38 protein-coding genes are annotated in these 45,764 nt (G+C 59.3%); 28 read left to right on the forward strand and 10 right to left on the reverse strand.

Annotation, left to right across the window (positions count from 1 at the left end):
• Positions 1-152: 152 nt before the first annotated feature.
• The 3 genes from zapE to VK725_RS03980 form a co-directional block, all read right to left on the reverse strand.
• Positions 153-1,271, reverse strand: coding sequence for a cell division protein ZapE (zapE, locus tag VK725_RS03970; protein WP_325316758.1), 1,119 nt, complete (start codon positions 1,269-1,271; stop codon positions 153-155).
• Between the two features lie 12 nt (positions 1,272-1,283).
• The gene (locus tag VK725_RS03975) at positions 1,284-1,970 is read right to left on the reverse strand and encodes an alpha/beta hydrolase (protein ID WP_325316759.1); all 687 of its coding nucleotides are present in this window, start codon (positions 1,968-1,970) and stop codon (positions 1,284-1,286) included.
• Between the two features lie 149 nt (positions 1,971-2,119).
• Positions 2,120-2,641, reverse strand: a complete 522-nt coding sequence (locus VK725_RS03980; protein ID WP_325316760.1) for a c-type cytochrome — start codon at positions 2,639-2,641, stop codon at positions 2,120-2,122.
• A gap of 453 nt (positions 2,642-3,094) precedes the next feature.
• On the opposite strand from VK725_RS03980, the gene VK725_RS03985 reads away from it, so the two are divergent.
• From VK725_RS03985 to VK725_RS03995, 3 genes are all read left to right on the forward strand, one after another.
• Complete coding sequence (locus tag VK725_RS03985) at positions 3,095-4,384, forward strand: efflux RND transporter periplasmic adaptor subunit (RefSeq protein WP_325316761.1); 1,290 nt, start codon at positions 3,095-3,097, stop codon at positions 4,382-4,384.
• A gap of 127 nt (positions 4,385-4,511) precedes the next feature.
• Positions 4,512-7,748: an efflux RND transporter permease subunit gene (locus VK725_RS03990; protein ID WP_325316762.1), complete on the forward strand. Its 3,237-nt coding sequence runs from the start codon at positions 4,512-4,514 to the stop codon at positions 7,746-7,748.
• 109 nt (positions 7,749-7,857) lie between these two features.
• Positions 7,858-11,004 carry an efflux RND transporter permease subunit gene (locus tag VK725_RS03995; protein ID WP_325316763.1) on the forward strand — a complete coding sequence of 1,049 codons (3,147 nt, stop codon included), beginning with the start codon at positions 7,858-7,860 and terminating at the stop codon, positions 11,002-11,004.
• 150 nt (positions 11,005-11,154) lie between these two features.
• On the opposite strand, the gene VK725_RS04000 is transcribed toward VK725_RS03995, so the two are convergent.
• The 3 genes from VK725_RS04000 to VK725_RS04010 all read right to left on the reverse strand — a co-directional run bounded on the left by VK725_RS04000 (position 11,155) and on the right by VK725_RS04010 (position 15,855).
• Positions 11,155-14,031, reverse strand: a complete 2,877-nt coding sequence (locus VK725_RS04000) for a TonB-dependent receptor plug domain-containing protein (RefSeq protein ID WP_325316764.1) — start codon at positions 14,029-14,031, stop codon at positions 11,155-11,157.
• A 947-nt stretch (positions 14,032-14,978) separates the two neighbouring features.
• The gene (locus VK725_RS04005; protein WP_325316765.1) at positions 14,979-15,344 is read right to left on the reverse strand and encodes a hypothetical protein; all 366 of its coding nucleotides are present in this window, start codon (positions 15,342-15,344) and stop codon (positions 14,979-14,981) included.
• A gap of 97 nt (positions 15,345-15,441) precedes the next feature.
• Complete coding sequence (locus tag VK725_RS04010; RefSeq protein WP_325316766.1) at positions 15,442-15,855, reverse strand: hypothetical protein; 414 nt, start codon at positions 15,853-15,855, stop codon at positions 15,442-15,444.
• Between the two features lie 424 nt (positions 15,856-16,279).
• Between VK725_RS04010 and VK725_RS04015 the strand changes: the two genes are divergently transcribed.
• The 6 genes from VK725_RS04015 to VK725_RS04040 all read left to right on the forward strand — a co-directional run bounded on the left by VK725_RS04015 (position 16,280) and on the right by VK725_RS04040 (position 22,508).
• Positions 16,280-18,514, forward strand: a complete 2,235-nt coding sequence (locus tag VK725_RS04015) for an NADP-dependent isocitrate dehydrogenase (RefSeq protein ID WP_325316767.1) — start codon at positions 16,280-16,282, stop codon at positions 18,512-18,514.
• Between the two features lie 179 nt (positions 18,515-18,693).
• Positions 18,694-19,734 (forward strand): TraB/GumN family protein, encoded by a 1,041-nt coding sequence (locus VK725_RS04020; protein WP_325316768.1) that lies wholly within the window; start codon positions 18,694-18,696, stop codon positions 19,732-19,734.
• Between the two features lie 99 nt (positions 19,735-19,833).
• Positions 19,834-20,520: a hypothetical protein gene (locus tag VK725_RS04025; RefSeq protein WP_325316769.1), complete on the forward strand. Its 687-nt coding sequence runs from the start codon at positions 19,834-19,836 to the stop codon at positions 20,518-20,520.
• A 49-nt stretch (positions 20,521-20,569) separates the two neighbouring features.
• On the forward strand, positions 20,570-21,415 hold the full coding sequence (locus tag VK725_RS04030) for a DUF2167 domain-containing protein (RefSeq protein ID WP_325316770.1): 846 nt from the start codon (positions 20,570-20,572) through the stop codon (positions 21,413-21,415).
• Complete coding sequence (locus VK725_RS04035) at positions 21,412-22,134, forward strand: hypothetical protein (protein WP_325316771.1); 723 nt, start codon at positions 21,412-21,414, stop codon at positions 22,132-22,134. Before VK725_RS04030 ends, VK725_RS04035 begins: the two co-directional genes overlap by 4 nt.
• Entirely contained in the window at positions 22,131-22,508 is a 378-nt protein-coding gene (locus VK725_RS04040) for a J domain-containing protein (protein ID WP_325316772.1), read from the forward strand. The genes VK725_RS04035 and VK725_RS04040 overlap by 4 nt, the downstream gene beginning before the upstream one ends.
• A gap of 69 nt (positions 22,509-22,577) precedes the next feature.
• On the opposite strand, the gene VK725_RS04045 is transcribed toward VK725_RS04040, so the two are convergent.
• Both VK725_RS04045 and VK725_RS04050 read right to left on the reverse strand, forming a co-directional pair.
• Entirely contained in the window at positions 22,578-23,522 is a 945-nt protein-coding gene (locus VK725_RS04045) for an aldo/keto reductase (RefSeq protein ID WP_325316773.1), read from the reverse strand.
• An 85-nt stretch (positions 23,523-23,607) separates the two neighbouring features.
• Complete coding sequence (locus VK725_RS04050; protein ID WP_325316774.1) at positions 23,608-23,781, reverse strand: hypothetical protein; 174 nt, start codon at positions 23,779-23,781, stop codon at positions 23,608-23,610.
• 98 nt (positions 23,782-23,879) lie between these two features.
• Between VK725_RS04050 and VK725_RS04055 the strand changes: the two genes are divergently transcribed.
• The 5 genes from VK725_RS04055 to VK725_RS04075 all read left to right on the forward strand — a co-directional run bounded on the left by VK725_RS04055 (position 23,880) and on the right by VK725_RS04075 (position 27,683).
• Entirely contained in the window at positions 23,880-24,797 is a 918-nt protein-coding gene (locus tag VK725_RS04055) for a LysR substrate-binding domain-containing protein (protein WP_325316775.1), read from the forward strand.
• 37 nt (positions 24,798-24,834) lie between these two features.
• On the forward strand, positions 24,835-25,197 hold the full coding sequence (locus VK725_RS04060) for a cupin domain-containing protein (protein ID WP_325316776.1): 363 nt from the start codon (positions 24,835-24,837) through the stop codon (positions 25,195-25,197).
• A gap of 145 nt (positions 25,198-25,342) precedes the next feature.
• Positions 25,343-26,005 (forward strand): NYN domain-containing protein, encoded by a 663-nt coding sequence (locus VK725_RS04065; protein ID WP_325316777.1) that lies wholly within the window; start codon positions 25,343-25,345, stop codon positions 26,003-26,005.
• A gap of 217 nt (positions 26,006-26,222) precedes the next feature.
• Complete coding sequence (locus VK725_RS04070; RefSeq protein WP_325316778.1) at positions 26,223-27,131, forward strand: methyltransferase; 909 nt, start codon at positions 26,223-26,225, stop codon at positions 27,129-27,131.
• Between the two features lie 15 nt (positions 27,132-27,146).
• Positions 27,147-27,683, forward strand: a complete 537-nt coding sequence (locus VK725_RS04075; protein WP_325316779.1) for a pseudouridine synthase — start codon at positions 27,147-27,149, stop codon at positions 27,681-27,683.
• Positions 27,684-27,858: 175 nt separating this feature from the next.
• Here the strand turns inward: VK725_RS04075 and VK725_RS04080 are convergent, their stop codons facing one another.
• Positions 27,859-28,644 (reverse strand): TatD family hydrolase, encoded by a 786-nt coding sequence (locus tag VK725_RS04080; protein WP_325316780.1) that lies wholly within the window; start codon positions 28,642-28,644, stop codon positions 27,859-27,861.
• Positions 28,645-28,899: 255 nt separating this feature from the next.
• Here VK725_RS04080 and gspE point away from each other — a divergent pair, with 255 nt between their 5' ends.
• The 12 genes from gspE to hrpB all read left to right on the forward strand — a co-directional run bounded on the left by gspE (position 28,900) and on the right by hrpB (position 42,451).
• Positions 28,900-30,633, forward strand: a complete 1,734-nt coding sequence (gspE, locus tag VK725_RS04085) for a type II secretion system ATPase GspE (RefSeq protein WP_325316781.1) — start codon at positions 28,900-28,902, stop codon at positions 30,631-30,633.
• Between the two features lie 78 nt (positions 30,634-30,711).
• On the forward strand, positions 30,712-31,929 hold the full coding sequence (gspF, locus tag VK725_RS04090; RefSeq protein ID WP_325316782.1) for a type II secretion system inner membrane protein GspF: 1,218 nt from the start codon (positions 30,712-30,714) through the stop codon (positions 31,927-31,929).
• Positions 31,930-31,988: 59 nt separating this feature from the next.
• The gene (gene gspG / locus VK725_RS04095; protein WP_325316783.1) at positions 31,989-32,429 is read left to right on the forward strand and encodes a type II secretion system major pseudopilin GspG; all 441 of its coding nucleotides are present in this window, start codon (positions 31,989-31,991) and stop codon (positions 32,427-32,429) included.
• A 101-nt stretch (positions 32,430-32,530) separates the two neighbouring features.
• Positions 32,531-32,974: a GspH/FimT family pseudopilin gene (locus tag VK725_RS04100; RefSeq protein WP_325316795.1), complete on the forward strand. Its 444-nt coding sequence runs from the start codon at positions 32,531-32,533 to the stop codon at positions 32,972-32,974.
• Between the two features lie 8 nt (positions 32,975-32,982).
• Complete coding sequence (locus tag VK725_RS04105; RefSeq protein WP_325316784.1) at positions 32,983-33,393, forward strand: type II secretion system protein; 411 nt, start codon at positions 32,983-32,985, stop codon at positions 33,391-33,393.
• The gene (locus VK725_RS04110) at positions 33,390-34,058 is read left to right on the forward strand and encodes a prepilin-type N-terminal cleavage/methylation domain-containing protein (protein WP_325316785.1); all 669 of its coding nucleotides are present in this window, start codon (positions 33,390-33,392) and stop codon (positions 34,056-34,058) included. The genes VK725_RS04105 and VK725_RS04110 overlap by 4 nt, the downstream gene beginning before the upstream one ends.
• Positions 34,055-34,924, forward strand: a complete 870-nt coding sequence (locus VK725_RS04115; protein WP_325316786.1) for a type II secretion system protein GspK — start codon at positions 34,055-34,057, stop codon at positions 34,922-34,924. The genes VK725_RS04110 and VK725_RS04115 overlap by 4 nt, the downstream gene beginning before the upstream one ends.
• Positions 34,921-36,081: a PilN domain-containing protein gene (locus tag VK725_RS04120; RefSeq protein ID WP_325316787.1), complete on the forward strand. Its 1,161-nt coding sequence runs from the start codon at positions 34,921-34,923 to the stop codon at positions 36,079-36,081. The genes VK725_RS04115 and VK725_RS04120 overlap by 4 nt, the downstream gene beginning before the upstream one ends.
• Positions 36,078-36,725, forward strand: coding sequence for a type II secretion system protein GspM (gspM, locus tag VK725_RS04125; RefSeq protein ID WP_325316788.1), 648 nt, complete (start codon positions 36,078-36,080; stop codon positions 36,723-36,725). Before VK725_RS04120 ends, gspM begins: the two co-directional genes overlap by 4 nt.
• Complete coding sequence (locus VK725_RS04130) at positions 36,722-37,429, forward strand: hypothetical protein (protein ID WP_325316789.1); 708 nt, start codon at positions 36,722-36,724, stop codon at positions 37,427-37,429. Before gspM ends, VK725_RS04130 begins: the two co-directional genes overlap by 4 nt.
• A 3-nt stretch (positions 37,430-37,432) precedes the next feature.
• Entirely contained in the window at positions 37,433-39,865 is a 2,433-nt protein-coding gene (gspD, locus tag VK725_RS04135) for a type II secretion system secretin GspD (protein ID WP_325316790.1), read from the forward strand.
• A gap of 81 nt (positions 39,866-39,946) precedes the next feature.
• Positions 39,947-42,451 (forward strand): ATP-dependent helicase HrpB, encoded by a 2,505-nt coding sequence (gene hrpB, locus VK725_RS04140; RefSeq protein ID WP_325316791.1) that lies wholly within the window; start codon positions 39,947-39,949, stop codon positions 42,449-42,451.
• 7 nt (positions 42,452-42,458) lie between these two features.
• Here the strand turns inward: hrpB and VK725_RS04145 are convergent, their stop codons facing one another.
• Entirely contained in the window at positions 42,459-43,448 is a 990-nt protein-coding gene (locus VK725_RS04145) for an NAD(P)H-binding protein (protein ID WP_325316792.1), read from the reverse strand.
• Positions 43,449-43,539: 91 nt separating this feature from the next.
• Here VK725_RS04145 and VK725_RS04150 point away from each other — a divergent pair, with 91 nt between their 5' ends.
• Positions 43,540-44,460 (forward strand): LysR family transcriptional regulator, encoded by a 921-nt coding sequence (locus tag VK725_RS04150; protein WP_325316793.1) that lies wholly within the window; start codon positions 43,540-43,542, stop codon positions 44,458-44,460.
• A gap of 68 nt (positions 44,461-44,528) precedes the next feature.
• Positions 44,529-45,227, forward strand: a complete 699-nt coding sequence (locus VK725_RS04155; protein ID WP_325316794.1) for a helix-turn-helix transcriptional regulator — start codon at positions 44,529-44,531, stop codon at positions 45,225-45,227.
• Positions 45,228-45,764 lie beyond the last annotated feature (537 nt).

Genomic DNA, 45,764 nt, shown 5'->3' on the forward strand with positions numbered 1-45,764 from the left:
CTCGGTGAAGGTGTCGTCCGATGTTGTCGCGGCCTGCGGCGCGCCCATGAGCAAAGCGATGGCGATAACACTGAGCATGGCGACTCCCGGGCCGGTCAACGAGGCCTTCACGGTAGCAGCTTGTGCCGCCAGCGGAGAAGGGCGCTGGGTGATTACTCCGGGCGGTGCGGCAGAGCGAGATATTCCTCGCTCTGCATCTCGATCAGGCGCGATTCGGTCCGGCCGAATTCGGCACGCAGGCGCTCGCCGTCGTAGAGCTCGGTGATTGGCGCGGCAGCAGACAGGATGAGTTTGACATGACGGTCGTAGAACTCATCTACCAGCTGCACGAAACGCTTGGCCTGGTCTTCACTGTAGACAGTGAATTGCGGCACATTGGAGATGATGATCGCCGGCCCCGTCTTGGCCAGTTCGATGTAATCGGCCACGGCGCGCGGACCGTCGCACAACGCGGCGAAGTCGAACCAGAAGATGTTGTCGGCACGCTTACGAACGGGAATGGAGCGATCGTTGATCGTGATCGCGCCGCCGTCGATGACGTCGCCCTGCGCCTGGCTGGAGAAGATACGTGCCAGTGCACGTTCGGCTTCCGCCCCCGGTGGTGTGTGATAGACCGGCGCGTGCGTGAGCGCGCGCAGACGCCAATCGTGCGCGGAGATCATCTCGACGACATGGCAATGCGCTTCGATCGATGCAATGGCAGGCAGAAAACGTGCGCGCTGCAAACCGTCCTTGTAGAGATTGCTCGGCGCGGTGTTCGAGGTGGTCACGAGCGTCACGCCACGCGCAAACAATGACTCAAACAAATTGGCAAGAATCATCGCATCGCCAATGTCGTTGACGAGAAATTCGTCGAGGCACAGTACGCGGCAACGCGCCGCAATGCCTGCAGCTACTTCGACAAGTGGATCTTGCCGTTCTCCCAGATCGCGCAATCGCTCGTGCACTTCACCCATAAAGCGATGAAAGTGCCGCCGCAATGCGACACCTTGCGGCAAGCTGGACGCGAACAGGTCCATCAAAAAGGTTTTGCCGCGGCCGACGCTGCCCCACAAATACAAGCCTGGCACAGCGACGCGTTCCTCCGCGCCCAGCAGCGATTTCAGACGGCCGAACAGGCCGCCGTTGTTTTCGTCTTTGACGGCGAATGCCGCATGCATGCGATCGAATTCAGGCAGCACCGCCACTTGTGCCGGATCGGATGTCCAGCGATGCGCGGCGACGCCTTCCTGGTAACGCGCGCTGGGCGCGCCGGGTATTGTGTCGGACATAAACGTAGCTACTTAGTGGCGGCGCGGTGGCAGCCAGTCCTGGACCGCATGTTTGACCGCACCGCGCAGATCCATCAGGCGGCGGTGGAAGAAGTGGCCGGTTTCCGGCATGCGGATGAGCTCGGGTGGTTGCTCGAGGCTGTCGATCCAGTCGAACACCGCTTGCGGCTCGACGATTTCGTCTTCCTCGCCCATCACGACGAGCCACGGACAGGTCGGTAGCGCGAGCGTTTCATGTTCCCAGCGGCCGATCGGCGGCGCGATACTGATCAGCGCATCGGCTTTCAGTTTCACGGCGTTGCGCAGGGTGACGTAGCTGCCGAACGAAAATCCGGCCAGCCACAATGCGTCATCGGGACGCATCTTGCGCGCCCACGCGACTACCGCCGCGAGATCGTCGCTCTCGCCGATGCCATTGTCGTAGGTGCCGGCCGAATCGCCTGCGCTGCGGAAATTGAAACGCACGGTGTCCAGGCCCGATTCGCGCAGGCTGCGTTCGAGCATCGTCACGACCTTGTTGCGCATCGTGCCGCCGTCTTTCGAATTGGGATGGCAGATCACGGCGACGCCCCGGCGCGCGTCGGCAGGTTCCGCTACATCGCTGATGGCCTCAAGAAGACCAACAGGACCTTGCAGCGTGAACTCGGTGGTTTCGTCCGGGAAGGTGGACGGTTCGGGGGTGGGGGCGGGGGAGGTCATGACGGGAATGATAACCGGCCCGCTCGTTGCGCGTTTTTCCAGCGCGCGTGTGGGCGGCGGCAACCTTTGCACGATAGCAGTCCGTAACTTACGTATCCGCGCAAGCAACAACGCCGCCCGCTGGCGGCGTTGGGAATATCCGTGAAGGATTACTTGGACTGACTGACCATCCAGGTGACGGCGGCCTTGACCTGTGCTTCGTTCAAGGAAGGATTGCCACCCTTCGCCGGCATCGTATTGCCGTCCGGGCCGTGATAGCCGTCGAGTGCATGCTGGACCAGCGTGTCGACGCCTTCGGCAATGCGCGGCGCCCACGCATCCTTGCTGCCAACTTTCGGCGCGCCGAGCACGCCAGCCGTGTGGCAGGCGGTGCAGACGCCATCGAAGATGGTTTTGCCATCGGTGGAACCGCCGAAGGCGACTTGTGCGGCGGCGGCCTTGGCGGCGGCAGCTTGCGCGGCCTCCATCGCGGCACGGCCGGTGTTGCCCGCGTACACGGCCCCGTTCGGCGCGAGGCTGGCGGAAAGTTGTTGCGCGGCGTTCGGATCGACTTCCTTCGGCTCGTGCTCGTAGATTGTCCAGGCTGTGTAGATCAGGACCAGGGTCAGCACGCCGAGGCCGGCGATAAGCAACGAGAACTGACGCAGGAAACTCTGGTCGGATTTGCTCATGGAACCGCTCACGCAAGTACTCCAGTCAACTCATGATTAATCTGGAACGCCACCACGTCCCCTGTGGCGCGCTTTGCCGCCCCCCGGCGACGTTGCCGCGGTTCGTCCGGAATTCCGAAGTCCCCTTTGGCAATAAGCCCCGGAGTATAGACGAAGCCTGCGGCAAGTTTGAGAGGCCGCTCGCGGGTTCTCGCCATCGGCGTGGGCCGCGATCTGCTTGTAGATTGTTTAAACAGGTCTATTAAGAAGTGTGTAGTGCAGACACATGGTCACCTTCGCCTGATACGCTCTGGGGTTATGGACCCTGCCATCGGTCATGCGGCACCCCTGTCAACCGGCATTGTCCAACCTCGTTGAGCTGCCCCTATGCTTATTTCCAAGGCTTAGGACAACGAGTGCGTTATTCGTTTCGGTGGGGTCGGGTGGGCCTCCCGTTCATTCCAGGAGTTTCAAATGTCGCGTTTTTGGAAGATCGCGTTGATCGTGATCGCCGTGCTTGTGGTGGGTGGGGTCGCATTCCGCTTGCTGCACAAACCTGAAGCACAAACTGCTGCAGGTAGTCATCGCCATGGTGGCGGTCAAGGCAGTGGCGATAACGACGGAAAGGGACAGAATCAGCCCGGTGGTCCCGGTCAGGACAACACGCCCGTGCCGGTGACGGTGGAACCCACGGTCAGTCAGAACGTGCCGGTGTACCTCACTGCGCTGGGTACGGTCACTGCGCTGAACACCGTGACGGTGAATCCGCAGGTTGCCGGTCAGATGTGGACGATCAATTTCCAGGAAGGCAAGGCGGTGAAGAAGGGCGATGTGATTGCCCAGATCGATCCACGCACCTTCCAGGCGGCTTACGATCAGGCGGTTGCCAAACAGAAGCAGGACGAAGCATCGCTCTCAACGGCCGTCTCGACGCTGGACCGCAACCAGAAGTTGGTCGCCAACGGTTACGTCGCCGCGTTGGACATGGACACCTTCCGCAACAACGTGGCACAGCTGAAGGCCACTGTGATCGCCGATGAAGCGGCCGCCCGCTCGGCAAAAGTGCAGCTCGATTTCACCAAGATCATCTCGCCGATCGATGGCGTGGCCGGCATCCGCAATGTCGACCCCGGCAACGTGGTGACGACCACCACCTCGATCGTGACGTTGACGCAGATCCAGCCGATCTACGTAATCTTCAATCTGCCCGAGCAGAATCTCGAAGCCGTGCGCGGCGCGTTCCAGAACGGTACCGACAAGCTGGAAGTGATTGCGCTCGACCGCAGCGATGCGCATCCGCTGGATACGACCGGTTTCCTGCAGACGATCGACAATCAGATCGACACCACCACAGGCACGTTCAAGCTACGCGCGCAGTTCAATAACCCGCAGAGCTCGTTGTGGCCGGGTCAGTTCGTGAACGTGCAGCTACGCACGCACACGGTGTCCGGCGGTCTGGTGATTCCCGCGCAAGCCGTGCAGCGCGGTCCGGATGGCGATTTCGTTTACAAGCTGCAGCCGGATCAAACCGTCGCGATGGCGCCGGTGACCGTTGCCGGTGAAGTGGGCGACAGCCACGTGATGATCAGTAACGGTCTGAATGTGGGCGATCAGGTGGTGACCGAAGGTCAGTTCCGCCTGAAGCCGGGCAGCAAGGTTCAGGCGCTGAAGCCGGGCGAAGTGCCGAAGGCACCGGCGGCATCGGATGCCGACAAGAAGAAATGGAAGCAGGGTGGTGGTCGCCGTGGGTCTAGCAACTCTTAAGACCATCGCCATGCATGCAACGCGCTCGATTCAAACGAGCGCGTTGCGTGAAAGCACACGGATTTGCCACCAATCTTTTCACGGACGGTCAAACGCGACCGCACCTAACTGACGGTTCCGACGACCCATGGGATTCTCCTCGCTCTTCATTCGCCGGCCTATCGCCACCGCACTGTTGATGGTGGCGGTGCTACTGCTGGGCGTGCTTGGTTATCGCGAGCTGCCGGTATCGGCGCTACCGGAAATCGAAGCCCCCAGCCTGGTGGTCACCACCCAATATCCGGGTGCGAGCGCGTCCACCATGGCATCGCTGGTGACTACGCCGCTGGAACGCAATCTCGGCCAGATTTCCGGCCTGGACATGATGACGTCCGATTCCTCCGCGGGTCTGTCGACCATCGTGTTGCAGTTCAACATGGATCGCGACATCGATATCGCGGCGCAGGACGTGCAGGCGGCGATCAATCAGGCACGCGGCACGTTGCCGAGCACGCTGCCCTATCCGCCGGTCTACAATCGCGTGAATCCGGCTGACGCGCCGATCATGACCTTGATGCTCACTTCCGACAGCCGCCAGCTGCGCGATGTGAACGATCTGGCCGACTCGATCCTCGCGCAGAAGCTCTCGCAGGTGCAGGGCGTGGGCTTGGTGTCGATTGCCGGTAACGTGCGTCCAGCTGTGCGTATCCAGGTGAATCCTGCGCAGCTGGCCAATCTCGGCTTGACGATGGAAGACGTGCGCAATGCGCTCACGGAAGCCAACGTCAACGCACCGAAGGGCACGCTCAACGGCGCCACGCAGTCGTACACGATTTCCACGAACGATCAGCTCGCGACCGCCGCTGAATACAAGAACACCATCATTTCGTACAACAGCACGACCAATGCACCGGTGCGTCTGGCCGATGTGGCCAAAGTGGTCGATGGCGTCGAAAACGATCAGCTCGCTGCGTGGGCGAACGGCAAGCCGGCCGTGCTGCTGGATATTCGCCGTCAGCCGGGCGCCAACATCGTGCAGACGGTGGCGCAGATTCGACAGATCTTGCCGCAATTGCGCAGCGTGCTGCCGGCCGATGTGCATCTGGATATCTTCGCCGACCGCACCATCACCATTCGTGCCTCAGTCGAAGATGTGCAGTTCACGCTGCTGCTCACCATCGCCCTGGTGGTGGCGGTGATCTTCGTGTTCTTGCGCCGTTTGTGGGCAACGATCATTCCGTCCGTAGCGGTGCCGCTTTCGTTGCTTGGCACGTTCGGCGTGATGTCGTTCGCCGGCATGTCGCTGGATAATCTCTCGCTGATGGCGCTCACCGTGGCCACCGGTTTCGTGGTGGACGATGCGATCGTGATGATCGAAAACATCGTGCGCTACATCGAGCAAGGCAAGCCAGGCATCGAGGCGGCGGAAGTCGGTGCGAAGGAAATCGGCTTCACGGTGCTATCGCTGACCGTCTCGCTGATCGCCGTCTTCCTGCCGTTGCTGTTGATGCCCGGCGTGACCGGCCGTCTGTTCCACGAATTCGCATGGGTGCTCGCAACCGCCGTCGTCATCTCGATGCTGGTGTCGCTGACGCTTACGCCGATGATGTGCGCGTACTTGCTCAAACCCGATGCGTTGCCGGAAGGCGACGACGCACATGAGCGTCACGCCGCCGCCGGCAAGCGTACGGTGTGGTCGCGTACCGTCAACGTGTATGAAAGTACGCTCGACTGGGTGCTCGATCATCAGCAGCTGATGATCCTCGTAGCCTTCGTCGCGATCGCGGTGACCATCTTCCTCTACGTCGTCATTCCGAAAGGCTTGCTACCCGAACAGGACACTGGCCTCGTTACTGGCGTAGTGCAGGCCGATCAGAACGTCGCGTTCCCGCAGATGGAAGCGCGCACCAAAGCCGTGGCCGATGCGCTGCAGAAAGATCCGAACGTGGCCGGTGTGGCGGCGTTTATCGGCGCAGGTTCGATCAACCCGACGCTCAACCAGGGCCAGCTGAGCATTGTGCTGAAGGATCGCAACAAGCGTGGCAGCCTGGATGATGTAGTGCAGAGCCTGCAGAATGCCGCTGCAAATATTCCGGGTGTCGCGCTGTATCTGAAGCCCGTGCAGGACGTGACGCTGGATACGCGTGTCGCCGCTACCGAGTATCAATACTCGATGTCGGACGTGAGCTCCGATGAGCTGTCCAAATACGCCACGCAGATGACGCAGGCGTTGCGTGAACGTCCGGAACTGGCCGATGTCGACAACAACCTTGCCGATCAGGGCACCGCGCTCAAACTCACGATCGATCGCGACAAAGCCAGCACGCTCGGCGTGCCGGTGCAGACGATCGACGACACACTTTACGACTCGTTCGGTCAGCGCCAGATTTCTACCATCTTCACGCAGTTGAACCAATACCGCGTGGTGCTGGAAGTGGAGCCGCAATTCCGTAGCAGCACGTCATTGCTCAATCAGCTGACGGTGAAGAGCAACGGCAGCGGTGCGTTGACGGGCAGCAATGCCACTACGTTTGGTCAGGCCGCATCGAGCAACTCCTCGACCACGACCGGTATCGCGGTTGCCAATACCGGCATCATTCTGGGCACGGGCGGCACGATTCCGCTGGCGTCGCTGGTGAATGCGGAAGTGACCAATGCGCCACTGGTAATCAGCCATCAGCAACAGCTTCCTGCAGTGACGGTGTCGTTCAATCTGGCGCAGGGTTACTCGCTCTCGCAAGCGGTCGATGCGATTCACGAGGTCGAGAAGCAGCTCAACTTCCCGCCGCAAGTGCGTGGGCAATTCATCGGTAAAGCGGCGGAGTTCTCCTCCTCGCTGACCAATGAAGCGTTGCTGCTGCTGGCCTCGGTGATCGTGATCTACATCGTGCTGGGCGTGCTGTACGAAAGCTACATTCATCCGGTCACGATCATTTCCACCTTGCCGCCTGCCGGCGTGGGCGCGTTGCTGGCGCTGATCCTGTGCGGCATGAGTCTTTCGGTGGATGGCATCGTGGGTATCGTGCTGCTGATCGGTATCGTGAAAAAGAACGCGATCATGATGATCGACTTCGCGATTGAAGCGCAGCGCACCGGTATGAAGCCGCGCGAGGCGATCCGCCGCGCGTGTCTGCTGCGCTTTCGCCCGATCATGATGACCACCGCGGCCGCCATGCTCGGTGCGCTGCCGCTGGCCTTGGGTAACGGTATCGGTGCGGAATTGCGGCGTCCGCTAGGTGTGTCGATCGTGGGCGGCCTGCTGCTATCGCAGCTGGTGACTCTGTACACCACGCCGGTGATTTACCTCTACATGGAGCGTTTCTCGGACTGGCTGCGCGAGCGCAGGGAGCGGCGCGCACTGCGGCAGGTCCAGCGGACCGCCTGATAGGAAAAGGACGAATAAGGACGGGGGCGCGTAGGTTCAGCGCCCCCGCTTTTTTTCGTCAGATCGCTGTAGGCTTCAACCATTCAGATCCTTGCGCGTTGTTGAAAGCATGAATATCTCCGGTCCCTTCATCCGTCGCCCGATTGGCACTTCACTCCTGGCGATGGGCGTGTTCGCGGTCGGCGTGATCTGCTACGCGCTGCTGGGCGTCTCGGCGCTACCGGACATGCAGTTTCCCGTCATCTTCGTCACCGCCAGCCAGGCCGGCGCCAGCGCGGACAACATGGCCGCCACGGTGGCCGCGCCGCTGGAACGTCATCTGGGTCAGGTGCCGGGCATCGACACCATGCGTTCGTCCAGCTCGCTGGGCAGCACGCAAGTTCTGCTGATGTTCGATTCGGGCCGCAACATCGATGACGCCGCACGCGATGTGCAGGCTGCAATCAACGCGGCGGCGCCCGATTTACCGTCCGGCCTCAACAGTCCGCCGAGCTACGAAAAGGCCAACCCGAACGACGATCCGATTATTGCGTTCGCGCTGACCTCCGATACGCAATCGGCGCGCGATCTCTACGACGTCGCCGATTCGTTGCTGGCGCAACGCTTGCGTCAGCTAAGCGGTGTATCCGAAGTGGATATTCTCGGTGCCGCAACACCTGCCGTTCGCGTGGATGTAAACCTTCGCGCGCTCAATGCCATGGGCATTTCGCCAGATCAGCTGCGTAACGCGCTGACCGCTGCGAATGTGTTCGAGCCGCAAGGTTTTCTGTCCAACGGCAAGACCACGATGGCCGTGATGGCCAACGACAACCTGCATACCGCTGCCGACTTCGCCAATCTGGTCATCTCGACGAATGGCAAAGGTGTGCCGGTGCGTTTGTCGGACATCGCGAGGGTTTACGACGGTCAGCAGGATGCCTATCAGGCGGCGTGGTTCCAGGGTAAGCCCGCGATCCTGATGTATGTCTACAAGCAGTCGAACGCCAACATCATTGGCACCGTCGATCGCGTAAATGCCGAAGTGCCGTTGCTGCGAAGTTTTCTGCATCCTGGCACGAACCTCACTCCGTATTTCGACGATACGCCCACCATCCGCGCGTCGCTGCATGAAGTGCAGGCAACGCTGCTGATCAGTCTGGCAATGGTCGTGCTGGTGATGGCGTTGTTCCTGCGTCGCTGGGCTCCTACGCTTATTGCGGCGACAGCAGTGCCGCTCTCGCTCGCGGGTGCGGCGGTGATTATGTATGCGTGGGGCTTTACGCTGAACAACCTCACGCTGCTTGCGCTGGTGATTGCGATTGGCTTCGTGGTGGACGATGCGATCGTGGTGATCGAGAACATCATTCGCCACATCGATCAGGGCATGAGTCGTCTCGACGCGGCACTCACGGGTGCGCGCGAGATCGGCTTCACCATCGTATCGATCACCGCCTCGCTGGTTGCCGTGTTCATCCCGTTGCTGTTCATGGGTGGCATCACCGGCATGTTTTTCAAGGAATTCACCTTGACGCTGGTCGCAGCGATCGTGGTGTCTGCGCTTGTCTCGCTGACACTCACTTCATCCTTGTGCGGTCACTTCCTGAGCGGTCACAGCGAACCGGAGAAGCCGTCGAAACTCGGCCGCATGCTGGATCGCTTCCACGAAGGCATGCTGAAGTTCTACCAGGTGTCGCTGGATTTTTCCCTGCGTCACGCGCTGTTGTTCTCGCTGACGCCGTTGATGCTGATCGGGCTGACCTTGCTGATCGCGATGTCGGGCCAGATCAAGACCAGCCTTTTCCCGGCGCAGGACACGGGCTTGATCCGAGGCCGCGCAACGTCTGGGGCAACTGTTTCGTTTCAGGACTCGGTGAGTCGTCAGCAGCGATTGATCGACATGCTGTTGCGCGATCGCGATGTCGCGGTCGTGGGTTCGCGTCTGGGTAGCAGCCGTCAAGGTGCATCGGGCTCGTTCGATATTCAGTTGAAGACGCATGCCCAAGGCCGCAAGGACGACACTTTGACGGCCCTCGCGCGGCTCAGCGCAAAAGCCGCCAAATATCCGGATCTCAATGTACGCCTGCGCGCTATTCAAGACTTGCCGAGCTTTGGCGGCGGCGGCACCAATCAGGGAGCGCAGTATCAGATTTCGCTGCAAGGCAACGACACGGCCGAGTTGCAGGCATGGTTGCCCAAGCTGGTCGATGAGCTGAGAAAGAATCCCAAGCTGCGCGATGTCGGCAGCGATCTGGACGATGCCGGTTTGCAGCAGAACATCGTCGTCGATCGCGACAAGGCGTCGCGTCTGGGTGTGAACATCGGCACCATCGACTCGGTGATCTACGATTCGTTCGGCCAGCGTCAGGTCAGCACGATTTATTCGGATCTCAATCAGTATCGTGTGGTGGTGAACGCCGTTCCTTCGCAAACCTCCACGCCACGTTCCATTGACGACATTCTCGTTCCGGCCACCAACGGCAAGATGGTGCGATTGTCTGCTTTCGCATATCAGAAGCCTGGTCTGGCGCCGACACAGGTGTCGCACATGAATCAGTACACCACGATGGATCTGAGCTTCAATCTCGCGCCCGGTTCAAGCATGGGCGAAGCGTTGCAGATCGTGCAGGCGACGGCCACCAACATGCGTCTGCCCGGGGATATCAAACTGGATGTGGGCGGCGATTTCCGTCGCTTCCAGCAATCGCAAAGCGGCATGCTGTGGTTGGTGCTGGGTGCCATCGTTACTGTCTACATCGTGCTCGGCATTCTGTATGAAAGCCTGATTCACCCGGTGACGATTCTTTCCACGTTGCCCGCCGCCGGCGTGGGTGCGTTGCTCGCGTTGTGGTTCACCAATACCGAACTGTCCGTCATCGCGCAGATCGCGCTGGTGCTGTTGATCGGTATCGTGAAGAAGAACGCGATCATGATGATCGACTTTGCGCTGGTGGCGCAGCGCGAGCACGGCAAGACACCGCTGGAAGCCGCACGCGAAGCGAGCCTCGTGCGCTTCCGCCCGATCATGATGACGACGATGGTGGCGATTCTTGCGGCCATTCCCATCGCCGTGGGCATGGGCGAAGGTTCGGATCTGCGCCGTCCGCTGGGTATCGCCTTGATCGGTGGTCTGTTGATTTCGCAAAGCTTGACGTTGCTCAGCACGCCCGCGCTTTACGTCATCTTCTCCTGCCTGGGCGAACGCTGGGCGGCATGGCGTGCGCGCAGACGCGAGCGGCGCAGCGGCGCGCGGCCGTATTCGGCAAAAGGATTCGGCTGAGCACGCGCATCAATCTGAAATAACAGTCGGCGCATAGTCGCCATAAAAACGCCTCCCACTGCAAGCAGAGGAGGCGTTTTGCTTTCTTGCTTTCGTGTTGTTGTTGCGTTGGCAGGATGGTCATCCAGCCCTGCCAACGCACAAGCCCCATCAGAACAACTGCTGTGTGTACTTCAGGTAGATCTGACGGCCGATGTCGTACTGTGGGTTATACGGGAACTGCGTATAGCCGTCCGTACCGGTCGGGCCCAACGGACCGATTACGCTTTCCGCACCGATGTAGGTGAACGGTCCGCGGCGGTTGAAGATGTCGGTGGCACCCAGCGCGATGCGACCCTTCCACGGAGCAGTCCAGCTGACCTGCAAATCGTTAAAGGCCAGGCTGCCCTGACGATAGATACCTGACTGCTGCCCCTGCACGTTGCCGTTGGGATTGGTGCAGGGGAAGTATTCGGCGAGTGCCGGCTCATCCGGACGGCAGGATTCGGACAGCGAGGAGAAGTAGCGAAGGGTCCACGTTGCACTCCAGTCACCCCACGACCAGTTGAGGTTCGTGGTATCGCGGAAGCGCCACACCGGACCGAGAATCGGATCGTAAGTACCGATGTTGTAGTCGACTACCGCACCACCCGTGACATCCTGCTCACGTAGTTCCGTGATGTAGGTGCCATTTGTATCGATCTTGAACTTGCCGATCGGGGTGTCCGGGAACAGGTAGCTCGCCGACAAGTCAGCGCCGTGCTCGTCAACGAAGCCTTCGTTCACGACAGCCTGCAGCAGGTTGATAACCTGACCATTCGTCGCAGAGCGCTGGAACTGATCGCACTGCTGGGCCTCACCCAACAGGTAGCAGTTGTCCAGGATGCTGTCGGCGGACGGCAACGTAATCACGTTGTCGACGCGGATGCGGTAAAAGTCCGCCGTGATGTTGAAGCCCGTGAACCAGCTCGGGCTATACACGATACCCGCCGTAAAGTTCTTGGATGTTTCCGGTTTCAGATTGGGATTGGCACCGGTGTAGAACGGCGTGGTACTGGTGGAGTTGGGCCCGCTCACCGGCACGCCATTTGTGTTGAGCTGCGTGAAGCCCGGGCCAACCGCTGGCAGATTCGCGAAGCCGTTCAAGCAGCGTTGCTGCACGACCGAGTTACCCGTCAGACCGAAGTTGATGTCGCACGGATCGGTGTAATTGGTGAAGCTCTGCATCGTGCCGCCGTACAGGTTGGAGATCGAACCTGCACGAAAGCCTGTGCCGTAGCTGGCACGCAGCAGCAGGTCATCGATTGGCTTATACGACAGCTTGTACGAGTTGTTGTTGGTGGTGCCGAAGTTGGAGTAGTGCGAGTAGCGATGCGAGACGTCGAAGTCCAGCAACTGCGCGCCAGTCATATCCTTCAGCAACGGCAAGTTGATTTCAGCGTACGCTTCGTTGATGCCGTAAGAACCTTCACCCGGGTTCTGCTGCAGGTTGGTGTTCAAGCCCAACTGCGTATAGGTATCGGGGGTCACGCCACCGGATACATCGCGGTGATCCGCACCGATAGCGAACGTGGCATCACCTTCGCCCAGCGACTGCGGCAATGTGAACATGTCACCGCTCAAGTCGGTTTTGACTTCGCGCTGCTCGCTCCACGAGTGGGTGAAGTAGGTGTAGTTGAGGTAGTTCTGTTCAGCCGGAGTCAGACCGCCTGAGCCGGAGAATGGATTAAGCGGCACGCAGCCAGCAATGACGTTACCTGGCGTACCGCATTCCACCTGGCCGTTGGCAGCCATGAAGGACGGGCCGAGGGCGTTGTACAAATGCACCAGATTCAGATTGCCGGGGCCACCACTGTCCTGGATATAGCGATAATCGCCATAGTTCGCATCCCAGTTGAATTCGTTCTCGCCAATCGAGAAGTCGCCTTCCAGGCCGGTGCGGAACCCTTCCTGCTTGATGTTGTTGGTGTCGACGCGATTGGGTTCTTGCAACGGCAGGCTGAACTGCAGGGTGTTGCCGGGCATCGGGTTGTAATAGCTGTTCGCCGACAGTGCCGGGAACCAGGCCGAACCGAGGCTGCCGGGCGCCAGACCAAGTGCCGAAGCGAGGTTTACACCGTTCGCTGGCGTCAGCGAACTCAGCGGATAACCGCCGATATAGTCGGTGGCGTTATTGGTGTTGTACGTGCCAGTGAACTTCGCTGTGATGTGGTCGGTGACTTTGAAATCACCCTTCAGCGTGTACGACCGCAGACGGCTATTCGGCTCCAATGTTTCCAGGCCTGCCGAGTTGTAATAGTCGTTGGCGTAGTACGGCGACGGATATTGAACGCCGAATGTGTTGACATGGTAGTTGGCGATATCCAGCCCGTTCTGACCCATGTTGACCGTCAACGGATTGGCGAGCGGTGTGCCGTTGGCGCCAAGAATGGTGCCGTAATCCGACGGTCCCACTGAGCCGGGCATATTCGGGAAGCTGAAGTAGCCGTTTTTACTGAACCATGCTTGGCTGGACAGGATCTGGTCGGTGTTCTGCACGGTCATGTTGAACGTGAACGAACCGCGCGAGAATTTCTTGCCGCCGGTCAAACTGAACTGGCTCTGCTTGCCGAAGTTACCCGGCGAGTACGTGCTGTTGTACGTATCGAGATAAAGACCATCCACATTCTTGGTGTGAATATTGATCACGCCTGAAATGGCGTCGGAACCGTACGTGGACGACGCGCCGTCCTGCAGAATTTCCACACTGTCGATCAGCGAGCTCGGGATCGTGCTCAGGTCGGTCTGACCGAAGATGTCGGTGGTGTAGCGCTCGCCATCGACGAGGATCAGTGTGCGCGGCGCACCTAAACCACGCAAGCTCGCGTATTGACCGACGATGCCGCCGAGCGAGCTTTGGTCGCTGGTGCCCGCAGAACCAACCGAAGAAACGTTTTGCAGAATCTGACCGACGCTGACAAAGCCTTGCTGCTGGATCTGTTCGTGCGTGAGTTCGGTAACAGGCTGTGCCGTTTCCACGTCAACATTGCGAATTAGCGAACCGGTCACGGTCACTGTCTGCAACGTTTTTGAATTTTGAGGTGTCGAGCTGGAAGGCTGTGCCTGTCCGTTTGTTGGAGTAGCAGTGCTCGGCGTCGACGTCTGGGGTGTTGTCGATGTCGGCTGCTGCTGATCGGGTGCTGCGGTTTGTGCGACCGCTGCCGTTGTTAATGCAAAACTCCCCAGTGCCAATGCTGTTGTGATCGCGATCGCGATTTTTTGATGTTGTATGTTCAATGTTGTGCTCCCTAGATATCGTCTGATTGGGGTAAGACGCCTAGCAGTTCCCCTTGCCTAGTGATGGTTCCCAGTGGGTGGGGGTAAGAGAGACCATCGCTATCCAAACAAACTCCCGTCTGGAAAATTGAGGATAGTCCAAACGGTGCTGTCATCAACACTTTTTTATCAAGACATACACACGAAAGAATTGTTTGCTTAGTTAGTTTTTTTAGATGCAAACAACCAAAGTGTCAGGCACGCGTCAGCTTTATGTGTAAGAAGTCGTGGTGCGCAAAATCGAGAAATAAAAACACGAGCCGAGTGATGGCCTTGAATCAATAAGTTATGAAATGCGGCGGAATAAACGCGATATCGCCAACATTTAAGTGGCGACATAACATTTGCGATTTATGGCACCGTCGTGTGCAAGCAGAAACTTCTCGCTCATGCAGTGTGAAGAACATCTTCACGAGATGCTGGTGTGTTCGCGGATCGTGTTAACGGACATCACCACACATTTCGGATGCGTGATGTCGCGTATTTGTCGCGTTGCCACACTTTTCTCCGCGACGAATAAGTTCATGGATGCGCACGCCATTACTGCGCATCACGATGCGACATCGATGCAATCGATGCGTAGTGACACGCGTACAAGCGCATGCCGAGCTCCATCGCTCACCCGACGGAAAGGCAATGCCTACATAGTGGTGGATGGATGATGCGCGATCAGCCGCGACTCAAAACCGCGTCGCCATTTCGATGTGCAACAGATCGCCGCAGATCTCGCGCAGTCGCGTAAGAAGAATATGTCGATGCGCAGCGACTTCAGCGGGCAGTCGACCGACGCCATGGAACTCGGCGCAACGCAGCGCCGCCTGATAAGCCATCAATGGACCTGGCACTTCCGAGCGGCGTTGTGCATCGCCTTGCCACAACACGACAACCCAACCTTCATCGCGGTCGCTGCTCGACTCATCGACGGGCATGAGCAACGTGCCGTCCACGAGCGACAACGCGCAATCGTGACCATCGGCAAACTGGAAGGTGTACAGCGGCATCAGTTCGGCGATGAAATCGACGATGCGTTGGCTCAATCCGTTCATGCGGCTCCCCATGGCATGCACAGCATCCGAATACTAACCGGATCTGCTGATGCATGCCTATGCGGTGGGCAAGCCGATGCGCGATCGTCGAAAACGATTACTGTGCGTTGAGCGCGGACTTCAGTGTGGCGACTTCGGCGCTCGTCAGAGGGCAGCGCATCGGCACGAGACGATTGCCTTGGTAAAGATAGGCCGTGGACGATCCGTCGTCGCGTGTGTACACGGAGAGATGCGAACTCTGCCCGTTCGCCTCGTGCATCTGGACGTCGAGGCTTGGCCGATCGGGAATGTTCGCGCTCATTCCGGAACAACCGCTACGCGTGTTGATCCAGGTTGTCAGTGCAGTGACTTGCGTTTCCGTGAGCGGCCGTTCTGTTACGTCACTCTCGCCGCCGTTCGCACTGATCTCGGCGGATGTGTAGTGGTGCACTGTGACGGCCGGGGCGTCCGCACAACCGGCCAAGGCAAACACACTCATCGTGATCAGGATCGAGGCGATACGCGTAGTCATGACTGTTCCCATGAAAAAGTTGATCAATTCGTCGGCACGGCGGCGTTTTTGCCGGCGATGCCCATCTTAATGTCGGCCACCCTGGGCCTGATACCACGTGAGTCATGACGCATGCTTCCATACGCATCCGTACGGTTATTATCGCGCCCGATGGGTCTTGGATTTCAGCCTCGCGTCCCAAGATCAAAGCGCCACGTCGACCTATGGCTGCATAACGCGATCCGTCCGAGTCGCCCTTGCCCTACGCGGGCCGCGCTTTCGCCGCCTGGATGAAAACGCGACAATGGGAAGCTTTCGCGGACGGCCATCGCGTTGCGCGCCGATGGCCGGCGAGGCGGCACACCTGTGTGCCTAGCGGTTGCGCCCGTTGTGGCCGCCGCACTCCTCATTGATATGCCGTAGCAACCAAAGGCCCCTGCAGACCATGTCCCAAACGCCGAAGATCATCTATACGCTGACGGATGAAGCCCCCTACCTCGCCACCCAGTCCCTGTTGCCCATCATCGCGGCATATACGAGCACGGCTGGCATCGCTGTCGAGACACGCGACATCTCGCTGGCCGGTCGCATCCTCGCGCAGTTCCCGGACATCCTTAAGGCCGATCAAAAAATCTCCGACGATCTGACCGAGCTGGGCGAACTGGCGACCACGCCAGAGGCCAACATCATCAAGCTCCCCAACATTAGCGCCTCCATGCCGCAGCTGAAGGCTGCGATCAAGGAATTGCAGAGCCAGGGTTATCCGCTGCCCGACTATCCGGAAGATCCCAAAGACGTCAGCGACTGGAACATCCGCGCGCGCTACGACAAGGTGAAGGGTAGCGCCGTCAATCCCGTGCTGCGCGAAGGCAATTCCGATCGCCGCGCGCCGCCGTCGGTGAAGAATTACGCGCGCAAGCATCCGCACAAGATGGGTGCGTGGTCGTCCGATTCCAAAACGCACGTGGCCAGCATGAGTGCGGGCGATTTTTACGGCAGCGAAAAATCGGTTGTCGTGGACGAGCCCACCATCGTCAAGATCGAGTGGTTCGGCAAAGACGGCAGCAGCAACGTTCTCAAAGAAAAAACCAAGCTCACCGCCGGTGAAGTGATCGACGCAGCCGTGATGAGCAAGAAGGCACTGGCCAGTTTCGTCGACGCGCAGATTGCCGACGCGAAGAAGCAGGGCGTGCTGTTCTCGTTGCATCTGAAAGCCACGATGATGAAGGTCTCCGACCCCATCATGTTCGGCGACGTCGTCATCGAGTTCTACAAAGATGTGCTCGCCAAGCATGCGGCGACACTCAAGAGCATCGGCTTCAATGCGAACAACGGCATTGGCGATCTGTATGCGCGCCTAGGTTCGCTGCCGGCGGACAAGCAGGCAGAGATCAAGGCCGACCTCGACGCCGAATATGCCAAGCGCCCGCATCTGGCGATGGTCAATTCCGACAAGGGCATCACCAACCTGCACGTGCCGAGCGACGTCATCATCGATGCGTCGATGCCGGCGATGATTCGCGATTCAGGCAAAATGTGGAACGCCGAAGGCAAGCTGCAGGACACCAAGGCGGTGATTCCGGATCGCAGCTACGCCGGTGTGTATGAAGCCGTGATCGAAGACTGCAAGGCACACGGTGCGTACGATCCGGCGACCATGGGCAGCGTACCGAACGTGGGCCTGATGGCGCAGGCCGCCGAGGAATACGGTTCGCACGACAAGACCTTCCAGATCGCCGGCGACGGTGTCGTTCGCGTGATCGACGAAAAGGGCAAGGTGCTGCTCGAGCAGAACGTGGAAGCCGGCGACATCTGGCGCATGTGCCAGACCAAGGACGCGCCGATCCAGGATTGGGTGAAACTCGCCGTTAATCGTGCACGCCTCAGCAACACGCCGGCTGTGTTCTGGCTCGACAAAAACCGCGCGCACGATGCACAGATCATCAAGAAGGTCGAACGCTATCTGAAGGATCACGACACCAGCGGCTTGGATATCCGCACGCTGGCACCGGTGGACGCTACCAAATTCTCGCTGGAGCGTATCCGCAAAGGTCAGGACACGATTTCCGTGACCGGCAACGTGCTGCGCGATTACCTCACCGACTTGTTCCCGATCATGGAACTGGGCACCAGCGCCAAGATGCTTTCCATCGTGCCGCTGATGGCCGGTGGTGGCTTGTTCGAAACCGGTGCAGGCGGTTCGGCGCCCAAGCACGTGCAGCAATTCCTCGAAGAGGATTATCTGCGCTGGGATTCGCTCGGCGAATTCCTTGCGATAGCGGCGTCGCTCGAGCATTTGAGCAATCGCTACAACAATGCGGCGGCCGGTGTGCTGGCAAAGACGCTCGATCAGGCCAACGGCAAATTCCTGGATAGCAACAAGTCACCCGCCCGCAAAGTCGGTGAAATCGACAATCGCGGCAGCCACTTTTACCTCGCCATGTACTGGGCGCAGGCGCTTGCCGAGCAGAACGACGATGCGGCACTGAAAACAAAGTTCGCGCCACTGGCCAAAGCACTGACAGAGAACGAAACGAAGATCGTCGGTGAACTCAACGGCGCGCAGGGTAAATCGGTGGATATCCACGGTTACTACCACCCGGATATCAAGCTGATCAGTGCGGCCATGCGTCCAAGCAAAACGTTCAACGATGCACTTGCGGCACTTGCGAAAGGCTGACCTGTGTCTTTACATCGCTAAAGCGTGAACAAAGGGCGCTCGGCGCCCTTTGTTTTTATGGTTGCTTGACGGATGTCGAAACGGCGCGCGTGTGAACGGGAACGCTATGCCGTTAGCGATGTCACTAGAATCGTGAGGACGTCGATGAGTCGCCTCTCGGCAATTCAGGAGCATCACGCATGCGCATGACCTTGGCTTTAGGGCTGCTGGCTTTCTCCATCGCCATGCCGGCATGGACGCAGACCGCCGCGCCCGCGTCTTCAAGCAGCGCATCATCGCCGTCTCGTCTGCATGCACCGTTGTTGCAGACGGTGATCGTCACCGGCATGCAGCCGGGCCCCGGTCTGTGGAAAGTGAGCAAAGGCGATCACGTCATGTGGGTGCTCGGCACGCTATCGCCACTTCCGCGGCATATGCAGTGGCGCTCGACGGAGGTGGAAGATGCCCTTGCACATTCGCAGGAATTGCTCGAGCCGCCCAGCGCCGAATTGAAACTGCATGCGGGCTTTTTCACCAAGCTGGCGTTGCTGCCATCGGTGTATAGCGCACGCAAAAATCCGGATGGCGAAAGCCTGCAACAGATACTTCCTCCGGAAATTTATACCCGTTGGGAGGTCGCCAAACAGCAATACTTCGGTGATGACAAAGGCATCGAATATTGGCGCCCGATACTGGTGGCGATGAAGCTTTATCAGAAAGCCCTCGACAAGGCGGACCTCACCAATGGCGGCAGTGTGGTGGGGACCGTGGAGCAGCTGGCCCACAAGCACAAGGTCACAAGCACGCCCATTAAATATCAGGTTGTCGTCGAACATCCACGCGACGCCGTGGAAACCATCAAGCAGACCAGCCTGCACGACATCAGCTGTTTCAATCAGACCTTGAACACGGTCGAAAATGATATGGACGCACTCACCCAGCGCGCCAATGCCTGGTCGACCGGCGATATTCAGACCTTGCGCGGCTTCGCACTGAACAATCGTTATGAGTCCTGCGTCATCGCCGTCGTCAACGCCGATTTCGCCCAGCAGCTGGGTCTGCGCGATTTACCCGAGCGCATGGCGGCGACCTGGGTGGCCGCCGCCCAGGCGGCGATGTCGCGTAACACGCAAACTTTTGCGGTCTTGCCAATGGAGCAAATCATGTCTCCCGATGGCTTCCTGGCGCAGCTGAAGGCCAAGGGCTACACAGTCCAATCGCCGGATGAGCTCGATAAGTAACCGCTCCGGCTCACTATTCCCAAGGCGGCTGTGACGCTAAGCTGTTCGCCATCGCAGATTGCCTAAAAGGTAAGGCGACGTCTGCCACAGGGGGCGGGGATGATGGAGCAGGATTTGGTTCGGCTTTTTGCCGATTTGACGGACGATGCACTGCTGGAGCGACTCCACTCCGGCACTTTGACCGAGAAAGCGCAGTCCATCGGACGCGTCGAGGCGGAACGACGTGGACTTATGTTCACCCCCGAGCCGCCGCCCAATACGCAAGCGGCTAATCTGCCACCGGCCGATTATGTGCAGATCTCGCGTTACTTGAGGCCCATGGAGGCCTATGTGCTCCAAGGGCGCCTAAAAGCTGAAGGCATCGATACCCAGCTTTGCGGAGTGAAAACGATCGAGACCGATCCACTTTGGTTCAATGCGATGGGTGGTGTGCGTTTATTCGTGCCCAAACAACAATATCAGCAAGCCATGGACATTACGGCCAAAGCGCAGAGCGGCTCATATCAGCTGGAGGACGACACACCGTCGGACATTCATGAGTCCGACCGTGATGCTGGGAAGCGGCGATTCGGTTGGGTGGTCATCGTGATCTGCACGCTGTTTGTGGAAATCCTGGTTATAGGTGCCCTGTGGGTACACACGTGTGAGCCCGGCACCTACTGCCCGTATGCGTACCACAGCGCGGGTACGGATTTTTTAAAGCTACTCGCGGTGGCCATCAGCTTGTTGCCTGCGTTGTTTGCGGGTAAGTATATGAGGCAGCGCTTCAAGCAAAATTCTCGTTGAGCGCTACGTGGCAAGAACGATTTCAAGATCAGGGATACAGGGGGAAGGGATGAAACGGTTTTTATTAGTGCTTGTTGCACTGCTTTTGGCGTGTGTCGGTGAAACGGCTGTGGCGCAGCAGGATCCGCTGACTGCGTTGCCCTGGCAGATGGGGCCTACCACTGCAAAACTCGGCCCACACGCGACATTGAATGTGCCCGATGGCTATGCGTTTCTCGATCCAGCGGGAACGCGATCGCTCAACACGATCCTGCATGATCCGACGAAGAGCGTTGATCAATACACGCTTGCGCCGAAAAGCCTGAAGTGGATTGCATTGTTTTCCTATCAGGACATCGGTTACGTCAAGGACGACGAGAAACTCGATCCGGATGCCATCCTGCAGTCTTATCGTGAAGGCACTGAGGCGGCAAACAAGGAACGCCGCGAGCGCGGGTGGGATGAGCTCAATGTCGTTGGTTGGTACGCGGCGCCGCAATACGACTCGCAAATTAAATCGCTGGCGTGGTCCATTCTCGGCGAAGACGTGAAAAGCCATCAGCGCATCGTCAATTACGACACGCGGTTGCTGGGTCGTCATGGCGTCATGGGTGTGACGGTTATCAGTTCGCAAAGCGACCTCACAGCTGCGATCGCCGACTTCAAGAACACACTGTCAGGATTTCAGTTTGCATCCGGTGAAAGTTATGCCGAATATCGCCCGGGCGATCGCGTGGCTGAGTATGGTCTGGCGGCGCTGATCACCGGCGGCGCGCTGGCGGTTGCGGCGAAGAAAGGCCTGTTTACCGTCATTGGCAGCTTCCTGATTGCGGCGTGGAAGTTTGTGCTGGCGGGCTTTGTTGCGCTGAGCGCCTGGGTCAAGAATCTGTTCAAGAAAAAACAGTCGACGCAATGACCTTGCACGACGTGCTGCTGTTGCTGGGCGGAGTCGTAGTGCTTTATCTCTACGACTCCGCGCTGCTGCTTTATCACAATGAGATCGTTCTCGTGAGCGGGCGCAAGGGTTGTCGCGTTTCGGGTGGATCGACGCTCGAGTTGCGCGGTAGGCACGTTTACCTGCCCAATCCGCTCTGTCCGCATCGCCCCTTGTTTCGTTTGAATTGGCCCGAGCATGGCCAGTTCAGCGGCAGCACAAAACCTGTGCCATCGCGCCGGATCGTGGTCGCCTTATCGGTCATCGCGCCGTGGACGCTGTTGCTGCTCTTTATTTTAGCTATCGGGTTGCCATACACGCTGCTTGTGTTGCAGAGCGCTCAAGCGTTGCTTGTGTGGCTCGCCGTGGTCTATGCGGTGATTATTCTTACCTTGCTCCACGTGTACTGGCATAGGAAGGCGTTGAATCTGTCGGGACGTGCCGTTGCGACCATCGCGCTCGACTCGCTGCTGTGTGCGCCATTCGCGCTGAACATCGTCCGGAAGATCGGCTTGCGGCAACGGTTCGATGGCGATTTGCGCGTTGTTGCGGCAACTCGACTGTCGCCGCAAGCAGTGAACGATCTTGCCGGCATTCTTCACCAACGTATCCATGCCAGCCTTCACTTCGTCGAGCCCGACGCCCCCGCGTTTGAGGCGCTAAAAACCTATTTGCATCACTTTGAGGGTTTGCGCGAATGACTGCCGTAGACATCGTGGTAATCGTCGCGGGCCTGTTCTTCGGCTATCGCCTCGTCAGCAATTATCTCTCGCCGAATACGAGTCGTGAACAAACGCGCCAGGATGCGAATCCCCCTCCCAAGGAGGCGCCACGACAACAGTGGGAACGGCATTGGGAGCCCGTCACACCGAATGCTCCGGCGTGGTTCGACGTGCTTGGTGTTGTGGAAACGGCCGATCTCGCGCAGATCGAATACGCCTACAGGGTAAAGATCAGCCAGTACCACCCCGACAAAGTGGCGCAGATGGGCGAGGACATAAGACAGTTGGCTGAAGCGAAATCCAAAGAGATCAACGCGGCCTATGAAACGGCGGTGCGATTGCGCCGGCGTTAGGTTATTTCAGTGTGTTTCGCTTGTTGTGCTTTGGAAGGTGCCCGTGCGAAAGCACAGGCACCTTCTATATCAGGCACTGGCGCTATCCAGCGCAGCGATCTCGTTTGAAGAAAGTGTCAGGTTGACCGCGCCGATCAACTCTTGCAGTTGATCCACGCTGGTGGCGCTGGCGATGGGTGCGGTAATGCCAGGGCGCGCCATCAGCCACGCGAGCGCTATTTGTGCCGTCGTCGCCTTGTGTGCGGCAGCAATCTCGTCGAGCGTTGCGAGCACCTTCAAGCCTTGCGCATTGAGGTATTTCTGCACCGATCCGCTACGCGCGCTGCTCTTGGTGAGATCGGCTTCGGTGCGATATTTGCCGCTGAGAAAACCGCTGGCGAGCGCGTAGTAGTTGATGACGCCGATGCCTTCCTTGAGCACCAAAGGTTCGAGCTCCTTCTCGTAACCGTTGCGGCTTACCAGGTTGTATTCCGGCTGCAGGCTTTCATAGCGCGCCAGATTGTGTTCTTTCGACACGTTCAGCGCCTCGGCAAATCGATCCGCGCCGTAATTCGAAGCGCCGATCACGCGCACCTTTCCCTGTTCGATCAATCGCGAGAACGCGCTCAGGGTTTCGTGAAGCGGAACAGTGGCGTCGTCTTCGTGCGCCTGATACAGATCGATGTAATCGGTCTGCAATCGCTGGAGTGAACCTTCCACGGCTTCATTGATATTCATTGGCGAGAGACCGCGATGCTCGGTCCACTTGGCCACCTTCGTGGCGATTGCCACGCGATCGCGCTTGCCACTGCGCTTGAGCCATTTGCCGATGATGGTCTCCGACTCGCCCCCGCGATTCCCGGGCACCCATGCCGAATAAACGTCGGCGGTATCGATCAGATTCAAACCGGCATCGACGAAGGCATCGAGCAGTTCGAACGAGCGCTTCTCATCGGCACTCCAGCCAAACACATTGCCGCCGAAGGCGAGCGGGGCGACAGATAGGGAGGATCGGCCCAATTGACGTTGTTGCATGGAAGAAACCTCGGAAGGAGCGGGGATGGATGTCTCGCCTGAAGCGAAACATGATCCTTCCGAGGTGGGTGTGCACGCGATGTAATCAAGCGCGGCAGGCGTCTTCCTGTGCGACGTAGTCTTTTAACGGCAATTGGGTGACGTCCACCTCTATCTGTCGCGATGAAGCGTCGCGAACAGGCTTGTCGGGGCGCCAGTTCAGCTGGGTGGGGGTGGCGTGGCCGTGCAAGAACAGCAGATCGATCCATGGCGAACGCATGGGAGGTTCCGTTGCGGGTTGGGGTGTGCTCAAGGTAATAGCGTGTCATGGGCCGAAAAAGCGATATATTCGCAAGCCAGGTTTGAGGAATATTCAAGATGACTCGGGTGCCTCTCGGTCTTTTGCAGCAATTTGTGCAGGTGGCGCGTCTGGGCAATCTGTCCCGCGCCGCCACGCAGGCCAACCTCACGGTCAGCGCGTTGAGCCACCAGATGCGCCAGTTGGAGGAGCGCCTCGAACGACGTCTGTTCGAGCGTGGACCACGCGGCGTGACCTTGACCGTCGAGGGATGCAGCCTGCTCGAAGCCGTGGGCGAGCATTTCGATGGGATCGAGCATGCGATGTCGCGTTATCGCGGCAGGCGGCACGAGGCGCTCACCTTAAGCGCGAGCGCCGGCATTATTTCCAGCTGGCTGGTGCCGCGGTTGCCGCGTCTACTCGCAGCGCATCCAGAGCTGGAGCTCAATCTGCAGACAGGCTCGGCGCTGGTGAATTTCGACCGCGAAGCCGTTGATGCCGCTATTCGTTACGGAAAAGGCGAGTGGGCAGGACTGCGCAGTGTGCGTTTGTTCGGCGAATGGATTGCACCAGTTGCTGCGCCAGAGCTTATAGAGCGCATGGCAGGTGCCGATCCGACGAATCTTGCAGGCTGGCCTTTGATCGGCGATCCCAACAGCAACAACCGATGGAACGACTGGTTCGACAAATATGGCGGCAAGCCGCCGCAACGCTATGTCGCGCAAGTGGATACGGTCGATGCGCTGAAGCAAGCAGCGCTGGAAGGGTTGGGCGTTGCGCTCGGGCGCATGGTGACCTGCAAGTCGCTGATCGACGCGGGGCGTCTGATCATGCTGGGCGATCGTTACATGATCGCCAAAGAGGCTTACTACCTGGTCTATCCGCCACGTTCGGATGATCATCGCGGCGTGAGCACGTTTCGTGATTGGATCGTTGAAGAAGCGGATACCTATTGCGGGCAGTTGCCGGAGTTGAACTACGAGATAGCTTCGGTGTGATGTTCGTGCGCAGCCATTGATCGAACGGGAGACATCCATGCAACCAGACGCGGATTGGCTGCTTACACTGGCTTACGCAAAGGCGAATCTTCCCGAGAATACCGACGGTTTCCGGTTCTACTACGGTCTGCGCCACGGCTCGATGAAAACAGGTATTTACGCGCCGCGGCGTGTCGATACACAAACGCCACACAAGCAGGACGAGCTTTATATTGTCATCAGCGGCAGCGGCGATTTCATCAAGAACGAACAGCGTTGCCGCTTCCAAGCCCATGATGTGTTGTTTGTTGAAGCGGGAATCCCGCACCGCTTCGAAAACTTCACCGATGACTTCGCGACGTGGGTGGTCTTTTGGGGACCTGATGGTGGCGAACAAGTACCCAATCACGTTGCCTCATAGGTTATAGCGGTTGAGTTGTGTCTGTGACAGCAGGAAGGTCGACACGATCACCACCTATATAGAGACGATCAGATCGACATAACGTAAAATGATGCAGTCGATCGCATCGACACCACATTCCATCGCGGCACTTATAAGGATTCTTATGCCAAGCACCGCCATTCTTATCGACGGCGCTTTTTTTCTTGCACGTTATCGCAAAGTCTGGGGTGATCGAGACGCGAACGACGCACGTACGGTAGCCAAGACGGTTTTCGGTATGGCGTTGGAACATTTGAAAGCTCTGGATCGTCCTCGTGAGGCGTTGTATCGCATTTTCTTTTACGACTGTCCGCCGCTTGAGAAGTCGTTGGTGAAACCAATTAGTGGCGAGAGCCTGGACTTCGCACGCACCAACGCGGCGGCATTTCGGCGCGATCTGCACGATCAACTTCGTCGTCAGCGCAAGATGGCGTTGCGTCTTGGCCGGTTGGCCGATCGCGGCGAATGGAAGCTCAAGCAGCATGCCTATCAGCAACTGCGCGACGAATCGCTCTATTGGGAAGAGCTGGGTGACGAGCATTTCGAGCCGGACATGCGCCAGACCCAGGTGGATATGAAAATCGGCATCGATATCGCCGCACTGGCCTACAAGAAACAGGTCGACCAGATCGTTCTGGTGGCAGGCGATGCGGACTTTATTCCGGCAGCCAAACTGGCTCGCTATGAGGGCATCGATTTCATCCTCGATCCCATGTGGCAGGGCATTGCGCCGGATCTGCACGAGCATATCGATGGGTTGCAGTCGGTCTGTCCACGGCCGTTTTAAGCACCACCCAACGACAGCCTGACAAATACCGTTACCTCCCGATGCACGGGGAGGTAACCGCACGCGTGCCTGGGGCGTATAAGTCTAGGGATTTGAGGTAGGAAAGAGTCTGACCGCTAAATAGCCACACGGCTCTTGTAAATTAATCGTAAAATACCCACATTCGCTGCACGCATCGGGTGGCAGGCTGCCGCCGATCACTTGGGAAGGAGTTGTCATGAAAATCGGGCTGGCCTTCGGGTTCTCGGTAGCGCTGCTGTTCGCCGGGGTGATCCACGCGCAGCAGGCGGGGCAGGATCAACCGGCGGGCGATCTGGTACCTCCGACCAGCGCCAGTGATTTCACCGCTGGCCAACTGGATACCGTGATCGCAGGTTCCTGGCGCTCTGCGCCCAATAAAGCGCGCGACGTGTATCGCCATCCGAAGGAAACGCTGCAGTTCTTCGGTTTGCAACCTGACAAGACGGTGATCGAAATCACCCCTGCTGCAGGTTGGTACACCGAAATTCTTGCACCGGTGCTGCGCGACAACGGTCACTACATCGCTGCGGTAACCGACAACAACGCCGAAGCGAAACAGGATGCAGCGGCGTTGCGTGCCAAGTTCGCCGCCGATCCGGCGCAATACGGTAAAGCCACCGTTGTAGGTTTCAATCCGCAGGCACCGGTTTTCGGTCCGCCCGGTTCGGCTGACATGGTATTTACGTTCCGCAACGTCCATAACTGGGTGCAAGCCGGTACCGCACAAGCAATGTTCAAGGCGTTCTACGCCGTGCTGAAAACAGGTGGCACGCTCGGCGTGGAGGAGCATCGCGCGGCACCGGGCGCAACGTTGGATTCAGTGAAAGGCACTGGCTATCTGCCGACTGAGTACGTGATCAAGCTCGCCACCGATGCAGGTTTCAAGCTCGATGGTCAAAGCGAAATCAACGCCAATCCGAAAGACACCAAGGATTACCCGAAAGGCGTATGGACGCTGCCGCCTACGTTGACGCTAGGCGATCAGGATCGTGCCAAGTACCTGGCCATTGGCGAATCGGATCGCATGACGTTGCGCTTCGTCAAGACGGGTGTCGATAAAAAGCCTGCCTCCATGCCCGCGCCTTCGGGCAGCGCGGCCCGTTGATCGTTCTGCACAAGCATGCTGATCGCGCTGAATAAGCCATTCGGTGTGCTGTGTCAGTTCACTACCCATGATGGACGTCCGACCTTGGCCGAGTATGTTCGGCAAAAGGGCGTCTATCCGGCCGGGCGACTGGATCACGACAGCGAAGGTTTGCTGTTGCTGACCGACGACGGCGCGCTGGCGCATCGCCTCACCGATCCGAAGCATAAAGAGCCAAAAACCTATCTTGTGCAGGTGGATGGTGCGCTCAGCGATGAGGCTGTGAGTGCGCTGAAGCGTGGCGTCGTGTTAAACGACGGCCCTACGCTGCCGGCGGTGGCCGAACACGCAAGTGAACCCTCCTGGCTGTGGCCACGCGATCCGCCGGTGCGCTTTCGTAAAAGTATTCCGACTAGCTGGTTGTCGATGACCTTGCGCGAAGGTCGCAACCGGCAGGTTCGTCGCATGACGGCTGCCGTTGGATTTCCGACTTTGCGCTTGATACGCGTGCGTATCGGCAATTACGCCCTGGATGGTCTGCTGTCCGGCGAAACGCGCGTAATGAAAGACTGAAGCCACATATTGCGCCGATCCTTGGGATTGCCTGCGCTTTTGCTAGTTGTTTCCAGCAAAGCCAGCGAGCTACACATTATGCCAAGGCAATAGAGCACCACGACGTCATTCCGGCGCAGGCCGGAATGACGTCGTCGGTCTTTCTGGCTTATCGGCTAGATGCCGCGCGCTCTACTCAAAGCGAAAAAAATGCAGCTGCTGCAGCGGTGCTATTCGCCGCAGTCACATCCACTTCTTCACCGCGATCACGCGCAATTTCTTCGCATATGTGCTTGAGGAACATCGGCTCATTGCGCCGATGGCTTGGCTGCGGGCGCACCGTGCGTGGCAGCAGATACGGCGCATCGGTTTCGATCATCAATCGGTTTGCGGGAATGTCGCGAACAAACTCGCGCAAATGCGTGCCGCGCCGTTCATCGCAAATCCAACCCGTGATGCCGATATGACAATCGAGCGCAAGATAATCGTGCAACGCTTCGCGCGTATCGGTGAAGCAATGCACGACGGCCGCAGGAACCTTGTCGCGATATTTCTTCAGCAACGCAATGAAATCATGATGCGCGTCGCGTTGATGCAAAAAGAGCGGCTTGCCGACATCTACGGCAATCTGCAACTGCCGCTCGAACACCTGTAACTGCACATCGCGCGGTGAGTAATTGCGGTTGTAGTCCAGTCCGGTTTCACCCACCGCACGAACCTCCGGTGCGTGCGCCAGCGTACGAATAAGCGCATCCGTAGCGTCGTTGTAGTCGATCGCGTGATGGGGATGCACGCCCGCCGTGGCATATAAAAAGCCAGGGTGGGCACGGGCCAGGTCCAGGGCGTGCTCACTACCGGTGTGTGACGCGCCAGTGACAATCATCCGCGTGACCCCATGCGTCCGTGCACGGTCCAGAACGGCGTCAAAATCGTGCCGGAAAGATTCGTGGGTCAGATTGGCCCCAATATCGATGAGCTGCATGGCGAACCCTTTTAAAGCTTTTATTGTCCCATCTACTGAGCGACCCGATCCATGCCACCTGTACAAAGGGTCCAGTCGCTCAGGTGCCGCCCAATCGCAGCATGAACAACTGGTCAGCTATCGCACAGATATTCGTCTGGCAAGGCTCGCCAGCCGCTTCTAGGTTGTGTTACGAATGGGATTCGCCTGTTCGACGTGTGGGGACGTCGCGCGGTTAAAGACATATTGAGACGTAGGTCACGAGCGGGGTGGAACATGTCGGCAGTCGTAAGGCCGGCGTCCGTTGGGGCGATAAAGGCCACGGATGACCATGAATCGGCAGTGTGTGCACTGCTGGTGGCGCGTGGGCGCTTGAAAGACAACGATTTGGCCCGCGCGCGTCGCCTTCATGAAGAGGCGCCAGAGGGCACATTGACCGCGTTGTTGGCGCGACTGGGTCTGGTATCGGAGCGCGAGCTGGCCGAAGCCTGGGCAGAACGCCTGGATGCGCCGTTGCTCGCTGCACGCGACGCGCCCGAAATGCCGCCTGTCGACCTCGATATTTCCGTTCGCTTCCTTAAGCAACAGCACGTCGTGCCGGTGCGTATGGGTGACGACGGGCTCGCGCTGATCGTGTCCGATCCGGCCGACACCTATCCGCTGCACGCTGTGCGTCTCGCCGCCGGTAAACCGGTGGCGTTATGTATTGGCGTGCGCTCGGAGATCGACGATCTGATCGAGCGTTACTACGGTCAGGGTCGATCCGCGATGGGCACCATCGTGGAAAATCTCGATGGCAGCGCCGCCGAAGAAGACGATGTCGAGCATCTGCGCGACCTGGCATCCGAAGCGCCCGTGATTCGACTGGTCAACCTGATTCTTCAGCGCGCTGTCGAACAGCGCGCCTCGGACGTGCACATCGAGCCGTTCGAAAACCGATTGAAGGTGCGCTACCGCATTGATGGTGTGCTGCACGAAGTGGAAGCGCCACCGTCCAGCTCGACCGCTGCCGTGATCAGTCGCGTGAAGATCATGGCCAAGCTCAACATCGCCGAGCGCCGCTTGCCGCAAGACGGGCGCATTCAATTGCGCGTACAGGGCAAGGAACTCGACTTGCGTGTCTCGACGGTGCCGACCAGCTTCGGCGAATCGGTGGTAATGCGTATTCTCGATCGCGAGACGGTGGTCTTCGATTTTGCATCGCTGGGTTTCACCGAGAACTTCCGTGAACGTTTCGTGGAAGTGCTGCAGCGGCCGCATGGCATCCTGCTCGTCACGGGTCCCACCGGTTCGGGTAAAACCACCACGCTGTACACCGCGCTGTCGCAGATCAACACGCCGGGCGTCAAGATCATCACGGTGGAAGATCCGGTCGAATACCAGCTCGAAGGTATCAACCAGATCCAGGTGAAGCCGCAGATCGGTCTGGATTTCGCCAACGCCTTGCGTTCGATCATGCGACAGGATCCGGACGTGATCATGATCGGCGAAATGCGCGATCTGGAAACCTGCCGCATTGCCATCCAGTCCGCACTGACCGGCCACTTGGTGCTTTCAACGCTGCATACGAACAGCGCGTCCGGTGGCGTCACACGCATGCTCGACATGGGGGTGGAAGATTATCTACTCGGCTCAACCGTCAACGGCATTCTCGCGCAGCGTCTGGTGCGCCGGCTCGATCCGGAAACGGCTATTGCTTATGAAGCGCCGCCGGAAGTCGTCAAGGAGTTCGAGCTGGAGAAGTACACCGACGAGCGACCGATTCGCTTGTGGAAGCCGGGCACCAGCGCGTCTAATCCCACCGGCTATCGCGGTCGCCGCGCCATTCTGGAATTTCTCGTGATGAGCGACACGCTGCGTCGCCTAGTGATGCAGCGCGCCGACGCCAGCGCGATTGAACGTCAGGCGCGTGCGGAAGGCATGCGCACCATGTATGAAGATGGTATTGCCAAAGCCGTGGCGGGTATCACCACCATCGAGGAGGTGCTGCGTGTCACGCAAGAGGGATAACGTGCGCCACGCTGCGCGACGTCACATCATGCTGCCAAGCTCGCTCTTTTCCTGCGCGCAGGGGAAGAGGTAAGTGGCATGAGCCAATTCCGTTACCGCGCTGTCAGTGCCGCTGGCGAAATTCTGCAAGGACAGATGGAGGCCGCAAGCCTCGATGAAGTCGTCATGCGCCTGCAGGATCAGGGCCACACGCCGCTGGAAGCCAAGCCGGCCGATGCGGGCGGCGCCGGTACTGGATTTGCGGGCTTTTTCAAGCGTGGTCCGTTCAACGGCGATCAGCTGGCGCAGTTCACGCACCAGCTGGCAACATTGCTTGGCGCGGGACAGCCGCTCGATCGCGCGCTCGGCATTCTGATGGACCTGCCAGAAGGCGAGCACGCGAAGAAACTGATCGAACGTGTGCGCGATCGTGTGCGCGGCGGCACCACGCTTTCGCAATCGCTGGATGAAGAGCACGGCGTTTTTCCCAAGCTTTACATCGCGCTGGTGCGTGCGGGCGAAGTGGGCGGCTCGCTGGAAGACACGTTGCGACGTCTCGCCGATTACCTGGAGCGCTCGCAGCAACTGCGCGGAAGCATCATCAATGCGCTTATCTATCCTGCGTTCCTGATGGTGGGTGTGCTGGGCTCGCTGCTGTTGCTGCTCACCTATGTCGTGCCGCAATTCGTGCCGATTTTTCAGGACATGCAGGTGCCCATTCCGTGGATCACGCGTGCCGTGCTGGCGCTCGGTACCACACTGCAGGATGGGTGGTGGCTGATCATCCTGCTCGTCGTCGGCAGCATCTTCGTATGGCGCGCACGCATGCGCGATCCGGCATTGCGGCTTGCATGGCACGAACGGCTGTTGAAGATGCGTCTGGTCGGTCCGCTTGTGTTGAAAGTGGAGACGGCGCGTCTTGCACGCACGCTGGGCACGCTGGTGAAGAATGGCGTGCCGCTGCTTTCGGCGCTCGGCATTGCGCGTCAGGTAACGTCTAATCGCGCGTTGGACGAATCGCTCATACAAGCTACGGAAATGGTGAAAGGCGGTAACGGTCTCAGCCTCGCGCTGGCGCATTCGCAACGTTTTCCGCGTCTGGCGATCCAGATGGTGCAGGTGGGCGAAGAAGCCGGCCAGCTCGACACCATGCTGCTGAAAGTCGCCGACACGTTCGAGATTGAAAGCCGCCGCTCGATCGATCGTCTGCTGGCAGCGCTGGTTCCTGCGCTTACCATCGTCATGACCGTCTTTGTCGCCATTATCATGTCGGCCATTTTGTTGCCGCTGCTCAGTCTTACCAGCAACATCCAATGATTTGCGTTGTCCGATAAGCGCATCCCACACGCTATACGCATAAAACGGAGAAACCAGCCATGCAGTACAGATATCCACGAACCCGGCAACTGCGCCACCCGCGCCGCAGCGCTGGCTTCACCCTGCTGGAAATGCTGGCAGTGATCGTGCTGATTGGTATCGTCGGCGCCATCGTCGTTCGTCAGGTTGGCAACAGCGTGGACAAGGGCAAGTACGGCGCCGGCAAAGCGCAGCTCACCACGATCAGTCAGGCGGTCGATGCCTATGGGCTGGATAACGGCTCGCCGCCCGCACAGTTGCAAGATCTCGTCAATAAACCGGCTAACGCTACCAATTGGCAGGGTCCGTATCTGAAGCCTTCGCAGTTGAAGGATCCATGGGGCCACGACTTTGGTTACAAGTATCCCGGTGAGCACGGCACATACGATCTGATTTTCTACGGTCAGGACGGCAAGCCGGGCGGCGATGGCTACAGTGCCGACGTGGGTAACTGGCAGTGAACATCCAGGGACCGGTAACGAGCGTTGCTGGTTGGGGCAGTGTACAGACGCCTCATTCCGCCGCTTTTTTCCGGTCCCGTCGTTATGCATCCAGACGCGCGCTGCGCGCCTTTACGTTGTTCGAAATGCTCGCCGTGATTCTGCTGATCGGTATCGCGGCCGCAGCCGTCGCGGTGTCGGTCACGCATGGATTGGCCAGTGCGCGTATCAACGCAGCGGCCGGCGAACTCGCCGCATCGCTGCGCGCGACACGCACGCAAGCGATCGTGCACGGCCAGCAACGCATCTTTCAGATCGACACCAACAACTTGACCTACAGCGGTGCCGATAAACGGGACGTGCGTCTGCCCAAAGGTCTGGATCTGTCCGTCACCAGCGCGGCCGGCGATCAGAGTAGCGGTGAGATCGCGCGGATTCGTTTCTTTCCCGATGGCAGTTCCACCGGAGGACGCATCACGTTGCGTAGCGGCCGGCGCGAATGGCACGTCAATGTGTCGTGGCTGACCGGCGCGATCAGCATTTACGACACGGCCAAGAACACATGAAAGCGTCGATGCACCGTGCACGGGGCTTCAGTCTGCTGGAGGTGATCGCCGCGATCATGCTGCTGGCGATTGCGTTCGGTGCGCTGATGGAAGTCGCCGGTGGCTCGATTCGCTTGTCCAAAGACGCAGCCGATCATAGTCAGGCCGCATTGTGGGCGCGTACGCTGATGGACACGCGCTTTGCGATCGACCCCGTGAAGGCTGGCGTTACCGAGGGGCGTTTCGACGACCACTATCGCTGGAAGCTGGCCGTCACGCCGTGGACGGCACCGGGCGTTACGCCGGCAGCGAATGCCAATGCGATGCAGATGTACCGGCTCGATCTCGATGTGATGTGGGGCGCCGAGCCCTTCGAGCACAAGGCGCACTTCAGCACGTTGCGCATCGGCACCGCCAACAGTCCTACGGCGCCGTTATGAAGCACACGGCCGGTTTTACCTTATTCGAAGTCCTGGCCGCGCTGGCGCTGTTGTCGTTGCTGCTACTGGGTGTTTATGCAGGCATTCGTTCGGCAACGCATACGGTGGAATCGGGTGAGTTGAAGATCGAACAGCTCGATGAAGTGCGGTCGTCGCAGCAATTCCTACGGCGCGAACTGATGCAGGCCATGGCGCAGGCCATCGCGCACGATGACAACGGCAACAACATTTTCTTTGTCGGCAGCAGCAATGAAATGCGTTTCGTCGCACCGTTGCCGGGATATCTGGGCCGGATGGGGCCGCAGCTGATCGATGTGAAACTGGTGTCGACGGATAAAGACGGCAAACAACTCGTTGCAAGCCTTGCCGAACTCCCGCCCGATGGCAGTCCGTTGCATCCGTTAGGCGATCCTCAAGTATTGGTCGATGGCGTTGTCGATGGCGCTTTTAGCTACCGCGGTCTCAATGCACAAGGCCAGCCGATGGATTGGCAGGACGATTGGAAATTCACCGGCAACATGCCGAGCATTGTCGAAATCAAGCTCACGCTTGCGAACGGGCGGGAGTGGCCGTTGTTGAGCGCACCGTTGCGCGTCAACGCGGCGGCCACGCAGGGTCCGGGCTTGCTTCGCGGCTTGCAACAGCCGCAGACGGTCATGCCATGAAACGTGCGCAGCGCGGTGTCGCATTGTTACTGGTCATGTGGGCCTGCACGCTGCTTGCCATTCTGCTGGGCGGCTACGCGGCGCTGGCGCACACCGAAGGTTTGCAATCGACTTACCAGTTCCAGCAGACGCGCGCGCACTATGCCGCCGAAGCAGGTTTGATGCGCGCGATCTACGCGTTGCAGGCACCGAACATACCCGATCGCTGGATTGCCGACGGACGCATGTATCCGTTCGCGTTCGAAGATTCGAAAGTCGGCGTCTCCATCATTGCCGAAGGCGGCAAGGTGGATATCAATGCTGCAACGCCCGACATTCTCACGAATCTCTTCATCGCTGCGGGCGTCGACCAAAATCATGCCGGGGCTATAGCGCAGTCCATCGTCGATTGGCGCAGCTTTGCGGTGTCCCCCCAGCAAGCGGCTCAGCGCAAGGCTGCCTACACCGCAGCGGGGCGCGACTACGGTCCGCGCAACGGACCTTTCGCCAGTCTGGACGAATTGCAGATGGTGCTGGGGATGAGCCCTGCGTTGTATGAGGCCATTTCCCCCTACGTCACGATCTGGTCCGGCCGCACCAGCCCTGACCCTAATACCGCACCTTTGCTCGATCTGGCTGCCTTGCCTGGCATGAACATGCAACAGGCCCAGGCGATGATTGCCAATCGCACGGCGGCGGCTGCGGCCGCCGCTGCCAACCCCGTCGCAGGGCTATCCAATAACGGCATCACAGATAGTATTCGTTCGGAGGCGGTTTTGGCCGATGGAACGCGCGCAGTGCTGCGTGCCACGGTACGCTTGCAAGGATATCGGCCCGGTTCGCAATCTTTTGCGGTGCTGCGCTGGCAAGAGGGAGATGGGGAGTGAATTCCGCGACACAGACATGGCGACCGCAGCTCGATCGCGCACGCCGCGCATGGCGAAGTTCGCCTATGCCCGCATTCTTTGCGTGGTGGGGCAGCGAATTGCGCGCGTTGCTGCCGGTTCGCTGGCAGGCGTTTTTCCGCGCCGGCAACGTCTGGTGCCTGTTGCGGCACCACGGCGGCCAATGGTCCGTGCACCGCAGCGGTCAACCGACGGTGTCGACGCCTTGGAGCGATGAGCTCGACGCACCCGAACAGCAAGCCCTACTCAAATCGGCCGTGACGGGCATCGATCCGCAGGATCTGCGCCTTGCACTGTGCCTGCCGCAAGACGCCGTATTGCGCCGTCGTCTGTCGTTGCCCGAAGCGGCGCGCGACAACCTGCGTCAGATCGGTGCGTTCGAAATGGATCGGCAAACGCCGTTCCGTCTCGAGCAGGTGTACTACGACTTGCGCGAACTTCCCGGTTCCAAGCCCGCAGGCCGCATCGCTGCCGAACTGGTTGCGGTGCCGCGCGCCGCGGTCGATGCGCAACTGGAGCAGTTGCGCAATGCCGGTATCGCGATCGATGCCGTGGATTTGTGCGAGGGCGACAAACGTCTGGGCGTGAACCTGCTGCCGCCGGAGATGGCGCGTGCGCATCCCGATCCGCGTCGCAGACTCAATATTGGTCTGGGGGTTGCCGCACTCGCGCTACTGCTGCTGTGCCTTGGACAGTGGTTACACAATCGCGAAGACACGCTCGCCGCCATGCAATCGCAGGTGGATGACATGCGCGCGGACGCGCAAAAGATCTCGGATCTTCGCAAGCAGCTTGAAGATAGTGCGGGCGCTTCCGGATTCCTTGCCCATCGCAAGACAGATGCGGTCGCTGTCGTCGATGTGTTGCAGGATCTGACCACGCGCATTCCCGATGACACGTGGCTGGAACGCTTCACGGTGGATAGCGGCGGTCGCATCGGCATTCAGGGGCAAAGCGCCAAAGCCGCGCCACTGATCGATGTGCTTCAAAGCAGCAAGCTGATTACGGGCGCGAATTTCCAGGGCGTCATCCAGCGCGATCCGCAGACCAACAAGGAGCGTTTCTACATGGACGCGCAATTGGTCAAGCCCAAGAGCGCCAAGCCCGCGACAAGCAGTACGGCGGGAGCCACGCCATGAACCTCAGGCCCATGAAGCCGTTGGAAAGCCGCCTTGCCGCCATTGGCCTGCTTGTGCTCGTCATTGCGCTCGCGTATTTCCTGTTGTTGCACTGGTGGTTTGTCGCACCGCTGCGCGATATCGACAGCCAAATGGATGATCTGCGCGACACGCAATCGCGTTTTGCCGCAGCGATTGCGGAAAAGCCGCTATTGCAAAGACGCCTTGCCGATCTCGGTCGTAACTCCGTCGATAGCAGCACTTTCCTACCCGAAAACGATCCGAACGCAGCAGCTGCCGGTTTGATGCAACGCGTAGTGGATGACGCGGCGGCACAATCGCAGCAAGGTAGCTGCGAAGTCAGTCAGAAGATGCCGGTGGCCAATCCTGCTGCGACGCCGGGCGATCCGTATCGCAAAGTAGTGGTGAGCATTAGCCTGCACTGCGACATGCAGCCGTTGATCGGATTGTTGTACACGCTTGAGAAAAGCAAGCCGTATCTGTTTGTGCAGGACTTCAGCGTTTATCGCAATCCGCTGATCGCCATGCAGAAGACCGGTGTTGCACCATTGGAAGTCCAATTCACGCTAGCCGGTTACGTGCATGCCAAGGCGCCCGCTGCCGGTTCGGCAGACGCCGCCACAACGGGGGACGACGCGCAATGAACGCCGCCGCGCAACGTCGCCTGACACCCGCGTGTGCCGCAGCGGTCGCTGTATTGGGCATTATTTTTCTTTCGCTGCTTTTTGGAGTAGGTCGTGGTGTGGAGTGGGACCCACCCCGCGTTACGCCACCGCTGCCTGCTATGCACAACGTCGCGCTGCCATCGCCGCCGGTGCTGCAAACTTACTCGCAGGTTTGGGAACACCCGCTGTTCAGCAGCGATCGCAAACCCATCGTTTCCAACGGTGGCAGTGAAGGCGTCAGCATTGGCGACTTGCAACTGACCGGCGTGATCATCACACCCACCTTGCGCATGGCCTTGTTGGGCAGCGCGCACGACCACGACAACAAAGGCGACACCAGCCAGGATGTTCGTGTACGCGAAGGCGCAACCTTGCCGGACAGCAGCTGGAAGCTGATCAAGGTGCTTCCGCGCTCGGCCATTTTTGCCTCGTCCAATGGGCGCACGGAACTGAAGCTGCCTGCTGGGGCGCCCATCGATCAGATGAATTCGGGCAATGCCAATCAGGCAATTCCCATGGGTGGCCCGCAAGGTGCCGGTCTCATGCGTTCGCCGATGGCGCCACCGCCACCGGCTATGCCGCAACCCAACGACGCTCAATCTCAACGTTTACTCAAGCTCCGGGCCGCCATTCTTAAGCAGCGCTCCCAGCAGCCATCCGGGAACGCTCAAGGAGAACACTGATCCATGTCACACATGCGCATGCAACGTTACCGACGCCATGGCCTGCAAATCAGCGCCATGGCGCTGGCAGTCTTCCTGAGCGGTTGCGCGGCGAAAAAGCCGCTGATTCAGCCTGACTTGTCGCTGGAGCGCGAAGCGGTCGCGGGCACCGACAAGCCTGCACCACAGCCGCAACCGTTGAACAGCAGCTTGAACAACGCCACGCCAGCAACGAGTACGGCCAGCATCCGCACCGGCACGGGGCAATTCGTGCGCCCCACTGAATTGTCGTCACCGCGACCTGCCGCAGCCGGCGGCAATGCCGTGACATTCAACTTCGAAAATCAGCCTGTGCAAGCGGTGGTGAAGGCCATACTTGGCGACCTTCTGCAACAGAACTACACCATCGTGCCGGGCGTGGAAGGCAATATTTCCTTCTCCACCTCCGAGCCCGTAGACAGTAGTCAGGCCATGCCGATCCTGGAGACGCTGCTCTCCTGGACGCACAACACCTTGATCAAGACCGATGGCCGCTATGTGGTCATGCCGGAAAAGGATGCGGTGCAGGGTAATGTTGCGCCCAGTCTTGGCGCTGCGGCACCGGCGGGAGGAATGCAAGCCCGACTGTTCCCGCTGCATTACATCGCTGCCGATCAGATGCAGAAGCTACTTAAGCCATTCGCGCGGCCTGATTCGATCCTGCTGGCCGACAATGCGCGCAATGTGATCGTTGTGGCGGGTACGCCGGACGAACTGGAAAATTACAACCGCACCGTACGCACGTTCGACGTCGACTGGTTGCGAGGCATGTCGGTGGGCGTGTTCAATCTCCAGCACGCCTCGGTCGACGATCTCATGCCACAGCTCGACAGTATGTTCGGACCTAAGGGCGATACGCCGTTGGCCGGCATGCTGCGCTTCATTCCGATCAAGCGTACGAATGCACTGGTCGTGATCAGCACGCAGCCCAATTACCTCAGTGAAGTCGGCGATTGGATCGCGAAGATCGATCTCGGTGGCGGCAACGAACCGCAGCTCTACGTTTACGATGTGCGCAACGTCAATGCGTCCGATCTCGCGCACTATCTCGCACAGATCTACACTGACAGCGCGGGCAATAGTGGCAGCGATCATGGCGGCGCCGTTGCACCGGGTGCCGGTGGTGCGACGACACTCGGGATAGGCAACAACGCGAGTGGTTCGTCCAGCGGCATGGGCAGTACGGCAGGCAGCTTCGGCAGTTCCACTACCGGCGGACTTTCCAGCGGTCTGGGCAGCAGCGGCGGCAGTAGCGGTTCGTTTCCGTCGACATCCACCTCGGGCACCGGCAGCTCATTTGGCAGCACGTCGAGCGGCGGTATCGGCGGCAGCACCGGTGTCAGTGGCGTGGGCATGAACGGTGGCCTTTCCAACAACAATAATCAGGACCAGGGCTACAGCTCAAAGGATGGCAGCATCCGTATCGGCTCGGTCGACGCCAATAATCAGCTGCTCGTGCGCGCCCGGCCTGCGCAGTGGCTGGAAATTCTCGGTGCCATCAAGCAGCTCGATGTGCCGCCGCTGCAAGTACAAATCGAGACGCGCGTTTTCGAGGTCGATCTGACCGGAGATCTGGAATACGGCGTGCAGTGGTATCTGCAAGGATTGGCTGGCGGTTCGACGAATTCCAGTGGCGGCTATACGCCGGGCAATCCGGAAGCGCACCGCATGATCGGTCTGGGCGGTGGCATCGGCAGCAATTCAAACTCGACCAACAGCTATAGCGGGCAGCCGTTCTTCTATTCCTTCCTGAGTTCGAATGGAAAATTCCAGGTGGCTGTCAACGCGCTGGAAAGCAGCCAGAACACCAAGACCTTATCGGCGCCTTCGCTGGTCGTGCTCAATAACCAGATCGCGCATATCCAGGTAGGTAATCAGATCCCGGTCAATCAGACCTACTACAACGGACTGACAACCGGTACCACCGCCACAACGGTAGGCCAGGTGGAGTACATCCCTACCGGTATCATTCTTGATGTGCAACCGCGTGTGAATCCGGGTGGACTGATCTATCTCAACATCGATCAGCAAGTCAGCTCTACGCTAGGGAGCGCCAACAGCCAGGGTAACTTCACCATTCAACAGCGCCAGATCGCTACTCAGCTTGGCGTGCAGAATGGCCAGACCGTACTGCTTGGCGGCTTGATCCAGCAGACAAACTCGGACAATGGCCAAGGCGTTCCGCTCCTGAGCGATATTCCCGTTCTGGGCAAACTGTTCGGCTCAACGGGCAAGTCCAAGAGCCGCACTGAATTGATCGTGCTGATCACTCCGCGTGTGATTACGGACAGTGATGACGCGAAGCAAATTACGGATGACTACCAGAACGGTTTCGAGTCGCTGGCGCCATTGCGTGCGCATCCTCCCACAGGAACGGCCTCACCTCCCAACCCTGTGACGTATCCGCTCAAGCAGTAACTCGCCCGCTCGTGCATGCTTCATCGTGGGGCATGCACGACATAGGTTCGCTGCCAAGGCCAACGCCATTATCATCGGGCGATGAAGCCGCTCGTGTTCCCGATTACGCCGTTATTGCCTGATATCCGCGCCTCGCTCGAGGCGCGGCCAAGCCTTGTACTCGAAGCGCCCCCCGGCGCCGGTAAAACCACACAGGTTCCGCTGGCGTTGCTCGATGCATCGTGGCTGGCGGGCAAAAAGATCGTGATGCTCGAACCGCGCCGTATTGCGGCGCGTGCTGCCGCACAGTTCATGGCGCAGCAGCGCGGTGAACAAGTTGGGCAGACGATCGGTTATCGCATTCGTTTCGAATCGAAAGTCAGTAACGCGACGCGTATTGAAGTGGTCACCGAAGGCATTCTCACGCGCTTGATCCAGGACGATCCCGAGCTCACGGACATCGGTGCGATTCTGTTCGACGAATTTCACGAGCGTCACCTGGCGGGCGATCTTGGCGCGGCGTTGGCATTGGATATTCAGTCAACGCTGCGTCCGGACCTGCGCATCGTCGTGATGTCGGCTACGTTGGATGGCGAGCGCATCGCGCAATGGATGGGTGCGCCGCGCATGAGCAGTCCCGGTCGCAGCTTTCCCGTTCGCATCGAATATCCGCCTGCGCGTGCACAAGAAAGTGTGGAGCATCACCTGGCGCGTATTGCCAAGCAGGCGATGGACGAGAGTGAGGGCGATCTGCTGGCCTTTTTGCCTGGGCGCCGCGAGATCTCGCGTGTTGAAAACGTCTTGTCGCAAACCTTGCAGCGCGACGATGTGGAGATCGTTGCCTTGCATGGCGAACTTTCATTGGTCGACCAGCAACTCGCGCTGGCGCCGGCGGAAGAGGGCACGCGACGCATCGTTCTCGCCACCAACGTCGCCGAATCGAGCGTCACGTTGCCGGGCATCCGCACCGTCGTCGACGCGGGTCTGGCCCGCGAACCACGCTTCGATCCGAATTCGGGATTTACTCGGCTGGAAACGGTGAGCATTTCGCAGGCGTCGGCGGATCAGCGTGCAGGTCGCGCGGGTCGCGTGGCGGAAGGCACCGCGTATCGACTTTGGCCGCAAAGCCGGCGGCTCGATCCCGCACGAACCGCGGAGATCATGCAGGCCGAGTTGTCCGGTCTTGCATTGGAGCTTGCCGCATGGGGCAGCGCGGAATTGCCGTGGCTCGATCCACCGCCAAGCGGTGCATTGGCACAAGCACGCGAGCTGTTGACGCGTTTGGGTGCGCTCGATACACAACAGCGCATCACGCCGCTTGGGCGAAGCATGCTTGAACTTGGTGCGAGCCCGCGTCTGGGTGCGGCTGCGCTACGCGCTCCGGAGACGTGGCGCGCGCTGGTTGCCGATTTACTTGCGTTGATGGAAGCCCGTTCGCCGATGCGTGGCGATCAAGCGCGCGGCGATGATTTTCGAGTGCGAGTGAACGCGCTGCATGCGTGGCGCGATCGACGCAGCGCAACGGGGAAGGGCGGTGGTGCGGATAGCGGTGCGCTTGCGGCCATCGAGCTGGCCTGTAAAGGTTGGCGCCGTCGTCTGGATGTTCGCAGCGCTGCTAGCGGCGTGCCGCACAGCCACGCAGTCGGCGATCTGCTGCTGCACGCCTTCCCGGATCGCATCGCACGTCAGGACGAAAGCAACCCGTTGCGATACACGCTTGCCAACGGACGCGGCGCACGCCTTCACGAACAAACCGCGCTGCTCGGCGAGCCTTGGCTTGTTGCACTGGATTTGCGCCATGAGTCACGCGACAGCCTGATACTTTCCGCGGCACCGTTCGATGCACGAGTCTTGGAAGAGGACTATCCGGATCAGTTCAAACGCATTCGCACGGTACGCTGGAATGACGAACGCGCTGCCGTGGAAGCGTTCGACGAACGCCGTTTCGCGGCCATCGTTCTCGAACGCCGTAGCGTACCTGTGCAAGCGGAAGATGCCGTTCCCGCACTTCTCGCCGCGATTCGCCAGCGTGGTCTGGATGCATTGCCATGGAGCGAATCGGCACGACGTCTTCGCCTGCGCATGCAATCGTTGCGCGAGTGGATGCCGGAACTGGACTTGCCCGATGTCTCCGACACGCCATTGCTCGACACGCTGGAAGCATGGCTGGCGCCGTATCTGCATGGCGTGAGAAAACTCGACGCGTTGTCCGCCGACGATCTTTCGCAGGCGCTGGCTTCGTTGTTCGATTACGAGCAGCGCAAACAACTCGATGTGCAGGTTCCCGACAGCTTGACGGTGCCGAGCGGGCAAACGCGGCGACTGGAATACAGTCCTGGTGAACCACCTGTGCTGGCGGTGAAGCTGCAGGAATTATTCGGCTTGGCAGATACGCCGCGCGTGGCGGCAAACCGTGTTCCCGTCACGCTGCATTTGCTGTCGCCGGCGGGTCGTCCCATCCAGGTGACACAGGATTTGAAGGGCTTCTGGGAACGCACGTATCCAGAAGTGAAGAAAGAACTGAAGGGCCGCTACCCAAAGCACCCGTGGCCGGACGATCCGTGGACGGCAACGCCCACGCATCGCGCCAAGCCACGTGGTACTTGAAAGGTGGCTATACCAGTAATGGCTTCGCCGATGATTTGGCTTGTGTCGGCAGGCAACGCATGCTGGTCAGCGTCGTGCGCAATGCATCGTCGATCGGGGTATAGGGACTACCGCCAAGAAACGCGACCAGCTTTTCGTCGACAAGCTTGGCTGGCTTCTTCCACAGATAACGCATCTTGACCATTTCGCGTAGCGTCTCGTTGAATGGCGCAGCGAGGTTAACGAGCCACCATGGAAAACGGCGTAGCGCGATGCGCGGATCGTCTGTGACACGACGAACGGCGTCGAGCATGCCCTGCCCGTCGAGCCAATAACCGCCGAAGTTGAAAGCATCGAAGCTGGCCAGCTCGTCTTCGCGATCGAGCAGGCGTGCCATCGTTTCACCGACGTCGGGCAGATAAGCCCATGAGTGACCGACCGCGTAGTCGCCCGGATAGCTGAGCGTCTTCACCGGTTTGCCGGGCTTGGTCAAACCTTGCGAGAACCAGGAATTGCCGGCGTGCGGCCCGATGAAGTCGCCGCAACGCAAAATCAGGGTGCGCACGCCTGCACGACTTGCTTCCTTGAGCCGATGCTCCATCTCCGCACGGATTTCGCCCTTGCGCGAGCACGGATGCTGCGGCGAGTCTTCGCGCAAAAGGGGAAAGACATCGGTGCCGAAGTTGTAGACCGTGCCGGGCAGGACGATGCGTGCGCCTGACGCGCGTGCCGCGTCAATGGTGTTGTCGAGCATCGGCAGCACCAGCTTCTCCCAGCCGCGATAGCCGGGTGGGTTGACCGCGTGCACGATGACGTCCACGCCTTTCGCTGCGCTCAGCACGTCGGCGGAATGCATCGCATCGCCCTGGAGCCACGCGATCCCTTCGGCGTTCGCATCCTTGGGCGGCGTACGCACGAGCGCGCGCACCTGCCAGCCATGTCGCTTCAGGGCAGACGACACTTCCCGGCCAACACCGCCGTTGGCCCCGATCACCAGCGCAATCTTCGATGAGTTCATGACAGGCTTCTCCGTTGAGGTGGAGCTAGTCTGGGCCCCCGGCGGATCATTGAAAATTGCTTAATGGTGTAGATCTGCTATACAAATATGCATGGCTAACCAAGAGCCCGGCTGGGAGCTTTATCGATCCTTCCTCGCGGTCATGCGCGAAGGAAGCCTGTCCGGTGCCGCGCGTGCGCTCGGCATGACGCAGCCGAGCCTTGGCCGTCACATGCGCGAATTGGAAGACGCGCTGGGCGTGCCGCTCTTCGCGCGGTCGCCGCAAGGACTGACGCCCACGGACATGGCGCACGCGTTGATGCCTCACGCGCAAACCATGGCATCGGCTTCCGCTGCGTTGCGTCGCGCGGCCACGACACAGCAGGACGCGGTTGCCGGTGTCGTGCGCGTTACAGCGAGCGAAGTGATCGGTGCCGAAGTGCTTCCGCCGATGCTGGCGGCTTTCAGACAACAACATCCGGGCATTGTGATCGAGCTGTCGTTGTCCAATCAGGCCGAAGATCTGCTTCGTCGCGATGCCGATATCGCAATTCGCATGGTCCGCCCCACGCAGGGGGCGTTGGTGGCACGGCAAGTGGGCAACATTGCATTGGGCTTCCACGCGCACAAACGCTATATCGAAGCGAATGGGCGACCTAAGACCATGGCCGATCTGAGCAAACACGCGCTGATCGGTTTTGATCGTGAAACGGCCTATATACGAAGCATGCGTCCCGCAGGTATCCCCTACACGCGCGAGAAATTTTCGTTGCGCACCGACAGCGACCTGGCAGCCTTGTCGGCGATTCGCGCCGGCTATGGTGTGGGGATTTGCCAAGTAGGTCTCGCGCGACGGGACCCAGCGTTAGTCCGTCTGTTTCCCGACATCGGGATAAGCATGGATGCATGGGTTGTGATGCACGAAGACCTGCGGCGAAGCGCGCCGGCGCGCGCATTGTTCAGTCATCTTGCCGAGGCGCTGATCGATTATGCGAAGCTGCCGTCACGCGCGGCCGGCAAACGCAAACGCTAAAACGTGCCGCCAAAAAAGCTTCGGCCGCTAACGAAGCGTTGACCGCACATGATGGCTAGACTGTGTCCATGACCGAAGTCAGTCCGCTTAATCGTTATCAGCTTGCCGAGCTGGGCTCCTTGTTGGCGGAGCCAGCCAGGGCGGCAATTCTGCTTGCGCTGATGGATGGCACGACGCGTCCGGCCGGCGAATTGGCGCGTATTGCAGGTGTCAGCGCCGCGACCGCCAGTGCGCACCTCAAGCGCTTGCTCGATGGCGGCTTGCTCGGTTTGCATGAGCAGGGACGGCATCGCTATTTCCGCCTCGCGAATGACGATGTCGCGGCATGGCTGGAAGCGATGGCGCTGCCACATGCAAACCGCACAGTACCGTCGGCGGCAGTACGCGACCCCGCATTGTGTCGTGCGCGAACGTGCTATCGGCATCTTGCCGGGCAGTTGGGCGTTGCACTGTGCGAAGCGTGGCTGCAGCGCGGCTGGTTGCACAGCGGAAGCGATGGCATGTCGCTGCAACCTGCGGCAACCGATGCACTGGTGCACGCTGGTTTCGATGCCACTCCGGCGCATCAACTGCTGCGTTTGCGTGGGCGCAGCTGTCTGGATTGGACCGAGCGCCGCTTGCATCTCGGCGGTCCCCTTGGTGTGGCCATTACCGGTGCGATGCTCGATGCAGGATGGCTTCGTCGCGCACATCGCAATCGCGCGTTGCTGCCGACGGCGGATGGATTGCGTCGACTTGCCGAGCTGGGCGTCCGTCTGGATACCTGATTGCAGTGGTGCGTCAGCAACGGTTCATCATTTTTTGCACCGCGTAATCTCTCGCGAGGATGAGCTACGCACAAACGTATGAAACTTTGGATCGTGCAAATGTGCGTTGAGATGTGCACAAGCGATGACACTTTCAAAACGCTCGCTTGCATGAGCCTTGCGATGCACTGTCGATTGCGTCTCATTGTGTGTTGTGAATGATGTTTTGTTCATCGTTGCGCTCGTTTTTTCCTCTTATGGTCGTTCACGCGGCTTAGACGCGAAAAGAGAGCTAAAAGCAAGCCATTTTCACGAATAGAACACGAAGATGATTGAGCGCGTGCAGCGCATGCTATCGATAACATCATGCTGTCTTTGCGCTGACGTAGTGCATTAATTTTTGTGAAAGCGTCGATGACATTTGTGCGGACGATGCGAAGAAGAATTTGTGCTTAGTTTCGTCGCATTGGTTCTATCGCGTCGGCTTGACGCAGGATTATTCGAAAGATACTTTCGTAAGTATTCGCTGCATGGAGCACGCGGCGAATGATTCCGCGA

Origin of the sequence: Dyella sp. (assembly GCF_035486915.1) — a bacterium.
Lineage (GTDB): Bacteria > Pseudomonadota > Gammaproteobacteria > Xanthomonadales > Rhodanobacteraceae > Dyella_B.

Coding starts and splice junctions, on each gene's coding strand:
- zapE (WP_325316758.1), bottom strand. CDS start 1,271: ATGTCCGACACAATACCCGGCGCGCCCAGCGCGCGTTACCAGGAAGGC.
- VK725_RS03975 (WP_325316759.1), bottom strand. CDS start 1,970: ATGACCTCCCCCGCCCCCACCCCCGAACCGTCCACCTTCCCGGACGAA.
- VK725_RS03980 (WP_325316760.1), bottom strand. CDS start 2,641: ATGAGCAAATCCGACCAGAGTTTCCTGCGTCAGTTCTCGTTGCTTATC.
- VK725_RS03985 (WP_325316761.1), top strand. CDS start 3,095: ATGTCGCGTTTTTGGAAGATCGCGTTGATCGTGATCGCCGTGCTTGTG.
- VK725_RS03990 (WP_325316762.1), top strand. CDS start 4,512: ATGGGATTCTCCTCGCTCTTCATTCGCCGGCCTATCGCCACCGCACTG.
- VK725_RS03995 (WP_325316763.1), top strand. CDS start 7,858: ATGAATATCTCCGGTCCCTTCATCCGTCGCCCGATTGGCACTTCACTC.
- VK725_RS04005 (WP_325316765.1), bottom strand. CDS start 15,344: ATGAACGGATTGAGCCAACGCATCGTCGATTTCATCGCCGAACTGATG.
- VK725_RS04010 (WP_325316766.1), bottom strand. CDS start 15,855: ATGACTACGCGTATCGCCTCGATCCTGATCACGATGAGTGTGTTTGCC.
- VK725_RS04015 (WP_325316767.1), top strand. CDS start 16,280: ATGTCCCAAACGCCGAAGATCATCTATACGCTGACGGATGAAGCCCCC.
- VK725_RS04020 (WP_325316768.1), top strand. CDS start 18,694: ATGCGCATGACCTTGGCTTTAGGGCTGCTGGCTTTCTCCATCGCCATG.
- VK725_RS04025 (WP_325316769.1), top strand. CDS start 19,834: ATGATGGAGCAGGATTTGGTTCGGCTTTTTGCCGATTTGACGGACGAT.
- VK725_RS04030 (WP_325316770.1), top strand. CDS start 20,570: ATGAAACGGTTTTTATTAGTGCTTGTTGCACTGCTTTTGGCGTGTGTC.
- VK725_RS04035 (WP_325316771.1), top strand. CDS start 21,412: ATGACCTTGCACGACGTGCTGCTGTTGCTGGGCGGAGTCGTAGTGCTT.
- VK725_RS04040 (WP_325316772.1), top strand. CDS start 22,131: ATGACTGCCGTAGACATCGTGGTAATCGTCGCGGGCCTGTTCTTCGGC.
- VK725_RS04045 (WP_325316773.1), bottom strand. CDS start 23,522: ATGCAACAACGTCAATTGGGCCGATCCTCCCTATCTGTCGCCCCGCTC.
- VK725_RS04050 (WP_325316774.1), bottom strand. CDS start 23,781: ATGCGTTCGCCATGGATCGATCTGCTGTTCTTGCACGGCCACGCCACC.
- VK725_RS04055 (WP_325316775.1), top strand. CDS start 23,880: ATGACTCGGGTGCCTCTCGGTCTTTTGCAGCAATTTGTGCAGGTGGCG.
- VK725_RS04060 (WP_325316776.1), top strand. CDS start 24,835: ATGCAACCAGACGCGGATTGGCTGCTTACACTGGCTTACGCAAAGGCG.
- VK725_RS04065 (WP_325316777.1), top strand. CDS start 25,343: ATGCCAAGCACCGCCATTCTTATCGACGGCGCTTTTTTTCTTGCACGT.
- VK725_RS04070 (WP_325316778.1), top strand. CDS start 26,223: ATGAAAATCGGGCTGGCCTTCGGGTTCTCGGTAGCGCTGCTGTTCGCC.
- VK725_RS04075 (WP_325316779.1), top strand. CDS start 27,147: ATGCTGATCGCGCTGAATAAGCCATTCGGTGTGCTGTGTCAGTTCACT.
- VK725_RS04080 (WP_325316780.1), bottom strand. CDS start 28,644: ATGCAGCTCATCGATATTGGGGCCAATCTGACCCACGAATCTTTCCGG.
- gspE (WP_325316781.1), top strand. CDS start 28,900: ATGTCGGCAGTCGTAAGGCCGGCGTCCGTTGGGGCGATAAAGGCCACG.
- gspF (WP_325316782.1), top strand. CDS start 30,712: ATGAGCCAATTCCGTTACCGCGCTGTCAGTGCCGCTGGCGAAATTCTG.
- gspG (WP_325316783.1), top strand. CDS start 31,989: ATGCAGTACAGATATCCACGAACCCGGCAACTGCGCCACCCGCGCCGC.
- VK725_RS04105 (WP_325316784.1), top strand. CDS start 32,983: ATGCACCGTGCACGGGGCTTCAGTCTGCTGGAGGTGATCGCCGCGATC.
- VK725_RS04110 (WP_325316785.1), top strand. CDS start 33,390: ATGAAGCACACGGCCGGTTTTACCTTATTCGAAGTCCTGGCCGCGCTG.
- VK725_RS04115 (WP_325316786.1), top strand. CDS start 34,055: ATGAAACGTGCGCAGCGCGGTGTCGCATTGTTACTGGTCATGTGGGCC.
- gspM (WP_325316788.1), top strand. CDS start 36,078: ATGAACCTCAGGCCCATGAAGCCGTTGGAAAGCCGCCTTGCCGCCATT.
- VK725_RS04130 (WP_325316789.1), top strand. CDS start 36,722: ATGAACGCCGCCGCGCAACGTCGCCTGACACCCGCGTGTGCCGCAGCG.
- gspD (WP_325316790.1), top strand. CDS start 37,433: ATGTCACACATGCGCATGCAACGTTACCGACGCCATGGCCTGCAAATC.
- hrpB (WP_325316791.1), top strand. CDS start 39,947: ATGAAGCCGCTCGTGTTCCCGATTACGCCGTTATTGCCTGATATCCGC.
- VK725_RS04145 (WP_325316792.1), bottom strand. CDS start 43,448: ATGAACTCATCGAAGATTGCGCTGGTGATCGGGGCCAACGGCGGTGTT.
- VK725_RS04150 (WP_325316793.1), top strand. CDS start 43,540: ATGGCTAACCAAGAGCCCGGCTGGGAGCTTTATCGATCCTTCCTCGCG.
- VK725_RS04155 (WP_325316794.1), top strand. CDS start 44,529: ATGACCGAAGTCAGTCCGCTTAATCGTTATCAGCTTGCCGAGCTGGGC.